Here is a 57,671-nt window from a genome sequence, read left to right as displayed (position 1 = left end):
GCGCTAAAGTTTGGTTCGCCTGTATTTTGTTTGTGCCTGTATCATCATCAAATAATAGTACGCCTGTTAAACTGGTGTTCATAAAACGATTAATTTTTGCCGTTAAAGCAATATCTAACCTGTGGTCGATCTTTTTTGACTGAAAATCTTTGTATGGAATGAACATGGCATATCGTGCTTTAAGATTTGTATTGGTGAAAATATCTTTATCAAAAGCACTCACAATCTGAAAAGCCAGTTCATTTTTAAATTTTTTGCCTTTTTCAACAGCATAAACTTCATTTTTATTATCGTATACAGCTGTATCGAGAACAAAAGTTTGTCTTGCAGTACCTGTACCAATTCGGGTAGAAAAATATTTAACAGGTTTATACTCAAAACCTATTGATTCCGTTAGGTACCCTGGTGCCATAAACTGTGAAATCAAAACCTGTTGTTCATCTCCATTACCATCTCTAAAGTATCTGAAGCCTTTATCAAACTGAGATTCAAAACTTATGGATCCGAAGAAAAACCAGCTTTTAGAGAGCTGGAAAGAGGCTTTATTATCCCAAAAAATACGGTCGTTGGTTTTCTTTTGCAGCTGATCTTTATTTTTTATTTTGCCGTACTGTAAAACAAGTTCACTTACATAACTGTAGCTATCTTTATTATACTCTGCTTTCCAGTTCAATAAGCCACCAACCGCTACAGAGTTGGTACCCCCACCTTTCCAGTTATTACTGAATTGGGCCTGGTTAACATTGATGCCGATGTTGGTTCTGGTTTTCCAGTAATTAATCTTGGCATTTACAACCAGTGGCTTAATTTTTACGGGCTCAAAGTTTAATGGGCCTTGCCTGCTTGGCAGTGGACTGCGTTTCAATTTAATGTTCAGGTCTTTTGTACTGATAGGAATAGTATCAATTTCCTGTGCATATAATTTTGTAGAGCAGAAACTTAGAATCAGGATTATGGCAGCTAAACAGTTCTTCATTACCTACAAAGAAAAAGAAAAATTTTAGAGATAAAAAGCATTTAACAAAATGATTGTCAGATTGACAATTGAGTTAGAGGTGATAACCGATGTTTCAGATCTTTTTAAACCAGCCGTACCAATTACCCTTTTTTAGGTAGTTTAGATCATTTTCGTGCGCATAGGCTTCCTTTTCAAAAACGATGTTGCGGTAGGCTAAATCATGGTTCCGGCATTTAACAAGATTAACCAGGTAATTAGCCAGATATAATAGATAAAAGGGAAAAATAAGCAATTCTAATTGCTGGCGTAAGTGTATTTTTTCGTGGTTAATAATGACAGGATCGTTTTTAAACTGCGGTGATTTTAACAGGATAAATGGAAAGATTGCCATGCCCGCTGCTGGGAGTTTTTTAATAATCAGAATTGGCGCTTTCACAACTTATCGATCGTTATTTTGGGCAATGCAGGCAATTGTAATGCTTTAGGATTTAACCTGTAGCTTTTATACGCGTTCCGGATAAAAAGATTAAAGGCATAATCTGTTGCATCTAATACAAATTGATAGGTAGGACGATACTGCTGCATAAAATCAGTGAGTTCAGCATCCTTTATACCTAATACCTGGCTAACCAGATTGGCGCTGAAACGATAATCGATCAAGTCTTCACGATAATCTTTTTCGAGGATTTTTTGAAGATGACGTGCATTTCTTCCTTGTTTGTTTAACAGATTATAAATCGCATCGATACCTAAACCAACACCGCCATTGCCTAAATTCAATAAATCTTTACTACTTCCTTTCATGGTTTGGTAACGATATTCCTGAACATTTTTTTCGTATTGCTGCTGCGGACTTAATCTTTTTTGTTGAATAACCACATCGCGTAGTCTTATCCCTAGCGATCTGAGTTGAAAATACGTAGCAGTTTGGCCCTTAAAAACAATAGTATCTACCCCATAGCCCGATAAAGCCGCAACTAAGGTATCGCCTGGTAAAGCAAAGGTGCTAAACTCGCCTTTCGTATTGTTATATAAACCATCACCTGTACGGATATTATAAATATAAACCTTGGCCAAACGCTGCTTGGTTTCTTTATCAATAACAATTCCCTGCACAGGTTTATTTTGTGCATGAAGCAACGTAGAGAAGCCGAAAGCAAGTATAAGGGGAATAAAAAATTTCATTAAGCTACAAAAGTACAAATATCTGGGAGGCTATGTTTGTACTTAACATTATTTAACCTTAAGTATTTGACCTAGTTTAATGGCATCGGTACTCATTTCGTTCAGCATTTTTAACTGATCAACCGTTAAATTAAACCGTTTTGCAATATTGTAGAGCGTATCTCCTTTGACAACGGTATAAGTGCCATCGGCAAGAATAGGTTTAGCGCCAGCAGGTGGGGTTTCCACTGGCGTAAATTTAGCCTTTTCCTGAGGGATATTTTGGTTGATTTCTGAAAAAACACGATCCTCCCGGGCAATCTTTTGCTTTTCGCTTTCAGGTTGATCGTATTGGTAAAGCTGGTATTTTTCGATGGTGTTGATTAACAGATCCGGATATTTTGGATTGGTTGCATAACCCGCTGTTTTTAATCCCTGTGCCCAGCTTTTGTAATCATTCTTATCCAATTGGAAAAGAAAACTATAACGCTTGCGTTTTAAAAATTCAGAATGATCTCTAAAAGATTCGCGGGCATCTTTATATACCCTAAAACAATCGTTTTTTTGGTCATCATCGCGGAAATAGTTTTTTCCCTTCCAATCTGATGTACATTTAATGCCGAAGTGGTTGTTTGCATATTTAGCTAAATCGCTATTTCCACTACCCGATTCTAAAATCCCCTGTGCTAAGGTGATACTCGCAGGGATACCGTTTGCATTCATTTCTTCTACCGCTACTCCTTTAAACTCATCAATATAACTTAAGGTATTGTAACTTTTGTACGAATTGTTATTTGCTTTGTTGGCTGCTTTTTCTATCTGTTTGTTGTTTTTAGAAAATTTCCGCGAACCGCAAGAACTAAATAAAACAAGGATTGCCGCGATTAGAATGTAATGATAGGATGAACGCATTGGTGGGTATATGGTTAATTGTTTAAATCGGTTAACTGGTTAATTGTAGATTTATCGACTTAGGACTCAAGACTAGGGACTAACGACTCAAAGTCTAATCTTCTGTCCGGGTTTTAAGTTCACTTTTTTAATGCCGTTTTTCTGCATGAGGGCTTTAACGGTAGTACCTTTCTTTTTGGCAATTATACTCAGGTTATCTCCAGATTTTACGGTATAAGTTTTTGTTGTTCTTCTGCTTTTGGTGTGGTGGCGAACTGGTGTTGCATAAACGGGTTCTTCATATCCTTCTGGCCTATCATCGTATTGATAGAGTTCGTATTTTTTAATTAACCCTATTACCTGGCTGGCCCAACTTCTACTGCTGGCATAACCGCAACGGCGGATTCCATAAGCCCAACCTTTGTAATCGTATTGATCGTATTTTTCAAAAAGATTATTAAAAGGCTCGCGGGTTTCCATAATTTCTACAAAATGACTGTAAGATTCATCTGCATTTAAATAATCGCGATAGGATGAACGGATTTGGGTATTATTATTTGGACCTTTTACCCCAAAATGATTGTTAAGGTGCTGTGCAATTTTACTGTTTCCTGCAGCCGATTCGTGGATGGCAACAGCGAGGATAATGCTGGCTGGGATTTTATGATCACGCATTAAATCTTGCGCATATTCTACATGCTCCGCAATATATTCGTCTGTATCTTGCGCTCTGGCAACAATCCCTGTTAAAAGGAGCAGACAAAAAGTAAAGATTTTCTTCATTTCATTTTTGGTTAATCGGTTAATCGTTTAATTGATTAACCGGCGTTGATAAATCAATTAACCGATTTAAACAGTTTATACAATTAACCCAACTTCCTAATCACAAACAAACCATCCCGAACAGGTAAAATCAATTTCTCAACCCGTTTATCTGCAGTTATTTTATCATTAAAACTAGTAATATTTCTGGTGTCTTTATCCTGTTTCTCCTGAAGTACTTTTCCACTCCATAGCACATTATCCACAATGATAATCCCGCCTGGACGAACGCGATCAAAAATGAGATCATAGTACGTGCCATTGTTTTTCTTATCTGCATCGATAAAAACAATATCGAAAACTTCGTCTAAACCCGCTATTGTAGTGGTGGCATCGCCAAGGATGTAGTTGATCTGATCGTTAAAAGCGGATCGGACAAAGTTACGGCGAACCATATCTTCCAATTCCTCATTAATATCCAGCGTATACAGCAGGCCATCTTTGGTTAAGCCCTCAGCAAGGCATAAAGTAGCATAACCGGTAAAAGTGCCAATTTCTAAAATCCTTTTAGGAGAAATCATTTTGCTGAGCATACTCAAAACCCGGCCCTGATAGTGGCCAGATAGCATACGGGGCATTAAAACTTTAAGATTGGTTTCGCGGTCTATCTGTTGAAGCAATTCACTTTCTGGTTCGCAATAGGCTATTAGTAAATCCTGTAAATCGTCGTTTATTAGGCTCATTTGTTGGTTATAAACGGTTACTTTCCATAAAATATTGTAAAATGATGGTTGCGGCAATAGTATCAACCCTGTCTTTGTCTCTTCTGTCCATTTTTTTTAAACCACTTTGCATAATGGCCTGGTGAGCAAGTTTGGAGGTAAAGCGCTCGTCAACCCAATGTCTCGGGATATCAGGGAATGATTTTTTTAGTAACGTAGCAAAACCCTTTACATGTTGTGCTGAATCGGATGGCGAACCATCCATTTGTTTAGGATCGCCCAGTACAAAAGCCTCCACCTGCTCGGTAAGCATATATTTTTTAACATATTCGATCACATCTTTGGGATGAACAGTATCCAGCCCTGTTGCAATAATCTGCAAAGGATCGGTTACCGCAATGCCGATGCGTTTTGTTCCATAATCAAATGCGAGGATCCGTGCCATAAGTTAAGCGCTGGGCGCTTAGCGTAAAGCGTTGGCCCATCTTTAAATTTTAAAAAGCCCAAAGGTAAGGTTTTTGAAATAATCGGTAAACCTCAGAAGTCATGCGTTGGTAACGTGCGTGTTATTTGTATTTATCGCTAAAAAATTGATTTGTTTCATTTTTTGGAAAGCAAAGCTTGTAGTACTTGGGTATGTCGGGTCCTGCTGTATGCTATAGCCCTCATGCTTCGGGGCTGCCGCTTCCATCAGGTTTAATTAACGCAGGCCGATATAGATTGGGTGGAGCTACAGTGTGCACTATAGCCAGATATTTAAGTTTTAAAGGTCAATTTCCGTTAGAATTACAGGAAAACGTTAAATAAACCTGATAAAGCGTAAAGCCCACAGCGTAGCGAGGACTTGAAGCGATAGCAGGACTTTCGGAACCGAAACGCAAGTGACTTTGCTTTTCAAAATAATATGAACACATAAGTTAACTTCCACAGGTTTCTTTAATATCAAATCTGTGTTTCAAAAGTAAGATCATGATGACGAATGTGTGAATATCATATCTATTTCTTATTTTGCACCAAATGCAGTTTAAAGTAATCATAGGACAGGAAAGAGTGAAGCAACAATTGGTGCAAACGGTTAAAGAAAACCGCATTAGCCATGCGCAACTGTTTTTGTCGCCTGCTGGTTCTGGCGCTGTACCGCTGGCTATTGCCTATGCACAATACATCAATTGCCTTAACAAAGGCGAAAATGATAGTTGTGGCGAATGTTCGAGCTGTAGAAAATACGAGCGTTTAATTCATCCCGACCTACATTTCTCCTATCCTTTCTTTGCCTCGGCAAGTGTAAAAACCGCTGTAGATGTGTTGGAAGAATGGCGGGGCATGGTAATGCAGGATCCTTATTTCGATATGGATATCTGGCGTTCTAAACTCGATGCGGCCAATAAACAGGCCAATATTAACATTGCCGAATGCCACGATATTATTAAAAAACTAAGTTATAAAGCTTTCGAAGCCGAAACAAAGGTTTTAATTATGTGGTTGCCCGAATATCTGGATAAAGCTGGAAATGCTTTGTTGAAATTAATTGAAGAGCCACCTGCAAATACTTTATTTATTTTAATCGCACAAAGTCAGGATCAGATTTTAACCACCATTTTATCCAGAACACAAATTGTGAAGATTCCGAAACTTTCGTCAGAAGAGGTAACTGGATATTTATTAAATGCGAGTGGATTAAGCGAGCACCAGGCTATTGATTATTCATTTTTAGCTGATGGAAATTTAATTGAAGCAAAGGCATTGGCAGCAGATACGCAAAGTGATAGTTCGGGTACATTTACGGCCTGGTTGAGGATGGGTTTTAGTAATAAAGTTCCCGATCTGATCGAGTTTACCGACGAGGCAGCGAAGTGGGGAAGAGAAAACCAGAAGAATTTTTTAAAATATGGCGTAAATTATTTACGCGAATGCTGTTTAATTTTAAGCGGAGCTGAAGAATTAGTGAAATTACCCCCCCTAACATTCGAAACCGCAAAAAAACTCAGCACACATGTACTTACCTTGCCTATGGCAGAAGCCATAATTGGCGAACTGGAGAAGGCCCATTACCACATTGAAAGAAACGCAAATCCGAAAATTCTGTTTTTAGATGTATCTTTACAATTGGTAAAAATTATCAAGTTTAAAACGCTCCCTGCGGGGACTCAATATATATACAATTAATATGGGATGTGGAAGTTGTTCAACAGGTGGTGGTTGCACCCCTAATGGATGCAAAAGTAATGGCTCATGTGGCACCGGTGGTTGCCAAACAATGGAAGTTCACGATTGGCTATCTAATTTAGATATGCCGGCTAATTATAAACCTTTTCAGGTTACCGAAATCAAATTTAAAGGCTCACGTAAAGAGTTTTTCCTTAACAACGATAACATTTATCTCGAAATTGGAGAGCTTGTTGCTGTTGAAGGACCAACCGGAGGTTTTGATGTTGGGCACGTTTCGCTAACAGGCGAATTGGTGCGCATCCAAATGAAACGCCGCAAAACTGCGATGGATCAGGTAACCAAAAAAATCTACCGTAAGGCTACAGAGGCTGATGTGGAGAAATGGAATGCTGCTAAAGGAATGGAGTGGGAAACCATGCACAAAGCCCGTAAGCTAGCCCTGGATCTTCGTTTACAGATGAAAATCAGCGATGTAGATTATCAGGCCGATAAAACAAAAGCTACTTTCTTTTATACTGCTGATGGCCGTGTCGATTTTCGCGAGCTGATTAAAAAAATGGCTGAAAGTTTCCGCATCAGGATTGAAATGCGTCAGATTGGGATGCGCCAGGAAGCCGGCCGTTTAGGTGGGATTGGCTCTTGTGGTAGAGAATTATGCTGTTCTACCTGGTTAACCAATTTCAAAACGGTTTCTACAGCTGCGGCGCGTTATCAAAACTTATCTTTAAATACATTAAAGCTTGCCGGTCAGTGTGGCAAATTGAAATGTTGTTTGAACTATGAGTTAGATACTTATTTAGATGCTTTAAAAGATATTCCGGATAGAATTGAAAATCTGGATACAGAAGCGGGTTACGCCCGTCATCAAAAAACAGATATTTTCAAGAAAATCATGTGGTTTAGTTACCAAGGCGATGAAAACTGGATTCCGGTTAAAGCTGCCAGAGTAAAAGAAATCATGGCCATGAACAAGGCAGGCAACAAAGCACCAAATCTAAAAGAAGAAGCGGTTCAGATTGCTACCCCTGTGGTGGTAGAAAAATCTTTCGATTATGAAAATGTGGTTGGTCAGGATAGTTTAACCCGCTTAGATGAACGTTCGCGTGGTAAAAACAACCAGAATAAAAACAACAACCAGAAAAATAACCGCAACAGTAACCAAAATAGAAGAGAAAGAGTGCCTGTTGGAGAGAAGAATGCTGTACCGAGCAATAAGCAACAGCAGCCCCAACAAGGTGGTCAAAAGAACCAACAAGGTGAAAAACAGCCTAACGGACCAAAGTCGCAACAAAATGGTGGACAGAAACCACAGCAACAGGCAGTACCCAAACCACAGCATGTTAATGGACCAAAGCCTCAAGGCAACAAGCCAAAACCACCTCAAGGACCAAAACCCATAGCGAAAGCAGAAGGAGATGTGGCTGCAGATGGGGTTAAACCAGAGCAAAGCAAAAACAAGAGCAGAAATAACCGTAGGAAGAACAATAACCGCCGAAATAATAACAATGGCTCAGAAAATAAACCTGCTGCTGAATAAAAGGCAAATAATTTTGCTTGGCTTTTTATTAATGGTTACACTACTTGTGGGCTGTACAGCCAGCGTAATCGATAGCAATGTAGAAATTGCCGATCGCAGGTGGACTTACCGTAACCATATTTCTACAACATTTGAAATTAAGGATAATACCAAAGCCTATAATATTTACTTTAAGCTAAGGCATACTGCTAATTATAAATACGCCAATATATTTATTCTAGTTCACTTTAAGGACGGCAAAAAAATGATAACCAAACGTTATCAATATCAATTGGCTAAAAATGATGGCGAATGGCTGGGCAGCGGCTCTGGAAATGTATTCAGTTATAATTTGCCCATGCTAACCAATTATCGTTTTCCAAGAAACGGCAAGTTTGATATCGAAATTGAGCAGAATATGCGCGATAATCCGCTTTTGGAAGTGAGTGATGTTGGCGTTTTGATTGATTTGGCTAAATAAATTCTGTTTTTTCAATTAAATCTTTATTGAAAAGTATTTCATCTAATTTTCCTTAATTAATAGGCTTTGATTATTTGTCGCTAATGGTGTTTTCCGAAATTTTATTCGGAAATATTAGCTTTATGCGTTAATCTTCGTAATAAAATTGTTATTATTGTTTATAAACCTATGAACTATGATAAGAATATTACTCAAAAACTCCCTACCCATTCTCCTCCTTTTGATTTCAACCCAACTATTTGCACAAGGCTTAAAGGGTAAAGTTACTGATTCTGCCGGCTTAGCTATCCCAGGTGCTACCGTTCAGGTAGTTGGCTCAAAAGTTGGAACATCTTCTGACGGAAACGGACTTTACGCCTTAAAATTCCCGGCAGCCGGTGCTTATAAAATCCGGATTTCCTTTACGGGCTATCAAACGGCCGAAGTCGCTGTTCAGATCGATAACACGGTAAAAACGATGGATTTTGCATTGCAAGATGCGAAAGAACTGTTAAGCGATGTAGTGGTGATCGGATCAAGATCAACGCCGAGAACAAATATTGAGAGTGTTGTTCCCGTCGATCTGATTTCAACTAAAGATGTTAAAGTATTTGCCCAAACGGATTTAACACAGATTTTAAACTTCGTGGCGCCATCATTTAGCTCTAACCGGCAAACGGTTTCTGATGGTACCGATCACATCGATCCTGCTTCTTTACGTGGTTTGGGGCCAGATCAGGTTTTGGTTTTGGTAAACGGAAAACGTAGGCATACTACAGCACTGGTAAATATTAACGGTACCTTCGGACGGGGTTCTGTTGGAACAGATTTAAACTCCATTCCCGTTTCGGCAATTGAACGGATCGAGGTTTTGCGTGATGGTGCTGCAGCACAATATGGTTCAGATGCCATTGCAGGAGTAATTAACATTGTATTAAAAAAAGTTACTCCTTATAGTTTCTCCACCTCTTTCGGTCAATCTTCTTCAAATGCTTTAGGTCGAGATTTTAGCGACGGCAGAACTTTTCAGGTCGATTTTAGCAAAGGTTGGGCCTTTAAAAACGATAAAGGTTTTATCAATTTTGCTGCACAGTACCTCCAAAGGGGCTATACCAATAGAGGAGGTTTAGATACCCGTCCGTTATTATATTCTGCGAGTCCAACTAAAGGTTCAACAGAAACCGAAGCTGATTTTCAAGCCCGTTTTGCAAGTATAAAGGCTGCAGATGATGCAAGGGCAGCAGCAAATGGTTTGGATAGAAACAACATGCGTGTGGGTAACTCCGATTCTAAAAACGGTGGTGGTTTCTTAAACGGACAGTTTAATTTTGGTAAAACGACTCAATTGTACTACGCAGCGGGTTTTACCCATAAAACGGGAAGTGCTGCGGGTTTTTATCGCCTGCCAACACAAACAACACAGATTGATTTATCAATTTATCCTAATGGATTTTTGCCTTTCATCGATACCAAGATTAATGATTATTCATTCTCAGCCGGATTGAGGGGGAAAATAGGTACTTGGGATTACGACCTAAGTAATACAAGTGGAGAGAATACCATTGAGTTTAATATTGACAACACAGTAAATGCCTCTTTACCAACAGGTACAAGTCCTACTTCATTTTATGCCGGAGAGCTACTATTTAGACAAAACACCAGTAATCTTGATTTAAGCAAAAAGCACACTTTTGACAGTGGATTTCTAACTTCACTGAACACAGCATTTGGTGCAGAATTTAGAATAGACAATTATCAGATTAAAGAAGGTGAATTGTTATCTTACTCTAACGGTGGACGACTGATCGGTACAGCGCCAACAGCATCAGGTGCGCAGGTATTTCCAGGGTTTAAACCAAGTAATGCACTCGATAAATCGAGACACAACATCGGTGCATATGCAGATTTCGAAGCTGAATTTGGGCCAAGAGTAACATTAGAAGCAGCAGGCCGTTATGAAAACTACAGTGATTTCGGTTCAAACTTCTCTTATAAATTTACAGGTAAGGTTAAGCTTTTTGGAGATATTTCTTTACGTGGGGCTTATGCCACAGGATTTAGAGCACCGTCTTTACACCAACAATATTTTAATAATGAGAGTACGCAGTTTGTGGGAACAAATGCAACTCAGGTGTTAACAGTAAATAATGCCAATCCAATTGTTGCCCAGTTTGGTGTTGGCCCACTAAAGCCAGAGATATCTAGATCAGGGAGTTTAGGCTTGGCAGGTAAGATTGCAAAAACTTTTACTTTCACTATCGATGCCTATAACATTGATATTAGCGATCGGATTGTTTTCTCAAGCCAATATGCCCGCGAACGTTCTGGCGGAGTTTTAGTGCCAACAGGTGTGGTGAACCAAATTTTAAATACAGTAGATCCTTCAGCCCAGATTAATAGTGTACAGTTTTTTACTAATGCCATTACTACAAATACCGCTGGGATTGATGTAGTTTTAACCAATAGGTTTAATTTAGGTGCAAAAAGCAGTCTAATTTTAAGTGTTGCAGGTAATGTGAATAAAACCGTAGTTAGAAGTATCCAAGGTTCTGATAAAATTGAAAGCGACCCAACATTGAAGGCCAAACTTTTCGATCGCTTAGAACGCTCCCGTTTCGAAAGCTCTGTGCCGAAGAATAAATTGAATATCACGGCAACTTATAATGTTAATAAACTATCTTTTGTGGCAAGAACAGTTCGTTTTGGCGAGGTTACCTATTTAAATGCTATCGATCCTAATATTGCTGCCAATGGTTTGCCAACACAGTTGGATCAGACTTTTGCTCCGAAATGGGTAACCGATTTCTCTGTAAGTTATGCAGCAAATAAAACCTGGTCTGTTACGGTAGGAGCCAATAATATTTTTGATGTTTATCCTGATAAATTGTATATCGATCCACGTAATAATGCAAATAATTTAAGCGGAGTGGCTACCAGCAATTATTCAGGAGGATTAGATAATACATCAAATGGTAGATTCCTATATCCAAGAGCCGTTAGCCAGTTTGGCTTTAGCGGTCGCTATGTTTATGGTAAGGTTGCTTGCACCTTCTAACGAGATTTGAAAATAGAAAAAGCATCAGATATTAATATTTGATGCTTTTTCTATTATAGCCAAAAAATAATTCCTTACCCTCTTAGCTTTTCCGAGGTGTGTGAGGTTCTAAAAGATCTATAAATACTGCAATAAACTTTCCAATTTCATTCCTCGCGAGCCTTTCAGTAATACTAAATGATCTTGAACATGATTTTCTTGCAAGTACTGAGCAGCCTCTGCAGGAGTTTCGAAAAATATGCCTTTAACAGTGTCTTTATAGGCATAAAAATCTTTCCCAATAAAAATTAACTGATCCAAGCCGCTTTCACTTGCCTGTTTGACAATCAGTTCATGCTGACCAAGGGATTCAGGACCCAGTTCGAACATGTCTCCCAAAATAGCGGTTTTTTTATCGGCCGACAGTACGGCAATATTCTTCAATGCTGCTGTCATACTGCTTGGGTTGGCATTATAAAAATCGCAGATAACCGTGTTTTTTTCTGTTTTCGTTAGCTGTGAGCGGTTGTTTTTCGGTTCATAGTTCGATAAGCCAGTATTAATTTCTTCAGGGCTCATGTCGAAAAAATCTCCTATACAGATTGCTGCCAGAATGTTTTCGAAATTATAACTGCCCGTTAGGTTTGTTTTTACTGAAGAAGAAACATCATGGTTGGTCCAATCGATTTCAATAAAAGGATCGCTGCTTTTTAGTGTGCCTTTAATGGTGTTGCCATTTTCAGTTCCATAATAAATCAGTTTATTTAAACCAGCAACCGCACTCATTTCTATTAAGTAAGGATTGTCTCTATTAATAAAAGTGTAACCATGGGTTTCTTTTAAGTAGGTATAAAGTTCTGCTTTCCCTTTTTTTACGCCTTCAAATCCACCGAAGCCATCTAAATGGGCCATTCCAACATTGGTAATAATGCCATGGGTGGGCTGGGCAATGCTGCAAAGCAGTTCTATTTCTTTTTGGTGGTTTGCCCCCATTTCGATTACCGCAATCTGAATATCATCAGTAATGGATAATATAGATAATGGAACCCCGATATGATTGTTTAAGTTGCCAAAGGTGGCAAAGGTTTTATATCGCTCAGCCAGAACAGCATTTACCAATTCTTTACTGGTTGTTTTACCATTACTACCTGTTAAGCCAATAACGGGAATGTTAAGTTTTTTGCGGTGATGGCGTGCCAGATCCTGCAAAGTGTTTAATACGTCTTCAACCAATAGGCATTGACTGTTTGTGGCATACTTTTCTTCATCTACAATTGCATAAGCGGCGCCCTTTTCAATAGCTTGCGCAGCAAATTCGTTAGCATTAAAAAGATCTCCCTTAAGCGCAAAAAAGATACAACCTGGGCTAATGTTTCTTGTATCGGTAGAAATTACTGGGTTTTCTTGGTAGTAATCGTATAATCTTTCGGTTGTAATCATGCCTATGGTAAAAAATATGATGCAAAATTAAGCTTTCGCATCAACAAAAAACAAAATTAGTACATTAGGTAAAATTATTTCCCTATGAAAAGACGCTTAATGTTCTGCCTAATTTCCCTTAGTTCTGTTCTGTTTGTGCAAGCACAGCTAAAATCTCCTGATGATTTTTTAGGATATGAGTTAGGCTCGCACTTCACCCCTCACCATAAAGTAGCTGATTATTTTAGGCAAACCGCTGCAGCTTCCCCTAAAAATATGAAGCTGATATCGTATGGCAAAACGAATGAAGGCAGACCGTTGATGGTGGCAGTTGTTTCTTCAGCAGAAAATATAGAAAGACTGGAACAGATCAGGAATAACAATTTAGTTTTAGCAACAGGGACCTCTAATAGTGTCGATTTAACAAATCAGCCTGCTATACTTTGGTTAAGTTATAACGTACATGGCAATGAGGCAAATTCTACTGAAACTTCAATGAAAATGCTTTATACGCTTGCGTCGGGCATAAATAAACCAGCTACAGAATGGCTAAAAAATACTGTTGTGGTGATCGACCCATGTTTAAACCCCGATGGAAGAGATCGATATGTGAATTATTTTAATAGCGTAGTGGGTAAAACACCCAATGCTGATCCATTATCAAGAGAACACATAGAGCCATGGCCAGGAGGCAGGCCAAATCATTATTATTTCGATTTAAACCGCGATTGGGCTTGGCAAACACAAATTGAAAGTCAGCAAAGGTTAGCATTGTACAACCAATGGATGCCGCAGGTACATGTCGATTTTCATGAGCAAAGCTATAATGAACCTTACTATTTTGCACCAGCAGCAGAGCCTGTTCACCAGGACGTTACGCCTTGGCAAAAAAGTTTCCAAGTGGTGGTAGGTAAAAACAATGCCAAGTATTTTGATGCCGAAGGTTGGCAATACTTCACTAAGGAACGGTTCGATTTGTTATATCCTTCTTATGGAGATACTTACCCTTTATATAATGGTTCAATTGGTATGACCTATGAGCAGGGCGGAATTAGGGCTGGATTATCTGTGGTGACGAATGATGGCGATACATTAACATTAAAAGACCGCATAGCGCACCATTTTACAACAGGGATGTCGACACTTGAAGTAACCTCTTTAAACCATAATAAATTATTAGTGGAGTATAAAAAATATTTCCAGCAAGAATTGGCCAATAGTCCAGGCATTTATAAAAGTTATATTATAAAAGCGACTAATCTGTCCCGTTTAAAAAAACTGGCTGAATTGCTAACCAAAAATAAAATCGAATATACTTTTGGTGGCGATAAAACAGGAAGAGGTTATGACTATGATACTCAAAAGGAAGAAAATTTTAGCATTGCCCGTAACGATTTAATTGTTAATATTCAGCAGCCGAGAGCAGTTTTGGCTAACGTTTTATTAGAGCCCCAAACCCTCGTAACCGATTCTAATACTTATGATATTACAGCATGGGCCCTACCTTATGTGTACGGATTAAAAGGTTATGCCAGTAAAGAAAGTATTAAAGGAAAATATTCAGCAATTGAAGAGCCCAAGATAATCAATAATGAGCTGGAGAAGCCCCTAGCCTGGTTGTTTAGCTGGGGATCAAGCGAAGATGTTCAGGTTTTAACGGCGCTGCAAAAGGAAAATATAAAAGTTAGACAGGCCGATCAGCCATTTTCTGTAAATGGTAAAGACTATCCTGCCGGAACCCTAATTGTGTTAAGGGCAGAAAACGAAAGACAGATAAAAGGGGTGAAAGATAGGGTTGCATCGATCACAAAAACATTAAATAGGCCAATTCATGCCATTAGCAGCGGTTTTGTAGAAAAAGGGAAAGATTTTGGCTCCAACGTTTATCCATTGCTAAAACAACCTAAAATTGCCATTGTATCAGGTATGGAGGTTTCTTCTCTCGCTTTTGGCGAAGCTTGGTTTTTTCTTGAACACGATCTGAATCTTTCTCCAAGCATTATTAATGCTAAAGATCTGAATAACCTCGATATTAATAAGGTAAATACCTTGATTTTGCCCGATGGTAGTTACAGCGCTTTTATAGGCGATGGTTTAACCGCATGGCTAAATAAAGGAGGAAGATTGATTTTAATGGAAGATGCTATAGAAAGTGTATTCGAGAAAAAGGGATTTGATATTAAAAAGAAGGAAGCTGCTGTAAAAAAGGATGAAAAGCCGGAGGCAAACAAACTTCTTTTCAAGGATAAGAACAGAGATGATTTCGAAACGACCATACCTGGTGCAATTTATAGGATCAATCTAGATGCCAGTCACCCCTTTTCATATGGTCTGGGTAAAACCTACTACAGCTTAAAAACAGACCGTAAGATTTATGAGCCTTTTGTTAAAGGTTGGAATGTGGGCCTAATTAACGAAAAAAGCTTAATGGCCGGTGTAGTGGGTAAAAAAGCTAGGGAAGAACTTAAAACCGGGCTTTTAATTGGTGTGCAAGATTTCGGCCGTGGCCAAGTCGTTTATTTGGCTAACGACCCGCTGTTTAGAAACTTCTGGGAGGGTGGAAAAACCTTATTCGGGAATATAATTTTTTGTGGATATTAAAATACCAGCAACTGCCAATTCATCCTCGCTTTTACCGTAGTTTTCTACTGTGGAGAGTGCTAATAGGCTAAACTTTTATATTACTACAAACGCAAAATACATGCTGATTAGTTTTGTTCGTATGGGTTCTACCTCTAAAGTGTAGGCAAAAGTATATCAAAAATGTGACGATAATCAGGCATTGGTCGTGTCAATTAAACGTCATTATAATTAGTATTTTAGTTAAATTTTGTTAAATTGTTACTTGTCTCCCTTATATTTAGCGCTTTAAATAAATAATAATCATTAACTAACTTAAATTCATGAAAAAACTTCTACAAAGTTTGTTCATACTTTTGTTTTTTGCATCTACCGCAATAGCTCAAGACAGAACAATTACTGGTACGGTAACGTCTTCAGACGACAAGCTGCCGATTCCTGGAGTAAGCGTAAGGGTAACAGGGACACAAATCGGAACCGTTACAGACGCTAATGGTAAATACTCCGTTAAAGTTCCCTCGGGTTCGAAAACCTTAGATTTTTCTTTTATCGGTTATCTGGTTAAAAACCTGGCATTAACCGCGTCAAACACAATCAACGTGGCTTTAGTATCTGACTCTAAAACGCTTTCAGATGTAGTTGTAGTGGGGTATGGTCAACAGAGCAAAGCGCTTAGTACCCAAACTACAACCACAGTAAAAGCTGAGTCTTTTAAAAATATGCCAATTCAAACACCTCAGCAAGCTTTACAAGGACAGGCTGCAGGTGTTAATATGATTAACTCTTCAGGTGTTTTAGGCTCTGAGGCTCAAATCACTATACGTGGTGGTTCATCAATTGCTGCTGGAGGTAGACCATTGTATGTTGTAGATGGTGTTCCATTAAACTCGGCTGGTGGCGAGTATACTCAAACTCAGGGTGGTTCTTCAGGATTAAATCCTTTGATCAATATCAGCCCGAATGATATCGAAAGCATGACGGTTTTAAAGGATGCTTCTGCAGTTGCGATTTATGGATCACGTGGTGCAAATGGGGTAATCTTAATCACAACTAAAAAAGGAGCTGCTGGTAAAACGAGAATCACAGCAGATTACCAAAATGGATTTTCTTCTCCAACTTCCTTGGATGAAATGATGACTGCAGATCAGTTCCGTCAGTTCAGAACAGATTATCTTAAAGCAAACAATACAGCTGTGCCTGCTTATCCAACTACAAGTTTCGATTGGCTTGATGCGATTGTACGCACAGGTAAATCAAATACAGTAAACGTAAATGCAACTGGTGGTGATGAGAAAACACAATTCTACTTAGGGGGAACTTATTCAGACGAAAGTGGTTACACCATCGGAAATAACTTGAAACGTTTATCAGGAAGACTAAACCTGAACCATAAATTATCAGATAAGTTTACCGTTGGATTAAACTATAATCTTTCTCATGTAGATATGGATCGTATTGGTTCTGAAAATAATACTTATGCGCCCATTACAGCTGGTTATTTGCAGTTACCTTACGTTACGCCTTACGGACCAGATGGTCAATTCCAAAATACAGGTTTCGTTGCCAACGTCATTGCTATTGCTGAAACCGGTATCAATAAAAACTATTCTGATAGAAGTACAGGAAATGCATTTTTAGAATGGAAGATTTTACCTGGATTAAAATTCAAAACAGACTGGGGTATTGATAACTACGGCATTGATGAAAAATACAGAGAAACAGATCTGTTAACTCCTGGAGGTTATGCGTATAGAACCCACTATACTGATAATAAATGGGTAAATAGTAATACATTAAATTACGACAAGACCTTCGGTAAGCATACTATTGGTGCACTAGCTGGTTATAGCTTTGAAACGGCTACATTGACTAAAATGATGGTTGAAGGTTCGGGTTTTGTGAGTGATGATCTTCCAAACGTAGGTTCTGCTTCAACGCCAATCACAGCTTCTGAAGAAGTATTTGATTGGGCACTTCAGTCAGTATTCGGACGTTTTAACTATGATTTTGATAAAAAATACCTATTTGAAGCATCATTAAGAAGAGATGGTTCTTCAAGATTTGGTCAGAACAAAAAATACGGTACATTTTATGCTTTATCTGGAGGATGGTTGATCTCTAACGAAGCATTCTTTAATAAAGACAATAAAATTGCTCAAAATCTAAAGTTAACAGCAAGTTATGGTACTGCGGGTAATGATAATATTGGTTTCTATCAATATTATGGAACATTCTCAGCTGGATCAAACTACTTGGGTGAGGCTGGATTAACACCAAATGTGGTTCCTAATCCTAACTTGAGCTGGGAAGAAACTGCACAGTTAGACATTGGTCTTTCTGCCAGATTATTCAAGGCCATTGATGTTCAGTTTAACTTTTACGACAAAAAGACCACTGGTTTATTGTTAAACGTTCCGTTCCCATATACTACTGGTTATGCATCTGCATCACAGAACGTAGGTAAAATGAGAAACAGAGGTTATGAGGTTACGATCAACTCGGATAATATTGTTGGTCGTGATTTCTCTTGGAGAACTTCATTCAACATTGGTTTCAATAAAAATACCGTATTAGAGTTGCCAGCTAACCCTGATGAAGATGGTCGTAATTTTGTATCAGGTGGTACGGCACAACGTGCAATTACCGGTTACTCTAAAAACTCTTTTTACTTAATTCGTTATAACGGAATTAATCCTCAAACTGGTAATGCAGAGTGGTTGAAAAAAGATGGTTCAGTAACTACTTCACCGCTTGCGTCTGACCGCGTAATTGTAGGAAAAGGTGATCCTGATTTCTCAGGAGGTATTACCAATACTTTTACCTATAAAAACTTCGATTTATCGGCATTCTTCAACTTTAGTTATGGTAACGATGTTTATTTAGATGGTTTACAATTTTCAGATAACTTTGGGACGGGCTCTTATAACAAAAGCGTTAAATTATTAAATTATTGGAAACAGCCAGGAGATAATGCTTTTGCGCCAGCGTTAAATAGTTCAACCAGAACAACTTTCCAGCAGGTGTCTACGAAACAATTATTGAATGGTTCATACATGCGTTTGAAAACGTTATCTGTCGGTTATAGTTTTCCTAAAGAGTTTTTACAAAGATCAAAACTTTTCTCTAGCGTTAGACTTTATTTCCAGGGACAAAATATCTGGACCATTAAGGATAAAGACTTCAGAGGTGATCCTGAGATTTCTGCGAATGGTGCTTCTAACCAGGTTCTTGGTCAGAGTTTCTTTGCTTTACCACAGGCAAAAACCTTTACTTTCGGTGTAAATATTGGCCTTTAAAAATTGAAAAGATGAAATTAAAATATTATATCATAACCTCAGCCCTGGTATTATCGTTATTTGGGTGTAAGAAAGAATTGGAGAAATTACCACAACAAGATTTGTCTGATCAACTTGTTTTTAATTCTCCAGCAACGGCTCTAGGAGCTTTAAGAGGCGTGTACAGTACGGCTCAAACTTTTGATTTTTATGGAAGTTTACCACAGGTGATGGGTGACTACATGGGGAATAACGTTGATTTTGTAGGTACATTTCCAACCTTGCAAGAGCTTAATACTTTCTCAAGTGTATCCACCAATTTAAATGTGCAAACTATGTGGCAGATTCACTATCAGGTGATTACCCGTGCAAATACAGTTATCTTTAAGATAAATGATGTGCCTGGTCTATCAGCAGCAGAAAAATCACAATATGCAGCTGAAGCTAAGTTTTTACGCGCATTGGCTTATTTCCAATTGGCTAATTTCTTTGCTCAGCCTTATCAGGTAAACTCGGGAACGAATCTTGCTGTGCCTTTAGTTTTAGAATACTTTGACGGAACTATTAAGTATCCATCAAGAAGTACCTTAAATCAAGTCCATGCACAGATTATTCAAGATTTAACTGAAGCAGCAGCGGCCTTACCTCCATCATATACTGATGCTGCTGAAACCCGTGGCCGCGCAACTAAAGGAGCTGCTTTTGCACTTTTGTCAAGATTATATTTATACAGAGAAGAATGGGCTAAAGCGGAAAGCGCAGCTAGAAGCACTTTGGCGCAAGGTATTTATGATACAGCACCAAATTATGCTTTCTATAGTGGTAATACTAGTGAAGATGTATTTACTATCCAAAACAGTGCTATTGATAACGGTAGAACGGGTTCTGGTGGTTGGGCTTCATACTACAATCCGGCAGCTTTAGCTGGTCGTGGTGATGCACCTTTCTCTCAAGACCTAATTAATGCTTATAACACTGAGCCTACAGATAAGCGTTTTGCACTTAAAATTTCTGGAAACGCAGCTGATGGCTTACCTCACTTATTTACTTCTAAGTTTCCTGATGCGGTAAACAATTCTGATAACTCTCCTGTTATCCGTACAACAGAAGTGTATTTAAATCTTGCAGAAGCATTGGCTCGCCAAAACGCAATACCAAATGCTGAGGCAGTTACCATTTTGAATACCAGAATTAGAAATAGAGCAGGATTACTTCCTAAAGCTGTAGCTACTCAACAGGCGCTTGTAGATGCTTTACTAATTGAAAGACGTAAAGAATTGGCTTTTGAGGGACATAGTAGAATGGACTTGCTTCGTAACAGACAACCGTTAAGAGCAGGAAATGCAGCAGCAGCATTTGGTGGTGCTAAAACTATTTTGCCAATTCCTCAAAGAGAGATTGATAACAATTCTGGCTTACAAGGCCAACAAAATGCAGGTTACTAAATAACAACCTATAATTAAGATTAAGCGATATCATGCTAACCCATGATATCGCTTTTTTATTTTAATTTTTGCTGGAGTATTAAGTTATATGATTTATATAATGATAAAAAATACTCAGTACACTATATACTATTTTTAGCGAAGAGATGTCTGCGATAGAAGATTCTTTATTTAACACTTGCTTAATGTGTAAAGTGTTACATAAAAATGATTTTTTTGGCACAGTTTTTTTAAGCTATCGTTGTCTTGTTTATAGCTCTTAAATAGCAATTTTCGGCCATTTTAGGATAAAATATGATTATAAGCGTTTATAAATATCCTGCATTTGTAGAAAATTTCCCCAATTCCGCCTTTTTAATCAGACAATAATATTGTCAAAATAAAGTCATCATTCAAGTTTGGTTTGTTAAACTTTGTTAAATTGTTGGTTATCTGCGTTATATTTAGCGCTTCAAATAACTATATCATTAACTAACTTAAATTTCATGAAAAAACTTCTACAAAGTTTGTTTGTGCTTTTGTTTTTTGCATTTAATGCAATAGCTCAAGAACGAACAATTACCGGAACAGTAACATCTGCTGAGGATAACATCCCTCTTCCAGGTGTAAGTGTTAGGGCCATTGGCTCGCAAGCAGTAGCAGTAACAGGCGCTGACGGAAAATACTCCCTGCGAATCGGCTCTGCGGTTACAGCAATCCAATTTTCTTATATCGGCTTTACAAGTAAAACAGTCAATGTTCCTTCATCCAACACCCTGAACGTGGGATTAGCTTCTGATTCGAAGAGTCTTGCTGATGTGGTTGTTGTGGCTTATGGTACTCAGAAAAAAGAATCTATTACAGGTTCGGTTTCTACCATTAATTCTAAAGATTTAGAAAGCAGAACAGTAACCAATGTTACAGCTGCCCTACAAGGATCGGCTCCGGGTATTAGTGTAGGTGCTTCTAATGGTCAGCCAGGAAGCTCTGCCGGAATCAGAATTCGTGGCTTTGGCTCATTTTCTGCATCAAACACACCGCTTTATGTATTAGATGGATCTGTTTACGATGGAAGTATTGGCGATATTAACCAAAATGATATCGAAAGTATCTCTGTATTAAAAGATGCGTCATCATCTGCTTTATATGGTTCAAGAGGTGCGAATGGTGTAATTATCATTACTACTAAAAGAGGTAAATCTTTACAGCCAACGGTTAACGCAAGTATTGTTCAGGGCTTTTCAGAAAGAGGAATTCCAGAATACGAGCGTGTTAATGCATACGAGTACTATCCGTTAGTATGGCAGGGTATTAAAAATAACCTAATGTATAATGCATCTCCTGCGCTTTCTGAAGCTGCTGCTTCTACAAAAGCTTCAACAGATGTGTTTACTAACTTATTTTACAACCCATTTAATGTACCAGGTAACCAAGTTGTGGGTGCTGATGGCAAACTTAATCCTAATGCATCATTATTATATGATGATTTTGATTGGTATGACGCAATGGCAAGACAAGGAAAAAGAACCGATGCTAATTTAAGTTTTTCTGGTAAAACAGAAAAATCGGACTTTTTCGTTTCAATGGGCTATTTAAATGATCAAGGTTTTAATATCAAATCTGATTTTCAACGTTTCAATGCTCGTATCAACGTAAATTCTCAAATCAAGCCGTGGCTAAGAACAGGTTTAAATATTTCAGGATCGATGACTACGGCCAACACGGCTAACGACTCTTTTACTGGTAGTGGAGCTAGTTTCATAAACGCATTTTCCTTCACTAGAGGTATTGGTCCAATTTATCCCGTTCACGCTTTCGATGCTACAGGAAAACCAATCATCAATAATTTAACGGGTGAGCAATTGTATGATTATGGTAACCACCCAGGTGCGATCATTCGTCCTCAAGGTGCTTCACCTGGTAGGCATGTAGTTTACGAAACTATGTTGAATGAGTATTTAACAAGAAGAAATCAAATAAGTGCAAGAACTTTCGTCGAAGTTAAATTTTTAAAAGACTTCACTTTCATGCCTACATTCAGTATCGATCTAAGAAATAACAATGGAGATACTTACTGGAATCCGATTGTTGGAGATGGTGTTACTCAGAATGGATACAAATCTCAAAGTAACAACACCATTAGATCATATACTTTCAACCAAATCGTAAACTACAATAAAACAATTGGTGATCACACAATCTCCGCATTAATTGGACACGAAAACTATGATTATAACTACCGTACATTTAATGCAAGTAGAACAGGTTTAATTTTACAAGGTAACACAGAATTTCCAAACTTTGTAACTGCAAATAGTTCAGGTGGCCAAGCTGATAACGATAAAATTGAATCTTATTTTTCAAAAGCCAGCTACAACTACAAAGAAAAATATTTCTTTGATGCGTCTTTAAGACGTGATGGTTCTTCTAGATTAGGTTCTAACACAAGATGGGGAAATTTCTTCTCAGTAGGTGGATCATGGTCGATAAACAAAGACTTCTTGACCAATGTTAATTGGATCGATGATTTAAGATTAAAAGCATCTTATGGTCAAGTTGGTAATAACCTGTTAGATGGTTACTATTTAGATAGAGCATTTTATGATCTAGGATGGAACAACGGTTCAGAGCCAGGAGCACTTTTAGCATCTACTGCAAATCCAAATTTGAAGTGGGAATCTCAAAATACATTTAATACGGGCGTTAATTTCTCTTTGTTTAAAAGAAGAATTTATGGTGAGGTAGAGTTTTTCAAGAAAACAGTAAATGACTTATTATTTAGTGTTCCTCAACCAATTTCTGATCCAGTTACATCAATTAACCAAAATGTTGGTTCAATGTATAATTCAGGTGTGGAGATTTTATTAGGTGCTGATATCGTAAGATCAAAAGACTTTAAATGGAATTTAGTTACTAACTGGACTTTCCTTAAAAATAAAGTAACCAAATTGCCAGCTGAAACACCAACTCTTGTTAGTGGAACAAAAAGAAGAGAGGTTGGATATGATTACTATCAGTTTTGGTTGAGACAATATGCTGGTGTTGACCCTAAAGATGGTGCCGCACTTTATATTCCTGATCCAACGCAGACAATCGCAGCAGCAAATAAAAGAACTGTAAATGGTGTGGAGTACACTATTAATCAGTCAAATGCAGTTTTTGATCGTTCTGGATCTGCTATTCCAGATTTAATGGGATCATTTACAAACACATTCTCTTATAAAAACTTATCATTATCTGTTTTAGTTAACTATCAGATTGGTGGTAAATTTTACGATGGTAACTATCAAGGCTTAATGAGTACAGGTTCTTATGGATCTGCTTTGCATAAAGATTTACTTGGTGCTTGGACACAAACGAACACTACAAGTAGCATTCCAAGAGCTGATTTTGGTAACTCTGTTAACATCAATGCAACATCAACACGATGGCTAATTGATGCATCGTACTTGGCAATTCGTAACGTTAATTTATCTTACAGCTTACCTCAAAACTGGTTGAAGAAAATTGATGTTTCCAATGCGAGATTGTTCGTTACGGGCGAAAATTTACATTTATTCTCAAAAAGAAAAGGGTTAAATCCTTCAGAATCTTTCGATGGAACAAATGCTAATGTGTACCCACAAGCAAGAATCCTAAGTGTAGGTTTAAATGCTTCTTTTTAAGTTTTAAATATTAATATCAAAATAGATATGAAAAAGATAATTTATTCAGCAATTTTAGCCGCTACCATTTTAGCCGGATCAGGCTGTAAAAAAGAATATCTTCAAACTCAACCAACTGATAGAGTAGATAACACGGCTATATTTTCAAGTACTGCTAACGCAAGTGTTGCATTGAATGGTATTTATCGTTATATGTTCGAAAGAACGACTGCAACAACCAGTAATGTTCAAGGTAAACCAGGTGTTGCCGGTATCCTGTTAGGAATCGACTTTATGGGTGAAGATTTACACCAAGCTGCAGCTACATGGTTTACCTCAACAGGTGAGGGGAATTATCTGGCAGCTCGTACAGATAACGCTGGAAGTAACGAATATTATTACAGAACATTTTTTAGAATGATCGGTAATGCCAATTACATCATCGATAATATCGACGCTGCAGAAGGTACACCGGCAGAAAAAGCAAGAATAAAAGCGGAAGCTTTAACTCTTAGAGCTTATTCTTATTCTTATTTGGTGCAATTTTACGGAACTAGGTATAATGCAGCTGCAAAGCCAAATAATCAGCTAGCAGTTCCACTTCCGTTGAAATCTACCGATACAAGAATGCCGAGGGTAAGTGTAGAAGCTGTTTATGCAGCTATTGTTGCTGATTTAGATGCTGCTATTGCATTAAACGTAACAACTGTTCCTAACAAAACACATGCTGGAGTATGGGTATCTAAAGGTTTAAGAGCCAGGGTGGCCTTAACTATGCAAGATTATCCAACTGCAATCAAATATGCAAAAGAAGTAATTGACGGTAATTTATTTCCCTTAATGAGTCAAGCAGATTACCAAACCGGTTTCAATAATATTGCCTTATCAGAATATATGTGGGGTTCAAACCCAACAACAGAGCAAGGTGATACTTTCGGATCTTTTTATGCGCAGATTGCTTATAATGCAAATTCAAGTTATCAGCGTGGCACGCCGAAGATGATAAACTCTGCGTTGTACGATCTGATTTCTGCTACAGATGTAAGAAAGAAAATGTGGGAACCTGCGCCAAATGCAACTAACTTTCCACTGCCTCTTACTACATTTACTAGAAGACCATACATGACTAGAAAATTCTCTGTTAAAGCAATTGGAGATCCATCTTTAGGCGATGTGCCTTGGATGAGAAGTGCTGAAATGCATTTAATTTTAGCGGAAGCTTATGCTAGAAATACTCAAGATGCATTGGCTCAGACGGCTTTATTCACTTTTGTCTCTAAAAGAGATTTAAGCGCAGTTAAATCTACTCAAACTGGTGCAGCATTAATCAATGAAATTATGGTTAACCGCAGAACTGAACTTTGGGGAGAAGGTTTTAGATATTTAGATTTGAAACGTTTAAATCAGGGATTAAATAGGACTGTTGTTCCAAATTATGTTGCTACTTCTGTGGCTAACGTTATGGAAATTCCTGCTGGTGATCCAAGATTCTTATTCCTTATACCACGTGCGGAATTAAACGCCAACCCAAATATTGGACCACAAAATCCATAATAAAAAAAATAATTAAATTTTGAAGGAGGCCTAAATAGCCTCCTTTTTTTTGAAATAGGTTATTGTATGTAGACCAATTAACCATCAGTGCCTTAAAATAGATATTAATGGATCTTTTATGCATCTATTACAAAATGCTTACAGCTCCATCTCAACGAGTTATATATAGCCCAACACGAAATACTTAAGAGTAAAACTCTACTGATTTATTGTATCAGGGGTTATTAATTAAGGATACTTTACAAGTATTCACACTCTATTAAATGTAATTGTATTTGTTTTAAAACAGGTGCGAATTTCGTTGGATTATTCATTTCTTTCAATATTTTGCCTATTTAAGCTTTGTGTTTTGTAATAATTGATTTTTTTTCTCTTTTCTATGAAAAAACATTAAATATTTTATGTTGCAAAGTTTGCATAGGGTTATATTTAGTTATATATTGAGCTATTATTAACTAAACTAAAATTTTTTATGAAAAAACCTCTACGGAGTTCGCCTGTATGGCCGTTTATTGCAGCCTTAGCAATAACATACGATCGAATTGTTGCTAAAATCCCTGTGAGAAGGGATTATCTATCCTTCTTTTCCGGCATAATCGTTAAAGTCAAATTACAATTGGCAGAACCACCACAATTGTAGATTGCGATTTTATTTACTCAATTAACAAATATTATTTCCTTTAATTTTAACAAAAAAGCAGGTTTTTTGGCTAAATGAAGCTAATCTGCTCTTTACAAGCTTTGATTTCGGTTGAATAATGCAAATTTAAAATTGTAAAATTTGCATTACACAATGCTAAATCATATATTGGATTATTATTAACTAAACTAAATTATTTTTTATGAAAAAACTTCTACAAAGTTTGTTCATATTGCTATTTATTGCCACCTCAGCAATAGCGCAAGATCGAACAATCACTGGAACAGTTACGGCTCAGGAAGATGGATTACCACTCCCTGGCGTAAGTGTAAAAATCAAAGGTGCAACTGGCGGAACCACTTCAGGTGCAGATGGTAGGTATTCACTTAAAGTGAACAACCAAGCAACCGCACTAGAATTCTCTTATATAGGTTTCTTAAGCCAAACAAAAGCTATTGGCGGTAGTAATGTGGTTAACGTACAGTTAAAAAGCGATTCTAAAACATTATCTGATGTAGTCGTAACCGGTTATACCACACAATCAAAAAGAGATGTTACCGGGTCAATAGCGAGTGTAAGTGGTGAAAAACTTAAAAACTTACCTGTTCAGAGTTTTGAACAAGCATTAGCAGGTAAAGCGGCAGGTGTAAACATCATTCAGCCAAACGGCGTACTGAACAATCCTCCTGTTTTTAGGGTGCGTGGTTTTAACTCTATCTCTTTAAGTTCTTATCCCTTAATCATTGTTGATGGTATTCCTGTATTTACAGGCGATCAATCGGCCAACAGTGCAGCAGGTAATGCATTGGGAGACATCAACCCTGCTGATATCGAATCAATCGATATCTTAAAAGATGCGGCATCATCTGCAATCTATGGTTCTAGAGCAGCCAACGGTGTTGTCGTAATTACCACAAAAAAAGGAAAGCAAGGCAGTACTAAAATTAACTATGAAGGATGGGTGGGTTCTACAAAGGCTCAAAACTTAACTCCTTTATTAAATGCGGCAGAATATGTTCAGATCAAAAATGAGTCTAGAACTAATATCGGCCAGGCCCCAGCGTTTTTTCTACAAACAAAATCAGATGGATCTCAGGTAGAAACCAATTGGTATGATTATGCCTATAGAACGGCGACATCTCAAAACCATGCCTTAAACTTTTCTGGAGCAAACGAAAAAACATCATATTATGTTTCGCTTGGTTATAGCAATCAAGAAGGCTTTATTTTGGGGAATTCGTTCGAAAGAAAAAATGGCAGGGTAAATTTAGATCATAAGTTATTTAAGAATGTAACTATCGGAACTAATTTTTCTTATAGTAATACCATGAACCGTGCTCCAAACACGGGCTCGCTTCCTGGGCAAACCTTTTCAACTGTAGGTTTGGGTAGGTTAGCTATTGTATTGCCCCCTAACGTTGCCGCTTATAATGAAGATGGATCTTATAACATGAATGGAAATGCTGTTGGTTTAGGCGCAAATACAATTGCTTCGAATTATCCAAATGCTGCAGTTCTGGTAAATGAGGATAAAAATACATCAGAAAGTGATCGGATTATTGCTAATGTTTATGCCTCTATTCAATTGGTTAAAGGATTGAGTTTTAAAACGACTTACGGATTAGATAATTTAAAGATCGATAATAACGCTTTTGTGAACCGTTTACAGGGCGATGGTGTTGCTTATAATGGTGGTGCTACCAGTAGTTTTGTTAAGAATGCAAGGTGGAACTGGTCTAATACCCTAAACTATGCAAACACCTTTGGCGATCATAGCTTAGGCGCTTTAATTGGTGCTGAAGATCAACAAACAAAATCGGATGGTTATGGCGCTACCAGACAAAACGTAATTGATCCTTTCATTAAAGTATATCAAGGCGCCTTTGGTATTATTACCCCATCGGGATTAGTACAAGGCGATAATTCATTCCGGTCTTATTTCGGAAGTTTAAGCTACGACTATAAGAAAAAATATTACTTATCTGGTTCATTCAGAAGAGATGGTTATTCTGGCTTATCAGCAGGTAATAAGTATGGTAACTTTGGAGGTGCTTCAGCAGGTTGGGCAATCTCTGAGGAAGGTTTTTATAAAAACTCAGGCTTAAGCAAAGTATTGACCCGTATTAAATTGCGTGGTAGTTATGGCGAGGTTGGTAACATTAATATTGGTAATTATCCTTCTCTATTTTTGTATAATCCAGGTTTATACGGATCTGATGCAGCGTTATCATTCGCTCAGGCGGGTAATCCTGATCTTCAATGGGAAACCAGTAAAAAGGCGGATGTTGGTGTTAATTTAGAGTTTTTAGACGGTAGGTTCTCTTTGGAGGTTGATTATTATCATAATAATATCGATAATCTGGTTCAAAATGCTCCTCAGGCACCTTCAAAAGGTGTTCCAGGTAATGCCATCACAACAAACGTTGGGAAAATGTATAATAAAGGACTTGAATTCACTGTAAATTCGAGGAACATCGATACTGATGATTTCACATGGTCGAGCACTTTTACATTTAGTACACTAAAAAATGAAGTTACTGCCTTAGGTAATAACAATGCAGATCTTTTTGGTGCCACCTCTTTAGAAACAGCAAACATTACTCGTGTAGGTTATCCAATCGGATCAATTTATACCGTACAAACAGCTGGAGTTGATCCCGCAACCGGAGAAAGAATTTTTATCAATAGAAATGGTGAAAAATTGAGATTCAGTTTCCAAAGAGCAACAGCTGCCCGTTATCAATACCTTGATGGGCCTAAGGCAGGTCAAAATGCACCTGCAATTGATGCCGCGCTTGATGCTGTAATTGACGGACCTTCAATTCCGAAATGGTTTGGCGGTCTTGACAATAACTTCCGTTATAAAAACTTCGACCTTACCTTGGGCTTAACTTTCTCTGGCGGTAATAAAATTTATTATGGATCATTAGCAGGGCTGCGCGATCAACGTTTTTGGAACAATGAAGCAGGTGTGTTGAACAGGTGGACTACCCCTGGACAGGTAACGGATATTCCTCGTTTGGTTTATGGAGATAATACTTCAAATGGATCAGCTTTTGCACAATCTCAAAATGTTTTCTCTGGTAATTTCTTAAAAGTTAGAAACTTAGCTTTGGGTTATACACTGCCAAAAACACTTTTAAGTAAATATGGCGTTTCGAACATTAGAGTATATGCTCAATCTAGCAACCTTTGGATTATATCAGATTATCCAGGACCAGATCCAGAGGTTTCTGTAAACGGAAACTCTACAGCAACTGGAAATAGTGGTAACCTTGCTCCTGGTGTAGATAGAAACTCTGTGCCATCAGGCAGAACATTTACTTTTGGTATTAATGTTGGATTTTAAAAATTAGAGATCATGAAAATTAAAATAAATAATAAAGTAAAATACCTTTTTCTTGTCGCACCGTTTTTCTTTGCAACATCATGTAAAAAGGATTTCTTAAATGCCGCACCCGATACATCCTTGCCTATTGAAGATGCCTTTTCAAATCCTTCAAGAATTTTATCTCAGGTTAATGGTATTTATGCAGGAGTAAAAAATGGTCAATTTTACGGAGGAAGATACTTAATCTATAACGATATCCGCGGAGAGGACTTTATTGTAAACAAACCAAACGGGGTAACAGGTTTAGATACCTGGAGGTTCAATTTAACTTCGAACACCAATGAGGTTGTTAATTTATGGGGTGCAGTTTATGCTGCGATAAACAGGGCTAACCTGGTTCTCGAAGGCGTAAATGCCAATTCATCTTTACTTACCCCTGCATTAGCAAAACAATATGTTGCTGAAGCCAAATTTTTGCGTGCCCTATGCTATTATAGCCTATTGCAGTTATATGCTAAACCTTATATAACCGATGCCGGTGCTAGTTTGGGCGTGCCGCTGAGACTTAGAGGCGAAAAGGATTTAACAGGTAACGATTTAAAAAGAAGTACAGTAGCAGAAGTTTATACCCAAATTTTAAAAGACTTAAACGAGGCCGAGCCCGATTTAGCTTTAACTTTAACTGCAACTAGGGCATCAAGAAATACCGCAATTGCATTTAAAACCCGGGTATACCTCTCAATGGGCAATTTGCCCGCTGTAGTAACTGAAGCAAATAAGATTGTGAGTGCAACAGCTCCATTTCAAGCTACAACGGGTGCTCCTTTGAAGTTAGAAAGTAATGTTTCTACGCTTTTTGGCGGAACTTATACTGGTAATGCAACGGCTACTGAAGTTGCATTAACTTTGCCTATGGCCGATCTTGATGCTCCTGGCACACAAAATCAATTGGCATATTACTATAATGTTACTCCGAATGGAGCAGGTGGTAATGAAGAGTTTTTCTTAAACCCTACCGGGATTTTTAGTAATGCAGCTTTTGCAGCCGCTTCAACTGATGCTAGAAAAAGTTTAACAACAGTTTCGGGCGCTAATACCTATTTAACCAAGTTTAAGAGACCATCTCCATATACAGATTATGTTCCTGTAATTAGATATGCTGAGGTTTTATTAAACTTAGCAGAAGCTACGGTGGTAACCGATCCTGTAAGATCTATCGCATTGCTAACTGCGGTTAGGCAACGTGCTAATCCTGGGTATGTTTTTCCTGCAGCAGATTTATTACCTGCGAATCTTAAAAATACTATTCTTACCGAAAGAAGAATAGAGTTATTAGGCGAGGGATTAAGATCTCCAGACGTAATGCGATTAGGAGCGGGCTTCGTTGCAAAAAGTGGATCTCAAGGTACTGCTCCTGCAATTCCATTTAATACTGCAGGTTATGTTTGGCCAATATCGGCTAATGAAGTTCAAAACAATAAATTAATTGTTCAGAATTAATTTTATGCCTTGATAAGAAAGCCCGTCGAACTTCTTCGGCGGGCTTTCTTATTTTATCTAATAATCGTTTATTTCTTATCCACACTATATCTACCCGGATCAATAAAAATCAATCTAAAAAAAAAACAATGCCTCTAATTCTTTACCTGGCTGGTATCTTTTTATACCCATCTAAATAATAGCAATCATTTCTTTAAAACTAGACTCTAACTTATAAAGGTAACCTATTTGTTATAAGTACTTTGACATTGTCAATGGCTAAAGATTTAAAGCTTGTAAAATTTGCATTACAGAATACTAAATCATATCTTGGATTATTATTAACTAAACTAAATTATTTTTTATGAAAAAACTTCTACAAAGTTTGTTCATATTGCTATTTATTGCCACCTCAGCAATAGCGCAAGATCGAACAATCACTGGAACAGTTACGGCTCAGGAAGATGGATTACCCCTCCCTGGCGTAAGTGTAAGAATTAAAGACGCATCCAACTCTGGTGTCTCTACAAATGCGGCAGGTAAATTTTCTATTAAGGTAAGTGCCGATGCCAAAGCGTTAATTTTTTCTTCTGTAGGTTATTCTACACAAGAAGTTGCCATTAGAGGTAGCGTAGTAAACGCATCTTTAGAAACAGATTCCAAATCTTTATCTGAAGTAATTGTTACTGCATTAGGGCAAAAACGCGAAACCAAATCATTAGGTTATGCGACTACTACAGTTAAGAACAGCGATTTAACAGCTGGTCGTTCAACCAATGTGGTTAACGCACTCGCCGGTAAAGTTGCTGGTGTAAAAATCCTATCAACAGGTGGTGCAACTGGTGCATCATCAAACATTAATATCAGGCAAGCCACAACCTTTACGGGATCGAACCAACCGTTATGGGTACTGGATGGCATTCCTATAGATAATGGTGGGGGTGCGCAAGGTGTTAATACTGGTAGTACAAACTCAAACAGAGGTATTGATCTAAATCAGGATGACATCGAATCTGTAACCATTTTAAAAGGACCTGCTGCTGCAGTACTGTATGGTTCAAGAGCCGTTGCTGGAGCTGTTATTGTAACCACTAAAAAAGGAAACAAAGGCCAAACTGGGCGAGTGGAGTTAAGCAGTAACTACAACTACATAGAAGTTAATCGTTTGCCAGATTATCAGAACGAATACTCGCAAGGAACCAATGGTCTATACGATTCTTTTTCTCAAATGTCGTGGGGAGCTAAGATAACCGGGCAAACAGTGACCAATTACCTCGGTAACCCTGAAACCCTTACCGCTTATCCAGATAATGTTAAGGATATATTTAAAGGAGGTTATAACTTGCAGAATAACGTGACGTTTTCTGGTGGAACCGATAAAACAGCTTATTACTTTAACTACGGAAACTTTAAAGAAAACGGATATATAGACAACAATACTTTAGCAAAGAACAACTTTACTGTTAATGCCAATACAGAATTAACTAAAAGGCTTACCGTTAGTGCTTCTGTACAATATATTCGTAATAATTCTGTAGGTACACCTACAGGAAATGCAAGATCGAACCCTTTGTTTGATGGTGCTACATTACCTAGAACATATAATCTAGCAAATTATCCTTTCGAAACCCCTGCTGGTTTAAATAACATACCTACAAGCCGTGTTCCCAATGCAGGCTATACTTATTACAATATTTTAGGAACAGATAATCCGTTATGGTCTATCAAATATATCCTGTTTAAACAAAAAATAGACCGTGTAATCGGTAATGCTGGCCTTGATTATAAAATAACAGACTGGTTAAGTGCTAATTATAAAATTGGTATAGATCAATACACCAATGTATCGAAAACAATTAATGAGAAATCATCTAATAATAACCAATCAGCGAGTAGGGCTGGTTCTATTATAGATAATACAACAAACAGACGTGAAGTAAGTTCATACTTCAATTTAGTAGCCAATAAAAGATTCTTAAAAGATTTTGGCGCCAGATTTTTATTGGGTAACGAGATTAACTACAGAAGATTAGATCAGCTTCAGGTTACTGGTAATGGTATACAGGCTGCCCATAATTACAATATCTCTAATACCTTAACTTATGTTCCGTTTCAAGCGATAACAGAACAAAGTCTTGTTGGGGTATATGCCGATATTAGTTTAGATTATAAATCTTTTGCATACCTGTCGTTTACAGGACGTAGAGATGTTTCCTCAACATTTGCTCCAGATAAAAGAAGTTATTTTTATCCTAAGGTTGATGCCAGTTTCATTGCTACCGAGGCTTTCCCTGAGTTAAAGAAAAATGATATTTTAACTTATTTGAAAATCAGGGCTAACTATGCGAAAGTAGGTAGAGAAGCACCAGTTTACAGTACCGGCACCTATTTTGGTACTGCAGGCCCTTCTGATGGTTTTGGGCCAAATTTAATTTTCCCATTTAATGGCGTAAATGGGCAAACCTATTCGGATGCAGCGGGTAACATTAATATCAAACCCGAATTTACTGCGTCAAAAGAAATTGGTTTAGAAGCTAAGTTCTTAAAAGATAGATTAAGCATTGATATTGCCTACTATAGTACAAAAAGTACCGACATTATATTTTCTGTTCCAAGCGCACCATCTTCAGGCTTTGGAAGCACATTGCTAAATGCAGGAACCTTAAAAGCTCATGGAATTGAATTGTTGATTAGTGGAACGCCGATAAGATCTACAAATTTTAACTGGGATCTATCCGTAAACTTTACTAAAGGAAGAAATGAGGTTGTAGAGTTAGCGCCAGGTGTACCTTTTATCGGTAATGGTGGTTTTACAAATCCACAAGGCCGTATCGTTACCGGATATCAATATGGTACCCTGTTTGGGCAGGTATTTAAGAAACTTAACGGTAAAGATGTTGTTGATGCAAATGGTAGATTAAGCTCTGGCCAGATCAACACAACAGAATTACAGCCAATAGGCGATCCAAATCCAAAATGGACTGGTGGTGTAAATACAACATTCTCTTATAAAGGCTTATCGTTAAGCTTATTTGCAGATATTCGTTATGGCGGCGATATTTACTCTAGAACAATTACCGATTTAAGAAGATACGGTGTTGCGGCCGAAACCGGCAACAGAGATCGTTTATATGTACATAATGGCGTTTACGCAGATGGCACACCGAACAATACCTTAATTACAGCGGAGCAGTATTATGGCGATTTATATTCAGCAGCAGCGCAAGAATATGCCGTTTTTGATGGTTCTTGGATCAGATTACGTGAAGCCACGTTATCTTATCGTATCCCTGGCAAATTGTTAACCAAACTTAAATTTATAAAAGGAATTAATGTTGGGCTAACGGGAAGAAATCTTTTGATGTATGCGCCTAATTTTCCTCACTTAGATCCAGAGAATAACCTTTTAGGTGTTGGTAATGGACAAGGTATAGAGTATAATGGCCAGCCTCAAACTAGAACGTATGGTGGATTTTTAAAATTATCATTTTAGTATTAGGAGAGTTTAAATATGAAAATTAATATAAAAGAAATAGTTTTTGGATTGGCGTTAGCCATGATAGGACTGAGCTCGTGCAAGAAATTTGTAGACATTAATGATGATCCTACACGATTAAAAGATCCAGACGCAAGTTTGGTTTTACCTGCAGCACAAGGTAGAGTGGGCTTTACAATGGGGTCTGATATTCATCGGTTTACCTCTTTATGGGTGCAACAATTTGCTGCACAGGGTGGTGGCGCCGCCCAACCTACTCAATATGATAAATATGCAGTAGGTGAAAGCGATATCAATAATACCTGGGGTGCTACTTTTGCAGGAACATTGGCAGATTTGCAGAAAGTGATCGAAAAAACCAAAGCAACAAGCCCTAAATATGCTGGTGTTGCCGAGCTGGTAAAAGCCTATGTTTATCAAACGCATGTTGATGCTTATGGAGATCTTCCATATTCAGAAGCCATTGGTTACGAAACAAACTTAAAACCCAAATTCGATGGCTCTTCTACCATTTATGATAATTTGTTTGGCTTAATTGACGAAGGTATTGCTGATATTAAAAAAGCATCTTTGTTGACACCAACCACCGATGATTTATTTTATGGTGGCGATATGGATAAATGGGAGCGTTTTGGTAATGCATTGAAATTGCGGATGTATATTCATTATTTCTCTACAAATGCTACAGCTGCTGATGCAACTAAGGCCAAAACAGGAATATTAGCTATTCTTGCTGCCAACAAGTTGTTAAGAACAAATGCTGATAATTTTCAAATGCGGTTTTTAACTTCAGCCAATCAGACCAACCCTATTCACCAATTCGAAGGATCAAGGCCAAACCAGTTTTTTCCAAGTAAAACATTGGTGGATATCATGAATGCAAAGAGCGATAGCAGAAGAAATTCATTTTTCACTTTACAAGGTGGAGTTTATGTGGGTGCCACAAATGGCAATGGTGATGTAGTGGTAAGTACTGCGTTCTCCCGAATGAGCACTTATATAAGAGGAAAGCTAGCTGCAGGCGCATATTCTGGTGAGGCGCCTATAAGAATGTTAACTTTTGCTGAGCAAAATCAAATATTAGCAGAATATTATGCCAGAACCAATGGCGGAAGCGATTTGGTTACCGCAGATACTTATTATAAAGCAGGTATAACCGCCTCGTTTGCTTCTGCCGTGGAATTTTCGGATGCTGCAGAAGCTACAGCAGTAAATAGCGGTTTAGCTACTTATCTGGCTTCAGCCAATGGAACCGTAATTACAGGTAATGCACTCCAAAAAATTATTGAAGAAAAATTTGTATCTAACTTTGGGGTGGCTATAGAACCATGGACCGATTGGAGAAGAACAGGTTTTCCTTCACTCTCACCAGTGTCTCCTGCAACAGCCATTCCGCGTATATTACCGTACTCATTTAACGAAAGAAGTTACAATCCTAACACACCGGCCCGACCTTCAGTATTTGTAAAATCTGTATTTTGGGATAAATAATTATAACTATGAAAAGAATTTTAATCATATTATTTGCATCAATTTTAGGCTTGGCCTCATGCAAAAAAGATCCAAAGCAACCTGAAACAGTTGATACAGCCGCTACCATTACTTTTGATGGTAACTTAAATACGGTATCGGGCACATATTCAAGTTATGTTAGTACTACACCCCCTCTGATAAAAGGAACGGGGACTGTAAAAATTGTAATTACTTATAGTGGAGATGTAAAAACACTTTTGTTTACTACGCCAACAGGTACAGTGGTTAACAATCTGGGCACGGCTACAGTAAGTGGTGGTTCTTACACCTTTACTAAACTGGTAAAAGATTTACGTGGTGCGGCTGATGCTCCACTCCCAACCTCTGGTACAAGTGGGGCAGTTGTTTTAACCGTTACGGCCACCCTTGGTAATGGACAGACAGTAAAACGCTTTTTTACCATTAACATTACCGGATAATTTGTTAAAAAGAAAGGCTTGGAAATTTTCCAGGCCTTTCTTTTTAAACTGAAGGAATTTAAGCTTATTTCTTATCCACACTATATTTCCCCGGGCCAATAAAAATCAATCCGAAAAAAACAATGCCCAATTCAATCGCATGGCTGGCACCTTGTAATCCATCTCCTTTGCCAAAATGAACCAGTGCCGCTATAATCATCGTAAAGATTAATAAGATTAGCGCCGGACGGAAAAACAATCCCACAATTAAAAGGAAACCACCAAAGGTTTCGGTAGCGGCGGCCATAAAGCCCCAAAATATAGGTAAAAAGTCTATGCCTATTACTTTCATACTTCCTCCTAAACCAGTCCAGCCGGTTGGGCCGCCCGCAAGTTTCGGGAAACCATGAATAATAAACATTGCGCCTAAACCAATACGTAGCAGCAACAAGCCTGTATTGCGGTATTTTCCTAAATTATCTAAAATCGCCATCTTATAAATATTTAAATTGAACATTGTTTGTTTCTACTTTTAAGTTCACCTCAGCACCTAAAACCATACTGAGGTTATTATCAATATGTCCCGTTGGGAAATTAAAGCAGACCGGAAAATCATAGTCCTTAACAATATCCCAAATTACTTCATCAGCCGTTTGCCCGAAAGAAATCTTTTCTTCTTCAATTTCATTAAAAGCACCGATAATTAGACCCTTTAAGGCTTTTAGCTTACCCGCCCTTTTCAGCATACGCAACATGCGGTCTATGCCGTATTCTTGCTCGCCAACGTCTTCCAAAAAGAGAATTTTATCTGTAAAATCCATTTCCGAAACCGAGCCCTGTACCATGGTAAGCAAACTTAAATTGCCACCAATCAAAACCCCGGTCGACTCTCCTGCCCGATTTTTAAACGCGCTTTGATAAGAATAGGTCTGTTTTTCGCCAAATAAAGCCTTCTGTAAAGAAAGTAAAGCATCTGCTGTAGATTCATCAAATGTATAGGGCATTTGTGCGTGCATGCACTGTGTATTACATTGTGCAATAAGGTGCGAGAGCAGAACGGTAATATCGCTGAAACCTACAAACCATTTAGGGTTCTTGTTAAATTCCGTAAAGTTCAGGTCATCAATAATCCTGATGGTACCATAACCACCACGACCCGAAATAATCGCTTTTATGGATGGATCATCTAAAAAACGCTGAATGTCTTTAGTTCTTAAAGCATCGGTTCCTGCAAACTGGTGGTGACTGGCGTATACACTTTCGCCAATAATAACCTCCAAACCCCAGCTTTCCAATCGTGCTATGGCATGGTCTATAGGTTTGGGTAATTTCTTTGCCGGACATACCAGGGCAATCTTATCTCCTTTTTTTAAATACGGGGGCTGCTTAATCATCTTCAAAACACTTATCTTTGCCAAATTAATAAAAATTGTTTTGGATAATAGTAAAATAAAAAGATATACCGTAACTGCAGCGCTTCCATATACCAATGGACCGGTTCATATTGGGCACCTGGCTGGTGTTTACATCCCTGCAGATATTTATGCCCGTTATTTAAGGTCGAATAAACGCGATGTAAAGTTCATCTGTGGATCTGACGAAAATGGTGTGCCCATTACTTTAAAAGCCAAAAGAGAAGGAATTACCCCTCAAGAGGTGGTTGATAAGTACCATAAGATTATTGGCGATTCCTTTAAAGAGTTTGGTGTATCTTTCGATATCTATCACCGTACCTCATCGCTTACCCATCACCAAACGGCTGCCGATTTCTTCGAAACCCTTTACGATAAAGGTGTTTTTACAGAAGAGGTTACCGAACAATATTACGATGCCACTGCAAAACAATTTTTAGCCGATCGTTACATTACCGGTACCTGCCCTAAATGCGGTAACGAAAATGCTTATGGCGATCAGTGCGAAAACTGCGGTTCTACACTTAATGCAACCGATTTAATCAATCCAAAATCGACCCTATCAGGCGATAAACCAATTTTAAAGGAAACTAAAAACTGGTTCCTGCCTCTTGATAAATATGAAGACCGTTTAAGGACTTATATCGAAAGCCATAAAGAATGGCGCCCCAATGTTTACGGCCAATGCCAAAGTTGGTTAAATGCTGGCTTACAGCCAAGGGCAATGACCAGAGATTTAGATTGGGGTGTGCGTGTTCCGCTTCGCGATGCTGAAGGTAAAGTGCTTTATGTGTGGTTCGATGCCCCTATCGGATATATTTCTGCAACCAAAGAGCTCTGTAACTATGCTAAACTCGATGTGTGGAATCCTAAAGCCGAAGAATATTACATCAGCAGTTTCGAAAATGATAAATGTGGTTGGGAAGAATACTGGAAAAGCGACGAAACCAAACTGGTTCATTTTATCGGTAAAGATAACATCGTTTTCCATTGCATTATTTTTCCTGCAATGTTAATGGCACATGGCGAATATACCTTGGCTGATAATGTGCCGGCAAACGAATTCTTAAACTTAGAAGGACAAAAAATATCGACTTCTAAAAATTGGGCAGTTTGGTTAAACGAGTATTTAAGAGAGTTTGAAGGGAAACAAGATGTATTGCGCTATGTATTAACAGCAACAGCCCCTGAGACTAAGGATAACGATTTTACCTGGAAAGATTTTCAGGCAAGAAACAACAACGAACTGGTAGCTATACTCGGGAATTTTGTAAACCGCGTAGTAGTGCTTACGCATAAATACTTTGGTGGTTCGGTACCAACCTGTATGGAAATTGCTGAGGTAGATCAAGCTGTGATTGATGAATTGGCGGGTTACCCAGCTAAAATCTCTGCATCTATAGAAAATTACCGCTTTAGAGAGGCGCTATCAGAAGTAATGAACGTTGCCCGTTTAGGGAATAAATACCTGGCCGAAACCGAGCCCTGGAAACTGATTAAAACCGACGAAGACCGCGTAAGAACAATCTTGCATATTGCACTTCAAATAGCGGCCAATATCCAGATCCTGATCGAACCTTTCTTGCCATTTACAGCCGAAAAGTTAATGAAGATGCTCAAAAATGGCGGTCATGATTGGGATGATGCGGGTACGGTGAACCTGTTAAAACGTGGTCACGATATTGGAGAAGCTGTGTTATTGTTTGATAAAATTGAAGATGCCGAGATCGACTTCCAGATCGAGAAACTCAACCAAAGCAAGGCCAGTAATGCGGCAAATAATGTAGTTGCTGTTCCGGCAAAAGAAAATATCCAGTTTGACGATTTCTCGGCAATGGATATCCGCGTAGCCACTATTGTAGCCGCAGAAAAGGTAGAGAAAACCAAAAAACTGTTAAAGTTAACGGTAAATACAGGTATTGATGAAAGAACTGTGGTTTCTGGTATTGCCGAATATTATAAACCCGAAGATATTGTAGGCAAACAGGTAAGTATGATTGTTAACCTGGCACCTAGAGAAATTAAAGGGATTTTATCGCAAGGCATGATTTTAATGGCCGAAAATGCCGAAGGTAAACTCACTTTTGTGGCACCTGTAGAAAAGTTCCAAGAGGGTAGTGTAATTAGATAGTGTTTACCTGCATTAAAATACAAAGCCATTTGATTAATTTTTCAAATGGCTTTTTTTACATATCCCGATGCAACAAACCTAATGAGCATCTGTTATAACTAATTTTTGATGTTTTTAAAGGCAATTTCCTTTATATAAATGCTTGTTAAAATGAATTCTCTTGCGAGAAAACTTTTGTTATATTTGCGCAACAAATGGTCCCGTAGTTCAACGGATAGAATAGAAGTTTCCTAAACTTTAGATATGAGTTCGATTCTCGTCGGGACCACTTCATTAGATTCAAACCAGAACATTGTCGCGCAAATCGTTGATTTTCAAGACTTTGTTTTGGTTTTTATAACACATTAAGACTCGTTTTCGACCATTCTGAATGGTTAATTTTAGTGAGTCGAAAACTGACTATTTTTTGTAAAGCCCTGTAGATCAGTGTATTGATTTAAATATCAAAACCAGAATTATTCCTAAATGTTCGGGTGCTGGATTATTTTGTAAGATATTGATTTACAGCTCGTTCGACTAACGAACATCTTGATGACTCACTGGCTCAAATGTACATTTGTTTAATTTTAAATGTATCATTATGAGTTACAATTTTCATCTTTTATTCTATTTGAAAAGACCAAAAAATTTTATCAAGGGCGAGATGATGCCCATCTATTTACGGATTACTGTGAAGGGAAAGCATTCGGAATATTCTGTCGGCAGAGAAATTATTCCCAGCTTCTGGTCGGCACTTAAAGGGAAGGGCACCGGCTTGCGCGAGGAGATCCGGGAACTTAATGATTATCTGGATACGTTAGCCTCAAAAGTTCGACGGTTTCATGCCACTCTTGTGGAAAAGGATGATGAGGTGACCGCGGTGATCTTAAGGGATCATCTTACCGGAAAGAATTCGTCTAACCATAGCCTGCTGAGAGTTTATCAGAAGCACAATGATAATATGGAAAAACTGATTGGTAAAGGATACAGTTATAGTACATTTCAAACCTATCAAAGTTCCATCAGACATGTTAAATAATTTATTCAGCTCAAATATGAGGTTCAGGATATTAACATCAAAAAGGTGGATTTTAAATTTATCACCGATTATGAATTATTCCTTAGGATAGAGCGAGGAAATAATGCAATGTCTGCTCGGAAATATATTGTTCACCTGAAAAAAATCATGCTGTATTGCTTGGGTGCCGGGTGGATAGTCGGGAATCCGTTTTTAAATTATCGCAATACTGCTAAAGCTAAGGACTTTTCTAAATATGGAAGAGTTGGATAGGATCAAAAACAGGGAATTTCCTCTTGAGCGCTTAAACATTGTTCGAGACATTTTTATTTTCAGTTGTTACACAGGCCTTTCTTATATTGATGTGAAGCAGCTTCGGTTGGATCAGATTACAAAAGGTGATGACGGTAATTTATGGATATTCATCAAACGGCAGAAAACGGAAATACCCTGTCACATCCCTCTGTTGGATGAGGCGAAAGTAATTCTTGATCGGTATAAAAATCATAGGATATGCCGATGGAGAAAAGTGGCGTTGCCAGTGCTCACCAACCAGAGGATGAATGGGTACCTGAAAGAGATCGCAGATCTTTGTACCATCACTAAAGTGCTTACTTATCATCTTGCCAGGCATACTTTTGCAACCACTATTACGCTTTCCAATGGTGTTCCAATTGAGACCGTATCCCAAATGCTTGGGCACAATAGCTTGAAAACAACTCAGCATTATGCGAAGGTTATCGATACGAAAGTTAGTACTGAGATGTCTGCATTACAGGAAAAACTCTTGGAGCGCAATAAGGAAGAAGAAGAGGATGCTGGTGATATGAAAGTTATGAAACTATTTAGGTAAATTGATATTAGTTAATACACACATTTGCTGTTTTATGAAGAGCTTTTCCACTGATTTCGCCACATAATAATAAGTTGGATCGTTGTAATATATTTAAGGTCAAAGAGTGAGATAATCTTAAAATGGATAGTAATTTAAGGTTAGCTCGCTTTTCTTGTATTATTTAAGGCTAGCTTAGTTTGTATATGGGCTTATGTAACTAATACTTATATAAACGTATATGTTTAAGTTATGAAAAAAATAAAAACATATATATTTTAAACATTAATTAGACTTAAATATTGAGCCTAATTAATGGTAATTCCCTTATCATAAAAGGATATGCTATATCAGTAATCCCCTAAAATAAAACTAACTTTATCCTATGAAAGATTTACCCAATTCAGTTGTAGACAGGAAGAATATTTTGAATAATAGCGCTGCTCTTAGAGAATTATACGGTAGCCTGGATTTTGAAGGCGTGCTTTTCGAGCAGAAGTACCGTTATACCAAGCAGCAGATAGCTAATTATTTCCATGTTGATATTCGTACAATCAACAGGTTATTGGAAGTAAACAGAATGGAGCTGGAACAAAGCGGACAAGAGGTATTTGCTGGTGTAAGGCTGAAACAATTCAAAGATTTAGTTTCACAACTGAAGGACATCAATGTCCCTCAGTTGATGGATGATGAAGAAAATGAGTTAGTTGGGGCTCGTGCAACTAGTTTGAACGTTTTTACATTCAAAGCATTTTTGAATGTCGCAATGCTACTACAGGGATCTGAAAAGGCAAAGCAGGTTCGTGGTGCGATTCTGGATATTGTAATTGATGTCCTTAACAAAAAATTAGGTGGTACAACCAAATTTGTAAATCAACGGGAGGAATCATACGTTCCCGCTGCACTCCGTGAGTTTAACTATAGGCAGGAATTTACAAATGCTTTAGACAATTACATAGGTGATTATACATTCAAATATTCACAATTAACCGATAAAATTTACTTGTGTATTTTCAAAGAAAATGCAAAAGAGTATCGACAAATCCTGAAACTAAGTAATAGTGAAAGTGTCCGTTCAACAATGTATTCTGAGGTTCTTGATTTGATTTCAGCTTATGAAAATGGATTTGCAGACTTGTTAAGAAAGGAATTTGAAAAAAAAGGTGAAAAGTTAAGACTTTCCGAGGCGAACAAATTATTTAAGGACTTTGAAAGCACAACAGATATGGCTTTTCAACCATTAAAGGAAAAGGCTAGAAGTTTGATGGCTAGTAGAGATATGGCTTTTAGAGATGCACTTCATGAGCAATTGAATGAATACATATCAGCAGTCAGTCCGGAGGATTTTGAGAAATTTTTAGGCGAAAAAAGTAAGTCGCTAGAAGAAAGGCTAACAGAAAATATGGATGTATTTATTCGTTTAAAAGACAAATAGACATGGGGTTATTTTACTTTGATCTTAGCCATGCTGTTAAGGAACACGATTTTATCATTGAAAAAAGTGGTGGTAGGCATGGTTATAAAGATTTGGGCTTGATGGATAGTGTCTTGGAACATATGACCAATGATATTTATTATCCGGAAATTCATGATAAAGCGGTTTATCTGTGTTTTTCAATCATAAAAAATCATGCTTTTGTTGATGGAAATAAACGTTCCTCTATTGTGCTAACTAGTTATTTCTTGGAAATTAACGGCCTAGATTATTGTATAACCAAATTTATAAGGGAAATGGAAAACTATGCGGTATATGTCGCCGCAAATTTTATTTCAAAGGAATTGTTGTATGCTATAATCAGTTCTATAATTTACGAGCATGATTACCAGGAGGAACTAAAGGTAGAAATAGCACTAGCATTGGCTAATCAACTTCCAGATGATGAAAATTCTGAGGAAGATGCTGATGACGATTTATTTTAATCAGTAAAGAGTTTAGTCCAATAACCGATGGATAATATGCTTTTTGGGATAAATTTTGCTTCAGCATGACATTATTGGGACAGCAAGATGGAGTAGACCACGCCAGCGGCATCAGTTATCTCGATCTTGAAGAATTCAATTCATCAATCGTCACGGTGCTAATCCTCAATAGGATCTAGAGCAACTCTGGAGAAGTATAGTTTTCAATATATGTATATCCAATACTGATGATCATTTGAGGAACCATGGTTTCTTATTAAGCGATCAAGGATGGATTTTGTCGCCCATCTTGATGTTAATCATTGTAGATATCATATATGGTGTCTTTAGTCTAAGATATTTTTAATTCGCGAATCGCGAATATCCTTGTTGCACGAATATGAACCTCTTTATATGACGACGGAAGAATAGGTGTTAATATTTCTAGGGGAACAGCGGCAAACTATAGAGCGGAATATCCACTGTTACCGTTCCTGCTGTTTCTTCCTATTGCATCTATATTTCTTATTTGACTGGGATTCGGAAATGTTAACTTTTTCCACTTTCTGCCGTTCCTCGCGTACTTTTTCTATGTTTTCTTATTTGACTGGATTTATGACCACTTCAGATTCAGACCAGAACATTGCTTATTAGTTTAACATTTCACCCTATTAAATGGACAGAGAGGAGCTTGTTCTAAGAGCATGGTACAAAGCCAAGTCACAATGGATGATTTATTCTTGCCTTAGCAAGATATTTAATGAACTACTTGGTTTTTAATTTACTTGTGCCTTTTAAACCGACTAAGAGTTTTATGTCCTGAAGTTTTCTCCCAAATTCATCATCCTCAGCCAGCTTGAGAAAATCATCTTGTAGGTTCATTGTGCGGAGCACATTAAAATAAGCACCGATTGAAACATTAGGACTTCCCTTTTCAATACTTGTTATGGTATTGCGATTTACGTTAGCCCTTTCTGCCATCTGCAAAATGGTAAGACCCCTGCGCTTTCGAGCAAGCTTAATGTTTTCTCCAAGAATCTCCATGATTTTTTTATGTTTTGGAAATAATGCTGGTTTTTTAGATTTCATGCTTAATATTCTGTGCGTTTATAACAAATATGCACAAAATACTAAGCAAAATAAGCCAAGTGTGGCACAATCATTTATGGCTATTGACTATGTTTTCCATTACTTGAAAAAGAGGAGTCATCGCTGATATGCTAAAATATGCACAATCCAGTTTATTTGGCAGTTTTTCACCAAACACTTACAACAATGAGAATAATATTTATTCGAAAAAATAAGTTTGGCGAAATTGGGGTCAATTTGGTTTAGTTCTAACATATTTATACCATTATGAATATAAAACGCGCTAAAAAAACTAATATACCTTATAGGGTATAAATTGGCGCATTGAAGTGTTGCTTATACCCTATAGGGTATAGTATAATGTGTTCAAGAAATCAAGCTGTTCATGATACGTGAACAGACTAATAAAATGAACATTACCACATTTTTTAAAAGCCAAAACATAGGTATAGATACAAACGCTCGATTTATTCAAATCTGGCTATTGAATTCGTAACGGTTCGTCTAGAAATTACAGGCGTTGGTCTAGTGGTTATTAGTGCTGGTATAATACAGGGTTTTTGCCTGCAACGTTTGATGTATGGCTGCGTCTTAATAACAAACAATAGCAAAAACCTAAAATATATGAAAACCTTAGCAAAAACAATATTCGCAGCAGCATTAACAGCAGTAGTATTAACTTCATCAATGGTGGCAACTTTTGCCGCTGAGCCAATTAAAGCAGAAACAAAAACTTCTTCATTATCAAAATTCAACAGGATCTGGGTAAGCGGGAACGTTAAAGTCATCTTAACCCAAGGTGACAAACAAAATATAGAGGGTGCGAGCAACTATGATGCTGCAAAAACCTCAGTATCAACTGATGGAAAAACCTTATTTATCAATTCTTTGGAAACAAGTCAGGTAACACTTAATATTACCGTAAAAGATTTGGAAAGAATTGAAGCTTATGGTCAATCGGTTGTGGTTACCAGCAATAATTTCGATGTAAAATACCTACAGTTATTTTTAGGACAAAGTGCTACAGCTAAGATCAAAACTACAGCAGGCAGTTTATATACTATCGTTAAGGATGATGCGGTGTTAAAATTAAACGGTACCGCTGATCAAAGTACAATGATCGCAAGCAACATGAAAAATGTAAAGTTAGCTGACTTTGCCAGTCTTAAATCAGAATCATATGCTTCTGAGGCGATCATGGAAGCGGAGCAGAATGCAATGGTTTTAGCAAAATAGAAACTTCTTTAAGATCAATTAGAGCTGTCTGTTTGGGCAGCTTTTTTTTGAAATGCTATTAATAACTAATCCCAACCTGATCAATAAATTTTTCCCATAACTCTTCGGCTATTTCTTTTGCGCCTAATACCCTTGCATCTGAAGAGCCAAACATGCTGCGCTGAGTCCACACAAGTTCATAATCGGTTTTTTCAATATTAAAAACATTTTCCAACTGAATCACGTTTTGAGAAACTTTTTCCGAAAAAGAGTAATTGAGACCTGAACGGCGGAAGTGGCTTTCACTTGGAATCTGCACTGTCATATAACCTTTGCTATCCACCTTCCTCCTATTAGTTATAAGACAGGTAAAAGATTTTTTATCATTGTGCAGGATTCTAGCCTGAATATCTTCGAGGGTATTGATTTCTGATAATGATTCCTCAAAATATCTTCTGATTATTTCAAAGGTATTTTCCCTAAAATCTATTATATCAACTTCTGTAAAATCCTGTTTTACCTTGTAAGCCTTTTTAGTTTTTTCTGCAATAAGGCTAGAACCGCCATTAGGATCTACTTTCTTCAAAACTTTTTCAGAGTTAAGTAATCGCCTTAACTCCTGAACGATATTCAAATATGCTGTATTCTCATTTACCCAATCAGAAATAGGTTTACCATCGGTAGGTATTGCTTTCATTTCGCCGAACGGTGATGCATGCCAATCACATGGCTGTGCAATCACGGGAACGATAATCAAATCCCCGTTTTCTTTACGTTTTAGTGCATGCTTGAACTCGATCTGATAACAATAGTTTGAATATAAATAATCGGGGCTCACAATAGCGATGAAAATTTCTGCCTCATCGAGCTTCTCTTTGATGTCTGCGTTCAAATTGCCACCGGCCAAGATTTCCCTATCAAACCAAGCAGAAACTTTACCCTCTTCCCTTAAAATCGCCATGTGTTTATGTAGTTGCTCCAACACACGATTATCGATATGGCTATATGATATGAATAATTTTGACATAATTACAAGTTTATAAGAATTGACAATATAAAAAATTAGTAACCCATACAAGAATAGTGTTCTATAATTAATGGATAATAAAAAACCAATTGATGAATTTTGTAGTTCATCTTATTTCAGTGAAATCTCCGATATATACTCCCCTAGCAACCAATTACTCATATTCATGATCTGCACCCCAGCCTCTTCATTTCTTTCTGTTACTGGAATACCGTTAATGAAACAAAGATAATAGCTTCAGCTTTACTAAAAGCTCTGAAAAAGTACTGGATTTCAAAGTATTTACGAAGCGCTGGGAACGCTATACCAGCAGAATTCCGAAATAAAAACATATAGTTTTACCTCACCTTTCCTATCCGGCACTATGCATTTTGGGAATGGTGGCAGTATATTATGCAGAATGCTTTAATCGTACCTGCTTTGAAAAGTGAGATTAAAGGGCTCAAATTTTGAGCTCTTTACCAAATAATAGGTATTGTTTAAGTAGATGCTTATTTATAATTTTAATAAACCATAAACGCTTTTACTCAATCAAACATTCTTGCCCTAACTATACACGTCCTAATAGCTTTTGGCAGGATGTTACCATTTGATATAGATATTAACATATGACATAAACTAACATTGTAATGAAAACAAACATCTTATTGGCACTTTCATGCATGCTTTTGTTAACACATAAGAGCATTGCGCAAACTGGCATACTGGCCAACCCAAAAAATCAAAACTTAGTACTCAAAAAAGTTCAGGATCAGGAGTTACTCGTTCCTTTGGAAATTGATTTTGTAAACGCTTCACCAAACCCCATACAAGCGACCATACAAATCATGATAGACAATAATGCCCCTGAGCAAATTTCTAGATTAGTACCAAATGATTTTTCGAATACAACTATCATCAACAATAATCAAATTCTTTCAATAAAATCAGCTGAATCGGTTAAAGCACCCAGTCTATTTTATCTTAGAATCGCAAAAGCAGTTGACCTAAAAACGGATAAAAATCTTACCCTAAGAATTTTGGATGGCAGTATCGAAATATCGACCATCAACATATCCCTTCAACCAGGTACATTAACCTACACCCAGACACGGTATTTTGATATAAATGCAGTGCCCAATGTAAAGTTAACAAGCGTAGTGAAAGTAGAATCAGCAGAAAACGTACTAACTGTTTCGGGGTTTCAGGACATCACTGAAAATGGTTACACCTCCTCGGTTTATGTCAAAAGAAACATAGCACTTAAAAAAAATGAGGCCTTCGTATTGAGCGAATGGAGCTTTTTTAAAGGGAAAAATCTTTCTTCCATACCCATTTCACTTACCACTATCCCATTTAAAATCCGGCCAGCTATAGTCGTTAACAGTTCTGAAAACAAGACCAATGAAATAAATAGTGTTGCCAGTACAGGTATTACCAACGTTGGGTTTAACGTTGACATCTTTAAATACCAGAGGGATCACTACTTCTCTAATGCGAAAAAAACAGCCCATAAATTTAGTATCGGATTCTGGGCAGCTCCTTCCGTTGAGGAACTATCCCCCGCAACCACTAACAACTTCCTGACAGAGGGCACTTCTAAGCAACTTTTTGTTTCTACTGCATTAACCTTCTCTTACTCTTTTAATGACCTATCCTTTGTCTTTACCCCTATAGCCTTTGATTATGGTACGACTACCCTGGGTAAAAATTGGATTTACAATAAGCAGCGTTGGTGGGGATTTGGATTGGGTATCACACCTAAAATCTTCTCGAGCCTCTTAAATAAATAATACCAAAACATAGAATCAAAAAGCCATAAAAAATAGTAATATGAGTATTAATATAAAAGCTGTGAATGTAGGTGACGGTGATTGCCTGATCATTACACTAAAAAAGGAACAGGAAACCCGCGTTATCATGATTGATGGTGGAGATCAGGGAAATGAGAAACGTGTACTCCAAGTACTCGCCGAGACATTAAAAGAAGCTAAGCGCGAAGCGCCCGATTTACTGGTTTGCACCCATTATGACCAGGACCACATTTGGGGTTTGATCGCCGTTTTAGACACATATGGGGATAAGATCAAAAAGTGCTGGGTGCATACACCAGATCAGGAATACGGTAAATATGTCGGCCTACTAAGCGAAGCGAAAAGCCATTATGAAAGTTTCAAGCAGGGCATGAAATCTGAAACGATACCCTTATCCTCAAATTTAGCTGATCCGGATTTTCGTGCTGAGGTGGAAGTCATCATTGAATCTTACACCCAGATGAAGCGGTTTACTCAAAAACTCGGACCTCATAGAATTATTCAGCCATTTGCGGAAAACAATATTCATCTGGATGGATTTCCAGAATTTAAGGTCATTGGGCCAACTGAAGATTTCTACAAAAGTTTCTTTAAACATTCCAAAGAATCTAACAAGCTGGTTCAACTGATTAAAGAATATATAACCATCGACGAAACCCTGATTACCGAAGACTTGCTAGAGAACAATGAACAGATATCAGTATGCGACAAACTTGGCAAGAAATCAATTCCGAAAGTGAGTAGCGTTAACATGGTCAGCATCATCATCTCTTACGAAGAAGATGGTAAGAAATATCTTTTTACAGGTGACGCTGGCATCGAGTCCTTCGAATCCATACTAGACTATCAAAACAAGCTCAAAAACTTATTTTACCTTACCGTGCCGCATCACGCCGCGCAATATAATTTTTCAAAAGCACTAATTGAACTCACCAGCCCAAAAATTGCCTTTGCCTCGGCAAAAGGTGAAATGGAACAAGATGGTAAAGTCAGGAGACCACACCCATATATCATTGGCTGCTTCAAGGAAAAAGGTATAGATGTTCACCTTACACAAAACTGTACAGATTATTTGAAACTGACAGAAGACCATAAGGTAGTATATAAAACAAAGGTTTAATTGTTATTAAAATTTATTGGGATTTAGGGAATACCTATATTTGGTTAAATATACGCTCATGGATGTTTACAGTGCTTTTTCTCAAATTGAAAGTTTTGGGATTTCGTTCCTAGACCTATATCATATAAGGATGAAGATGTTGAAGGTCAACCGACGACTCATCACCTCTTCCCGTGATAGCTTATACCAAAACTAAATAAAAACTAAATAAAATTTTTTCTTAATAGATGGCTAAAGTATCTACCTGTCCATATTCTGATCTTTTTCAACGTTATCCGCGAATTGGTATTCCGGAATACCAACGGCCCTATCGCTGGGATGAGCAGAAAGCGACCGACCTTCTGAATGACTTCAATGAGTTCTTCCTGAATGATCAGAATAAAGCACAAGAGTATTATATGGGTAGTATCCTTTTCTTTAAGAATGTCGAATCTGATGTTTATGAGGTCATTGATGGTCAACAGCGACTGACAACCTTAATTTTACTGGAAGTTGCCTTGACCGGTCATCTAATGCCCGAAAAACAGTTGAAATACAATAGCCACACATCATTTCTCAATATTAAAAAAATAAGAACTTATTTTGAGGGAAGGAAAGAATTACTGCTGAAATTACAGGAACACAATTTCCTGAAAAGACTTTGTTTAACCATTGTAGTTAGCGACAATGAGGATAACGCATTCGCGTTTTTTGAGAGCAACAACAACAGGGGCGTAAGTCTGAGTGCAGATGACTACCTTAAAGCATACCATTTGCGTGCAGTTTCCTCAGAATACCTACAGGAAGATCTTGCAGAGGAGTGGGAGCGAAAAACATTCAACGCACAACGTATAAATGATGCAGAAACAGGCCTGATACACCTTTTCTACAATATACTTTATCGCTCAAGGAGCTGGAGGGGAAAAGATACGAGACAACCTTCTAAACCCCTAGTACTGGAAACCTTTCAAAAACAGACAAAGAAATCGCTAAAACCCAATGTTTTCCCACTCTTCGCGAGTAGTCAGAACCTGAGATATAAAGAGATTGATCTCGACCAGTCGGAACCATTAGTCGAGTACCAGGAAAACAACTTAGCAAAAACAACACTGCCCTTTGCCATCAGGCAGCCGATATATAAAGGCTATCATTTTTTTCAATATGTTGATAAGTACCACGAAATATATCTGGAACTTTTAAGAAATAAATCTGATCAACACGAAGTTCATAAAATGCGGAAGTTCTATGATGATGTCTATGACAAAAATATGTCGGTTTTTCTGCGTCATTATATGCAACTCCTTTTAGTCACCTATTATGATAGGTTCTCTGATGATCAGCTTTACAAGGCTGTACAATATTTTGATTATTTCATAGGAAGCATCCGAATTGATAAATATTATGTCAGGGAGGAAGCTGTAAAAAATAGTTTGACAAAAGATATCGATCATAATTTATTGGATATAATCAGTAACGCTTACCTCCCAGATGAAATCTTCGATTTCATTACCGCCCAAAATAAAGTAATGGAAAGTTATAAGAATGAATCATTGGAAGGCAATGATGGCGTCAGGGCCCAGTATAAACAAAGGGTGTTATTGTATTACCAAAAAACCGAAACAAAATTGCATAATCGCGCCTCATGGATACAATAAAATCAGAATTGATTGATTTAAAGAAGATCATTGAAAGAGACTTACGTTTCAATGTACCGCGATACCAACGGCTTTACGTATGGGAAGAAGAACAGGTAAAAACGTTATTTACAGACATCTATACTGCATACAAGGCGAAAAAAGAAGCTTATTACATCGGGGGTATTATCATAGTACGCAATAAGTCATTAGATATATACGATCTGGTCGATGGGCAGCAACGCTTCACGACAATTTGGTTAATGGCAAATCACCTGGGAGGAGCCTTAAAAGCGTTCGTGAAATCTAAAGGTGAGTTGCGCTTAAAATTTTCCATTCGGAAAAACGTAGAACAATATTTCAATTTTCTTTCTAATGAAGAATTGGATTCAAATACTGAAGCATTTGATGATTTAGTCAGGATTTCAAAAGGCAGAAAAACCATTGAGAACTTTATTGATTCCAATCTCAATGATTTTCATGATAAAACAGCCTTTGTCGATTACATTTTAAAGAATGTAAAAATGGTTTATACTCAAGTTCCGGAATCAATGGACCTAAACAAACTTTTTGAGACACTGAATAATCGAGGAATACAACTTTCGCAACATGAAATCTTAAAAGCAAAACTGCTATCGTTTCTTCCGAATAAACAAGAGCGACATCGTTATGCGATCATATGGAATGCTTGCAGTGATATGACTAATTATTTGGAACGCTCGTTTGCATATGAAATTGGCAATAGCAGAGATATTGCGGACAGTTATAATAAGTGGAGCTATCGCCATGATTGGAAATATTTAGTTGATACTCTTAAGCACAAGAGAGTAGCCGAGAATAAGATCTTGAATCTCAGTGACATTTTAGCCAAGGATTTTGAACCTTTCAATAACAATGCTGATGGACAACCCAATGAAGATTTTTTTCATCCTAAGACCAGCGATGATGAATTCGAAAAGGTTAGAAGCATTCTCAGTTTCCCTCAGTTACTTTTGCACACGCTAAGAATTTACCTGTTTGAAAAGAAATCTCCTGATTTAAATAGAATCAATGAAAAGGAATTGCTACTCACCTTCTCTAACTACCTCTATAAAGACCTTAACGAAAAAGAAAGTCGAAAATTTATAGATGTTTTGTTGAGGGTAAGAGAAGTTTTTGACAAATACATCATTAAGTGGGTAGAAGAGGAGAAAAATGAAGAAATCCATCAAATCAAGATATTAAGTAAAGAAAATAAAATTAAAAGAGGTAAAAGATTTTACCTGAGGCGCAAAAAAAGTAACGAAACCAATGGACTAGCCCTATTGCAAAGTATGCTTTACCACTCCCAACAAAACACTACCCAATACTGGTTGACCCCATTTTTGTATCGCTTATTAAAACAGCCTACTCTCGAAGATGCCTACCAGCAACTGAAATATCTTGATAATGCGATGTTTTCAAACTCTTCAATAGAAGACGATCTGATCATCCGGTCACTAAAATGCATGGATACAATACCTGACTTCGTAGCCGACCTTAAGATATTAAGGACTAAAAAAGGAACCGGGTTTCCACATTACTGGTTTTATAAGCTAGAATTCGTACTATGGCATGAGCGGTCGATTTTTCCAAAAAATAAGCTTTGGGACGATTACAAGCTGACGGCAAGAAACTCAATTGAACACATCGCACCCCAACATCCGAGAGATATCAGGGATAAGGTTTGCGATGAGTCGCTGGATGCCTTTGGCAATCTCGTGCTTGTATCCAGAGGGATCAATTCAGAATATAGCGACTGGTCTTATCCCGTCAAACGAAGTAAATTCCAGAATAAAAAAGATAAAGGAGATCGTAATTGCCTGGAGTCGCTAAAATCAGACCTGATCTACTCAGAACATGAAATTTGGAACGATGTTCAAGCAGAATTACATCAGGATCAAATGATAAGGATTTTAGGGAACTATTTTGAAAAAACCAAGATTCAGGCTGACCGGTAAAATAACATCATTTATATTAAAATTAATATACAAAATATGACATTTGAGCAAATTCTAGAGCAGCAACATCTTTTACTACCAAAAGCTGTACCTGTAAGCAAATCGTATCGTTCATTTTTGGAAGAAATATTTGATAAATACCTCGACTTACTTTCTTCTATTTCCCCGAAAAAAGTGAAAATTCAAGGCCTATCCGCTCCCATCAACTTTGCCAGTACACTCAAAACACAAACAGATGTGGTCAATGGTATACTGGAGTCCTTGGATCTATATTATGGGGGTTCGCCATCCAAGGCATACGCCAGATTTGAGAAAATGATTAATGACAGAACAGGTAAATATAAAAAACTACTTAACATCAAAAACCTTGATGAAGGTGAAAGCTTTTACCGCTTACGCGTGAAAAAAGAGAATTTTCCACTGACAGCAAAAGAAATGTTTCACATTCCCTTCGAATTACGCGGGAAAATCTCTACTCAGCGTTATAGCATCCCGGGATTTCCATGTCTATATTTAGGAAAGACCATCTATGTCGCCTGGGAAGAATTGAAGCGTCCGAATCTTGACGAGTTTCAGGTTGTGCGGCTTCAGGCGACCAAACCATTGAAACTATTAAGTCTAACTGGTGAAGAATGGGGCAGCAATTCCTATCACAGAACACCCTATAAATATCTAATGACCTGGCCAATTATAGCTGCCTGTTCTATTAAGGTCTCCAACTATGACGATGCCTTTAAATCTGAATACATTATACCTCAACTGCTTTTGCAATGGGTAAGAAATAATAACGAACTGGTCGATGGTATTATGTATAATTCCACACATATTCCTAATAAAAAACTGACCACGGAAGGGCAATTGTATAATGTGGTACTACCGGTGAGGGAAAACAATGAGAAAGGAATATGTAGCCATCTTGCGGGGTGCTTTCAGACTACCGAAACCATATCGAAGCAATTGATTGATTATACTACCGGGGGACAGACTTTTGGATATTCAAATACGGAAAGACAAGCTATCAATAACAAAATGCCAGACCTGGAAATCATCCCTGGGCAAAAGTTTCCCTACAGTTATTCAGTATTGGGCATGATGGAACTAAAACTCGAGAATATGAGCCTAAAGAAAGTTGAATAACAGAATAGGATTTCGCACGGAATATCGAAGGCAACTATAAATCGCATAACTCCTCACTAATCAACATTCGATTTAAAAATTATGCCAAATTTTTAAATTACACTCTCAAAGCATTTTCCCGCTAATTCCCAGTCCACCAGATCAAACAATATTATTATATTTGGTGAAACGATCTCAATATGTATTACCTACTCCATGCTTCATCTGCGGTTTGATAATCGTACGAGTTCATTTCATACCATTCATTCGACCATCTGAATTAAAGGGTAAGATTTACCAAACCAAATATTATTCAACCAAAAAATCAACGCTCCAATGCCATTTACCCATACTTCAACAGATCACAATCCATTACTGAATGAAACGGAAATATTTGTGAAAGACATCGATTTGCTTGCTCAACATATTGGGCATCTCATATTAGGCAAACATCGCCACGTTGCCGAAATATTGGCTGCAAAACACAATACCCCTACTCCTTCTACAGGTGTAATGATAGATAGAGCCTTAAAACAACTTACGGTTAATAGCGCAGATCAAAGACACAGAAGGGATGGATGGTTATTTCAATACATGACCTGGATTACCATGCGGATGAATATGGTAGGTAGTACATTATGTCCTTTGCTCTTCGGTAAGTCCGGAAAAATAACACCTAATCTACCCATAATTTTCATTGACATTTACCTCATTTTTATATAAATCGGGGAGCATTTTAAATGCTAACATATTTATTTATGACCAGTGCTTTACCAGTTACCTCCTTCAAAATATAGGCACATTTTTATCTTTTTGAAATTTAGCGAAAGCCACTATCTGAAAAGACCAAAAAATTTTATCAAGGGCGAGATGATGCCCATCTATTTACGGATTACCGTGAAAGGAAAACATTCGGAATACTCTGTTGGCAGAGAAATTATTCCCAGCTTCTGGTCGGCGCTTAAAGGAAAAGGCACTGGCCTGCGCGAGGATATCCGGGAACTTAATGATTATCTGGACACGCTGGCGTCAAAAGTTCGACGGTTTCATACCACTCTTGAGAAGTTTAACTTTGACAATATCGGCCGAACTGAACTGAGAAAATGGTGGCGATGTTTTGTTGTCAATTTGCAGTTAATTACCGGATTTGAGGTAACGGTAGTATTGTTAAGAACTCTAATTCAATTTGGATTAACAACTCGGAATTTATGATTTTTTTTACTGTGACTGTGCTAATTTTCGGGTTTACAATTATATTACTTTATCCATATATTATTTGTAAGCTCAACATCAGAAGGGAAACAAAGGTTCATGATAATTTTCTCATTATGGTATAATTAATTGCCATCTGTAATTCTATAAGCCACGTCAAAAAACTGATACCATTTCGGCTCAGGGGTTGTACAGGATCTGTTTGCGGTATGTGCATAAATTTTTATATCGTCAGTGTTTGCCGCTGGCTGGCAAATCATAAATGCGTGGGTTGGTCTGACTATAGGAATTTTAAAAAAGCCATAATCCCCAATAATTGCATCTTCGATCTCAATTTCGCTAACATTTGAATATTGTTGAGAAAGCTTCTTTAGTGCAGATGTAAGTTCCTGCACCCTATAACATAATCCTTCCGTACATATCTTCAGGTTAGGTTGTTGTGCTTTGATTTCTATTCCACCGCTTTTTAAGCAGTGAGCTATAAAATGGGCACAATCGCTTAAGTTAGCCGAAGGATTATTATTGTATATACCACATACGTTATCACTAAGCGCTGCGTATTTTTTCGCATAGGCAATTGCTGCAGGATTTTTATATTTAACTGTTGATCTATCGGACTCATAGTAATTTACTTCTATTGCCGTTTTCATTTTCTTAACAGAAGATAGAGAATCAGTGATGTCCACTTCCATTTTTAATGTTTTTCTCTTTGCGCAGCTTGCGAAGAAAATACAGATGCTGATGGAAACCATGTAAAAGAATATGCGTCTCATAATTTTTATCTTTTAGTTTATTTACGGTGTAATTTCAAATGTGCTGACCAATACAATTCTATTATTTCTGTTTTCAATAAGTTCATCAAGTGATGCAGGGTTAGCACCTTCCCAATTTTCAGTTTCTATGACCACGAGTTGAAATTCTTTATTGCTGCTGGCTACATAATCTATCTGAATTCCATCGCTATTACTTGTGTTGGGGAGTTGAATGAATGCCTCACCCCCACCTTTCTTAGCCGCTGCTTTCCAAACAAATCCTCCAGTTGGCTTTTCCCTAACTACAGCGAAGAAACTGGTTAAATTTTCTTCAGGGGTACCTTTTATAGAGGTAAGGTCAAATTCAATAGCAGGTTTGACATAACTATAACCATAACTTACCGTTAGAAGTCTTTTGCCCATGATATAAGCATATCCGGAATGGTACACATCGGATATCCTACAATCCTTGCTTAGATCTTTTGTCGTTCCCGCATTGTAGTTAAAAGAGTTTTCCTGAAAGTGAACCAGTGAAAATTTTAAAAATGGATTATGTAATTCTTTTCCTTTTTCGTCATTGACAGCCAGTTCGATGTCCAGGTACCAAAGATTATGTTGTCTATCGAATTTTGGCAAGTAGGTAATGATTCCCAAATCTTCAATATATTTAGGGCTAAAGCTCTCATGATCATCTTTATGAACCGAATTTACATCATAAATATTCTGGGGATCACGAATTACGAAATTGGCTTTTGTTAACAATACGTCCGAATTTGCATTTAAGCCATCATATGGTTTTACTGTATCTGAGACAATATCTTTTCCAACAATAGATATGCAATTATTTTTAACCATTTGGTTATTATACAAGGCTTTAGGTTCGTTTACAATAAATCCTATTCTTTCGCCGTTGCCAGAGGTTAACCTTCCCCTTTCGAAGAAGATTCTTAACCGATTCATCGTTACAGCTTTTTTAAGCGTATTACCTTCTTTCCATTCTTCAGTTACCGAAAGCAGCTTTATTCTTTTTTGATC

At 37.5% G+C, this 57,671-nt stretch carries 42 protein-coding genes, 1 tRNA gene and 1 pseudogene (2 of these 44 running past the window's edge); 30 read left to right on the top strand and 14 right to left on the bottom strand.

Annotation, left to right across the window (positions count from 1 at the left end; genetic code table 11):
- The 7 genes from EZ456_RS01195 to ruvX form a co-directional block, all read right to left on the bottom strand.
- Positions 1-976 carry the 5' portion of a DUF3078 domain-containing protein gene (locus EZ456_RS01195; RefSeq protein ID WP_131526570.1) on the bottom strand. The gene continues 29 nt to the left of window position 1, outside the view, so the window shows 976 of its 1,005 coding nt (coding positions 1-976); it begins with the start codon at positions 974-976; the stop codon falls past the left edge of the window.
- A 94-nt stretch (positions 977-1,070) separates the two neighbouring features.
- Positions 1,071-1,394 carry a hypothetical protein gene (locus EZ456_RS01190; protein WP_205944999.1) on the bottom strand — a complete coding sequence of 108 codons (324 nt, stop codon included), beginning with the start codon at positions 1,392-1,394 and terminating at the stop codon, positions 1,071-1,073.
- Entirely contained in the window at positions 1,391-2,143 is a 753-nt protein-coding gene (locus tag EZ456_RS01185) for a hypothetical protein (protein WP_131526568.1), read from the bottom strand. The genes EZ456_RS01190 and EZ456_RS01185 overlap by 4 nt, the downstream gene beginning before the upstream one ends.
- Positions 2,144-2,191: 48 nt before the next feature.
- The gene (locus tag EZ456_RS01180; RefSeq protein WP_131526566.1) at positions 2,192-3,034 is read right to left on the bottom strand and encodes a glucosaminidase domain-containing protein; all 843 of its coding nucleotides are present in this window, start codon (positions 3,032-3,034) and stop codon (positions 2,192-2,194) included.
- Positions 3,035-3,121: 87 nt separating this feature from the next.
- Positions 3,122-3,796, bottom strand: a complete 675-nt coding sequence (locus tag EZ456_RS01175) for a glucosaminidase domain and LysM peptidoglycan-binding domain-containing protein (RefSeq protein ID WP_131526564.1) — start codon at positions 3,794-3,796, stop codon at positions 3,122-3,124.
- A gap of 83 nt (positions 3,797-3,879) precedes the next feature.
- Positions 3,880-4,518 carry an O-methyltransferase gene (locus tag EZ456_RS01170; protein WP_131526562.1) on the bottom strand — a complete coding sequence of 213 codons (639 nt, stop codon included), beginning with the start codon at positions 4,516-4,518 and terminating at the stop codon, positions 3,880-3,882.
- A 7-nt stretch (positions 4,519-4,525) separates the two neighbouring features.
- Entirely contained in the window at positions 4,526-4,942 is a 417-nt protein-coding gene (gene ruvX, locus EZ456_RS01165) for a Holliday junction resolvase RuvX (protein ID WP_025141594.1), read from the bottom strand.
- Between the two features lie 572 nt (positions 4,943-5,514).
- Between ruvX and EZ456_RS01160 the strand changes: the two genes are divergently transcribed.
- The 4 genes from EZ456_RS01160 (at position 5,515) to EZ456_RS01145 (ending at position 11,697) form a co-directional block, all read left to right on the top strand.
- Positions 5,515-6,663 carry a DNA polymerase III subunit gene (locus EZ456_RS01160; protein ID WP_131526560.1) on the top strand — a complete coding sequence of 383 codons (1,149 nt, stop codon included), beginning with the start codon at positions 5,515-5,517 and terminating at the stop codon, positions 6,661-6,663.
- Between the two features lies 1 nt (position 6,664).
- A complete protein-coding gene (locus EZ456_RS01155; RefSeq protein ID WP_131526558.1) occupies positions 6,665-8,203 on the top strand; it encodes a PSP1 domain-containing protein in 1,539 nt (512 codons plus the stop codon).
- Complete coding sequence (locus tag EZ456_RS01150; protein ID WP_131526556.1) at positions 8,172-8,663, top strand: gliding motility lipoprotein GldH; 492 nt, start codon at positions 8,172-8,174, stop codon at positions 8,661-8,663. The genes EZ456_RS01155 and EZ456_RS01150 overlap by 32 nt, the downstream gene beginning before the upstream one ends.
- Positions 8,664-8,838: 175 nt before the next feature.
- A complete protein-coding gene (locus EZ456_RS01145) occupies positions 8,839-11,697 on the top strand; it encodes a TonB-dependent receptor (RefSeq protein ID WP_131526554.1) in 2,859 nt (952 codons plus the stop codon).
- 117 nt (positions 11,698-11,814) lie between these two features.
- Here EZ456_RS01145 and EZ456_RS01140 read toward each other — a convergent pair whose 3' ends face one another.
- The gene (locus EZ456_RS01140) at positions 11,815-13,116 is read right to left on the bottom strand and encodes a UDP-N-acetylmuramoyl-tripeptide--D-alanyl-D-alanine ligase (RefSeq protein WP_205944998.1); all 1,302 of its coding nucleotides are present in this window, start codon (positions 13,114-13,116) and stop codon (positions 11,815-11,817) included.
- Between the two features lie 84 nt (positions 13,117-13,200).
- Here EZ456_RS01140 and EZ456_RS01135 point away from each other — a divergent pair, with 84 nt between their 5' ends.
- The 10 genes from EZ456_RS01135 to EZ456_RS01090 all read left to right on the top strand — a co-directional run bounded on the left by EZ456_RS01135 (position 13,201) and on the right by EZ456_RS01090 (position 36,470).
- Positions 13,201-15,696: a M14 metallopeptidase family protein gene (locus tag EZ456_RS01135; RefSeq protein WP_131526552.1), complete on the top strand. Its 2,496-nt coding sequence runs from the start codon at positions 13,201-13,203 to the stop codon at positions 15,694-15,696.
- A gap of 302 nt (positions 15,697-15,998) precedes the next feature.
- A complete protein-coding gene (locus EZ456_RS01130; protein WP_131526550.1) occupies positions 15,999-18,971 on the top strand; it encodes a SusC/RagA family TonB-linked outer membrane protein in 2,973 nt (990 codons plus the stop codon).
- 11 nt (positions 18,972-18,982) lie between these two features.
- On the top strand, positions 18,983-20,395 hold the full coding sequence (locus EZ456_RS01125) for a RagB/SusD family nutrient uptake outer membrane protein (protein ID WP_131526548.1): 1,413 nt from the start codon (positions 18,983-18,985) through the stop codon (positions 20,393-20,395).
- A 485-nt stretch (positions 20,396-20,880) separates the two neighbouring features.
- Positions 20,881-24,039: a SusC/RagA family TonB-linked outer membrane protein gene (locus tag EZ456_RS01120; RefSeq protein ID WP_131526546.1), complete on the top strand. Its 3,159-nt coding sequence runs from the start codon at positions 20,881-20,883 to the stop codon at positions 24,037-24,039.
- Positions 24,040-24,066: 27 nt separating this feature from the next.
- Complete coding sequence (locus EZ456_RS01115; RefSeq protein ID WP_131526544.1) at positions 24,067-25,572, top strand: RagB/SusD family nutrient uptake outer membrane protein; 1,506 nt, start codon at positions 24,067-24,069, stop codon at positions 25,570-25,572.
- An 842-nt stretch (positions 25,573-26,414) separates the two neighbouring features.
- Positions 26,415-29,561: a SusC/RagA family TonB-linked outer membrane protein gene (locus EZ456_RS01110; protein WP_131526542.1), complete on the top strand. Its 3,147-nt coding sequence runs from the start codon at positions 26,415-26,417 to the stop codon at positions 29,559-29,561.
- A gap of 12 nt (positions 29,562-29,573) precedes the next feature.
- Positions 29,574-31,043, top strand: a complete 1,470-nt coding sequence (locus EZ456_RS01105) for a RagB/SusD family nutrient uptake outer membrane protein (RefSeq protein WP_131526540.1) — start codon at positions 29,574-29,576, stop codon at positions 31,041-31,043.
- Between the two features lie 343 nt (positions 31,044-31,386).
- A complete protein-coding gene (locus tag EZ456_RS01100) occupies positions 31,387-34,515 on the top strand; it encodes a SusC/RagA family TonB-linked outer membrane protein (RefSeq protein ID WP_131526538.1) in 3,129 nt (1,042 codons plus the stop codon).
- A gap of 18 nt (positions 34,516-34,533) precedes the next feature.
- On the top strand, positions 34,534-36,009 hold the full coding sequence (locus tag EZ456_RS01095; protein WP_131526536.1) for a SusD/RagB family nutrient-binding outer membrane lipoprotein: 1,476 nt from the start codon (positions 34,534-34,536) through the stop codon (positions 36,007-36,009).
- 8 nt (positions 36,010-36,017) lie between these two features.
- Entirely contained in the window at positions 36,018-36,470 is a 453-nt protein-coding gene (locus EZ456_RS01090; RefSeq protein WP_131526534.1) for a hypothetical protein, read from the top strand.
- 64 nt (positions 36,471-36,534) lie between these two features.
- On the opposite strand, the gene EZ456_RS01085 is transcribed toward EZ456_RS01090, so the two are convergent.
- Both EZ456_RS01085 and EZ456_RS01080 read right to left on the bottom strand, forming a co-directional pair.
- Positions 36,535-36,942: a DoxX family protein gene (locus tag EZ456_RS01085; RefSeq protein ID WP_131526529.1), complete on the bottom strand. Its 408-nt coding sequence runs from the start codon at positions 36,940-36,942 to the stop codon at positions 36,535-36,537.
- Between the two features lies 1 nt (position 36,943).
- Complete coding sequence (locus tag EZ456_RS01080; protein ID WP_394343134.1) at positions 36,944-37,867, bottom strand: S66 peptidase family protein; 924 nt, start codon at positions 37,865-37,867, stop codon at positions 36,944-36,946.
- A gap of 16 nt (positions 37,868-37,883) precedes the next feature.
- On the opposite strand from EZ456_RS01080, the gene metG reads away from it, so the two are divergent.
- From metG to EZ456_RS25760, 8 genes and pseudogenes are all read left to right on the top strand, one after another.
- The gene (gene metG / locus EZ456_RS01075; RefSeq protein WP_131526528.1) at positions 37,884-39,992 is read left to right on the top strand and encodes a methionine--tRNA ligase; all 2,109 of its coding nucleotides are present in this window, start codon (positions 37,884-37,886) and stop codon (positions 39,990-39,992) included.
- 196 nt (positions 39,993-40,188) lie between these two features.
- Positions 40,189-40,260 (top strand) — tRNA-Arg (locus EZ456_RS01070).
- Between the two features lie 312 nt (positions 40,261-40,572).
- Complete coding sequence (locus tag EZ456_RS01065) at positions 40,573-41,010, top strand: Arm DNA-binding domain-containing protein (protein WP_131526526.1); 438 nt, start codon at positions 40,573-40,575, stop codon at positions 41,008-41,010.
- Between the two features lie 45 nt (positions 41,011-41,055).
- Positions 41,056-41,262, top strand: coding sequence for a phage integrase SAM-like domain-containing protein (locus EZ456_RS25765; protein ID WP_165501201.1), 207 nt, complete (start codon positions 41,056-41,058; stop codon positions 41,260-41,262).
- Positions 41,246-41,842, top strand: coding sequence for a site-specific integrase (locus EZ456_RS01060; protein ID WP_131526524.1), 597 nt, complete (start codon positions 41,246-41,248; stop codon positions 41,840-41,842). Before EZ456_RS25765 ends, EZ456_RS01060 begins: the two co-directional genes overlap by 17 nt.
- A gap of 364 nt (positions 41,843-42,206) precedes the next feature.
- On the top strand, positions 42,207-43,256 hold the full coding sequence (locus tag EZ456_RS01055) for a DNA-binding protein (protein WP_131526522.1): 1,050 nt from the start codon (positions 42,207-42,209) through the stop codon (positions 43,254-43,256).
- Positions 43,257-43,258: 2 nt separating this feature from the next.
- Positions 43,259-43,741 carry a type II toxin-antitoxin system death-on-curing family toxin gene (locus EZ456_RS01050; RefSeq protein ID WP_131526520.1) on the top strand — a complete coding sequence of 161 codons (483 nt, stop codon included), beginning with the start codon at positions 43,259-43,261 and terminating at the stop codon, positions 43,739-43,741.
- A gap of 184 nt (positions 43,742-43,925) precedes the next feature.
- Positions 43,926-44,087: pseudogene (locus EZ456_RS25760) on the top strand (HipA domain-containing protein); the annotation flags it as partial.
- 398 nt (positions 44,088-44,485) lie between these two features.
- Here the strand turns inward: EZ456_RS25760 and EZ456_RS01040 are convergent.
- On the bottom strand, positions 44,486-44,809 hold the full coding sequence (locus tag EZ456_RS01040; protein ID WP_131526518.1) for a helix-turn-helix domain-containing protein: 324 nt from the start codon (positions 44,807-44,809) through the stop codon (positions 44,486-44,488).
- 624 nt (positions 44,810-45,433) lie between these two features.
- Between EZ456_RS01040 and EZ456_RS01035 the strand changes: the two genes are divergently transcribed.
- Entirely contained in the window at positions 45,434-46,045 is a 612-nt protein-coding gene (locus EZ456_RS01035; protein WP_131526516.1) for a GIN domain-containing protein, read from the top strand.
- A 58-nt stretch (positions 46,046-46,103) separates the two neighbouring features.
- Here EZ456_RS01035 and EZ456_RS01030 read toward each other — a convergent pair whose 3' ends face one another.
- A complete protein-coding gene (locus tag EZ456_RS01030; RefSeq protein WP_131526514.1) occupies positions 46,104-47,051 on the bottom strand; it encodes a toll/interleukin-1 receptor domain-containing protein in 948 nt (315 codons plus the stop codon).
- Between the two features lie 629 nt (positions 47,052-47,680).
- On the opposite strand from EZ456_RS01030, the gene EZ456_RS01025 reads away from it, so the two are divergent.
- The 7 genes from EZ456_RS01025 (at position 47,681) to EZ456_RS00995 (ending at position 55,884) form a co-directional block, all read left to right on the top strand.
- Positions 47,681-48,823: a hypothetical protein gene (locus EZ456_RS01025; protein ID WP_131526511.1), complete on the top strand. Its 1,143-nt coding sequence runs from the start codon at positions 47,681-47,683 to the stop codon at positions 48,821-48,823.
- A gap of 40 nt (positions 48,824-48,863) precedes the next feature.
- A complete protein-coding gene (locus tag EZ456_RS01020; RefSeq protein WP_131526509.1) occupies positions 48,864-49,964 on the top strand; it encodes a ComEC/Rec2 family competence protein in 1,101 nt (366 codons plus the stop codon).
- Between the two features lie 227 nt (positions 49,965-50,191).
- Positions 50,192-51,598 carry a DUF262 domain-containing protein gene (locus EZ456_RS01015; RefSeq protein ID WP_131526507.1) on the top strand — a complete coding sequence of 469 codons (1,407 nt, stop codon included), beginning with the start codon at positions 50,192-50,194 and terminating at the stop codon, positions 51,596-51,598.
- A complete protein-coding gene (locus EZ456_RS01010; RefSeq protein WP_131526505.1) occupies positions 51,586-53,556 on the top strand; it encodes a DUF262 domain-containing protein in 1,971 nt (656 codons plus the stop codon). The genes EZ456_RS01015 and EZ456_RS01010 overlap by 13 nt, the downstream gene beginning before the upstream one ends.
- 36 nt (positions 53,557-53,592) lie before the next feature.
- Positions 53,593-54,693, top strand: coding sequence for an RES domain-containing protein (locus EZ456_RS01005; RefSeq protein ID WP_131526503.1), 1,101 nt, complete (start codon positions 53,593-53,595; stop codon positions 54,691-54,693).
- Between the two features lie 315 nt (positions 54,694-55,008).
- The gene (locus tag EZ456_RS01000; RefSeq protein ID WP_131526501.1) at positions 55,009-55,395 is read left to right on the top strand and encodes a hypothetical protein; all 387 of its coding nucleotides are present in this window, start codon (positions 55,009-55,011) and stop codon (positions 55,393-55,395) included.
- Positions 55,396-55,485: 90 nt separating this feature from the next.
- Positions 55,486-55,884, top strand: coding sequence for an Arm DNA-binding domain-containing protein (locus tag EZ456_RS00995; RefSeq protein ID WP_131526499.1), 399 nt, complete (start codon positions 55,486-55,488; stop codon positions 55,882-55,884).
- Between the two features lie 125 nt (positions 55,885-56,009).
- Here the strand turns inward: EZ456_RS00995 and EZ456_RS00990 are convergent, their stop codons facing one another.
- Both EZ456_RS00990 and EZ456_RS00985 read right to left on the bottom strand, forming a co-directional pair.
- Positions 56,010-56,657: an amidase domain-containing protein gene (locus EZ456_RS00990; RefSeq protein ID WP_131526497.1), complete on the bottom strand. Its 648-nt coding sequence runs from the start codon at positions 56,655-56,657 to the stop codon at positions 56,010-56,012.
- Positions 56,658-56,678: 21 nt separating this feature from the next.
- Positions 56,679-57,671, bottom strand: partial view of a hypothetical protein gene (locus EZ456_RS00985; RefSeq protein WP_131526495.1) — the final stretch only. The gene runs 3,357 nt beyond the window's last position; 993 of the gene's 4,350 nt are visible here — the last part of the coding sequence; its start codon lies beyond the right edge, outside the window; the stop codon is at positions 56,679-56,681.

The sequence above is a fragment of the Pedobacter psychrodurus genome (assembly GCF_004331735.1).
Classification (GTDB): Bacteria; Bacteroidota; Bacteroidia; order Sphingobacteriales; family Sphingobacteriaceae; genus Pedobacter; species Pedobacter psychrodurus.
This window is presented reverse-complemented; position numbering and strand designations above follow the sequence as displayed.

Coding starts and splice junctions, on each gene's coding strand:
- EZ456_RS01135 (WP_131526552.1), top strand. CDS start 13,201: ATGAAAAGACGCTTAATGTTCTGCCTAATTTCCCTTAGTTCTGTTCTG.
- EZ456_RS01055 (WP_131526522.1), top strand. CDS start 42,207: ATGAAAGATTTACCCAATTCAGTTGTAGACAGGAAGAATATTTTGAAT.
- EZ456_RS01010 (WP_131526505.1), top strand. CDS start 51,586: ATGGATACAATAAAATCAGAATTGATTGATTTAAAGAAGATCATTGAA.
- EZ456_RS01090 (WP_131526534.1), top strand. CDS start 36,018: ATGAAAAGAATTTTAATCATATTATTTGCATCAATTTTAGGCTTGGCC.
- EZ456_RS01110 (WP_131526542.1), top strand. CDS start 26,415: ATGAAAAAACTTCTACAAAGTTTGTTCATATTGCTATTTATTGCCACC.
- EZ456_RS01030 (WP_131526514.1), bottom strand. CDS start 47,051: ATGTCAAAATTATTCATATCATATAGCCATATCGATAATCGTGTGTTG.
- EZ456_RS01145 (WP_131526554.1), top strand. CDS start 8,839: ATGATAAGAATATTACTCAAAAACTCCCTACCCATTCTCCTCCTTTTG.
- EZ456_RS01160 (WP_131526560.1), top strand. CDS start 5,515: ATGCAGTTTAAAGTAATCATAGGACAGGAAAGAGTGAAGCAACAATTG.
- EZ456_RS01065 (WP_131526526.1), top strand. CDS start 40,573: ATGAGTTACAATTTTCATCTTTTATTCTATTTGAAAAGACCAAAAAAT.
- EZ456_RS01035 (WP_131526516.1), top strand. CDS start 45,434: ATGAAAACCTTAGCAAAAACAATATTCGCAGCAGCATTAACAGCAGTA.
- EZ456_RS01060 (WP_131526524.1), top strand. CDS start 41,246: ATGGAAGAGTTGGATAGGATCAAAAACAGGGAATTTCCTCTTGAGCGC.
- EZ456_RS01040 (WP_131526518.1), bottom strand. CDS start 44,809: ATGAAATCTAAAAAACCAGCATTATTTCCAAAACATAAAAAAATCATG.
- EZ456_RS01025 (WP_131526511.1), top strand. CDS start 47,681: ATGAAAACAAACATCTTATTGGCACTTTCATGCATGCTTTTGTTAACA.
- ruvX (WP_025141594.1), bottom strand. CDS start 4,942: ATGGCACGGATCCTCGCATTTGATTATGGAACAAAACGCATCGGCATT.
- EZ456_RS01015 (WP_131526507.1), top strand. CDS start 50,192: ATGGCTAAAGTATCTACCTGTCCATATTCTGATCTTTTTCAACGTTAT.
- EZ456_RS01125 (WP_131526548.1), top strand. CDS start 18,983: ATGAAATTAAAATATTATATCATAACCTCAGCCCTGGTATTATCGTTA.
- EZ456_RS01005 (WP_131526503.1), top strand. CDS start 53,593: ATGACATTTGAGCAAATTCTAGAGCAGCAACATCTTTTACTACCAAAA.
- EZ456_RS01020 (WP_131526509.1), top strand. CDS start 48,864: ATGAGTATTAATATAAAAGCTGTGAATGTAGGTGACGGTGATTGCCTG.
- EZ456_RS01175 (WP_131526564.1), bottom strand. CDS start 3,796: ATGAAGAAAATCTTTACTTTTTGTCTGCTCCTTTTAACAGGGATTGTT.
- EZ456_RS01185 (WP_131526568.1), bottom strand. CDS start 2,143: ATGAAATTTTTTATTCCCCTTATACTTGCTTTCGGCTTCTCTACGTTG.
- EZ456_RS01085 (WP_131526529.1), bottom strand. CDS start 36,942: ATGGCGATTTTAGATAATTTAGGAAAATACCGCAATACAGGCTTGTTG.
- EZ456_RS01050 (WP_131526520.1), top strand. CDS start 43,259: ATGGGGTTATTTTACTTTGATCTTAGCCATGCTGTTAAGGAACACGAT.
- EZ456_RS01120 (WP_131526546.1), top strand. CDS start 20,881: ATGAAAAAACTTCTACAAAGTTTGTTTGTGCTTTTGTTTTTTGCATTT.
- EZ456_RS01115 (WP_131526544.1), top strand. CDS start 24,067: ATGAAAAAGATAATTTATTCAGCAATTTTAGCCGCTACCATTTTAGCC.
- EZ456_RS01180 (WP_131526566.1), bottom strand. CDS start 3,034: ATGCGTTCATCCTATCATTACATTCTAATCGCGGCAATCCTTGTTTTA.
- EZ456_RS01100 (WP_131526538.1), top strand. CDS start 31,387: ATGAAAAAACTTCTACAAAGTTTGTTCATATTGCTATTTATTGCCACC.
- EZ456_RS01105 (WP_131526540.1), top strand. CDS start 29,574: ATGAAAATTAAAATAAATAATAAAGTAAAATACCTTTTTCTTGTCGCA.
- EZ456_RS01150 (WP_131526556.1), top strand. CDS start 8,172: ATGGCTCAGAAAATAAACCTGCTGCTGAATAAAAGGCAAATAATTTTG.
- EZ456_RS01170 (WP_131526562.1), bottom strand. CDS start 4,518: ATGAGCCTAATAAACGACGATTTACAGGATTTACTAATAGCCTATTGC.
- EZ456_RS01095 (WP_131526536.1), top strand. CDS start 34,534: ATGAAAATTAATATAAAAGAAATAGTTTTTGGATTGGCGTTAGCCATG.
- EZ456_RS01155 (WP_131526558.1), top strand. CDS start 6,665: ATGGGATGTGGAAGTTGTTCAACAGGTGGTGGTTGCACCCCTAATGGA.
- EZ456_RS00990 (WP_131526497.1), bottom strand. CDS start 56,657: ATGAGACGCATATTCTTTTACATGGTTTCCATCAGCATCTGTATTTTC.
- EZ456_RS01130 (WP_131526550.1), top strand. CDS start 15,999: ATGAAAAAACTTCTACAAAGTTTGTTCATACTTTTGTTTTTTGCATCT.
- EZ456_RS01000 (WP_131526501.1), top strand. CDS start 55,009: ATGCCATTTACCCATACTTCAACAGATCACAATCCATTACTGAATGAA.
- EZ456_RS01140 (WP_205944998.1), bottom strand. CDS start 13,116: ATGATTACAACCGAAAGATTATACGATTACTACCAAGAAAACCCAGTA.